We start from the raw sequence: 57,671 nt of genomic DNA, 5'->3' as shown, positions 1-57,671 counted from the left end.
ACCGCAAAAGGCCGATCTTTTTGCAGAATATCCGACTACCCTGCAAGGAGAACAAACCGTAGAAATCCGTTCCAAAGTAGATGGTTACATAGAACAAGTTTATGTAGCAGAAGGAACAATCGTGAGTAAAGGACAACCTTTATTTAAAATAGATGCCAATAGCTTCCAGCAGGAAATGAATAATAAAAATGCAGCCGTGCTTGCCGCTGCAGCTAACCTGGAAACTGCCAGCATTCAAACACAAAGGACAACAATACTGGTAGAAAAGAAAATTGTAAACTCCTTTGAGCTTACTTCTGCTAAAAATGCAGAGCAGGTAAAAAAAGCAGAGTTTAACCAGGCAAAAGCAGATCTGTCGGCAGCGAAGTCCAAACTTGCTTATACCAATATTGTAAGTCCTATTAACGGGGTTGTAGGAAGCCTGCCTTATAAAATAGGCAGCCTGGTGAGCAGTACCTCCGAAACTGCCCTAACCACTATTGCCAATACCAAACAGATCTACGCCTACTTTTCTCTGAGTCAGCAGCAGTTAGGCGCATTCTTAAAACAGTACGATGGTCAGAAAGTCAATGAAAAGTTCAAGCATATGCCGCAGGTATCCCTATTGATGCAGGACGGTGAAATGTACGGCACAAAAGGTAAAATTGAAACACTGAGTGGTGTACTGAACGCTTCAACAGGTGCTGCAAATTTCAAAGCAGTATTTCCTAATCCAGAAGGTAAATTATGGAGTGGCGCAAGTGCGGCTATCAGGATCCCAACCCAGTTAAACAATGCGATTATGATACCTAAGTCTGCAACATTCGAATTGCAGGGTAAATACTTTGTCTTTAAAGTTGACCAGAAAAACATCGTTCACCATACAGCAATTGACATTATGGAAGCTGTTACAGATAAAAACTATGTGGTCACCAAAGGACTGACCGCAGGCGACCAGATCGTTACCGAAGGCCTTGGTAATTTAAAAGACGGTATGAAAATCAAAACCAATCCTTCAACCCCGAAATAAGCATAAACATGTTAAAGAAATTTATTGAAAACCCGGTATTGTCTACGGTCATATCGATCATTATAGTCATCCTGGGAATATTAGGATTAATTTCCTTACCCATCTCCCAATATCCTGATATTGCCCCACCCACGGTTTCTGTAACGGCCGCATACCAGGGCGCCAATGCCAATGTAGTGATGAAAAGCGTCATTGTTCCCCTGGAGGAGCAGATTAACGGCGTAGAGCACATGACTTACATGACCTCTACGGCGAGTAATAACGGAAGTGCGACGATTACAATCTTTTTTAAACAGGGAACAGATCCTGATCAGGCAGCGATCAACGTACAAAACAGGGTAACTAAAGCAACCAGCTTACTACCTGAAGAGGTAATTAAAGCTGGGATCACAACGAGTAAAGAGCTGAGTAGTCAAGCCTATAGTTTTTTATTATTCAGCAGCAACCCGGCCTACGACCAGAAATTCCTTGACAATTATCTGAGGATAAACATTATGCCTCAAATGAAAAGGGTAAATGGTGTGGGAAGTACACAAATTTACGGCATGCAGGAATATGCTATGAGAATCTGGTTAAAACCGGATGCGATGGCTAATCAGGGCTTAGTCCCGGATGATATTGTAGCTGCGCTGAAGGAACAGAACATTGAAGCTGCACCTGGTAAATTGGGAGAAAACAGCAATCAGTCTGTCCAGTATACCTTGAAATATACCGGCCGTTTACAAGAAGTTAAACAGTTTGAAGACATCATTCTTCGGAGTGCTAAACAAGGTGGTTTATTACGTCTTAAAGATGTAGCAGACATAGAATTCGGTGCACAGGATTATACGACTTCTTTGATGACGCAAGGAAAAGTTTCTTCTGGTGGTGCAATTAGTCAGACTTCTGGTGCAAATGCAAGAGAATTGATTATTGCCTGTGAAAATATCTTAAAGGAGGCTTCGAAAGACTTCCCTCCAGGTATAACTTACCACACCTTTTTAAATGCCAACGATTTCCTTGACGCTTCGATTGAGAAAGTAATTTCCACCCTTGCAGAAGCATTTATCCTGGTTTTTATTGTTGTATTTATCTTCCTTCAGGATTTAAGATCGACTTTAATTCCTGCTATTGCAGTACCGGTAGCCATTATCGGAACGTTCTTTTTCCTGAAGCTTTTTGGTTTCACGATCAACTTACTTACTTTATTCGCTTTAGTACTGGCGATTGGAATTGTGGTCGATGATGCAATTGTAGTTGTCGAAGCAGTTCATGCTAAACTGGATCAGGGCGCAAAATCTGCTAAAAAAGCCACCATGCATGCGATGAGTGAAATCAGTGGGGCGATCATTTCGATCACCCTGATTATGTCGGCGGTATTCCTGCCTGTAACTTTTATTACAGGTTCCGCAGGAGTATTTTACAAGCAATTCGGACTAACACTTGCAGTGGCTATCCTGATTTCAGCAGTCAATGCTTTAACGCTAAGTCCTGCTTTATGCGCTATATTTTTGAAACCACACGGGCCAGAAGCGCATACGCGCCCAACTGGATTCTTACCTAAATTCTATGCTGGCTTTAATACTGCATTCGAAGCGGTGACCAATAAATATATTGGAGGAGTCCGGTTTTTGATCCGCAGAAAATGGATTTCTATAGCCGGGATCGCTGTATTTTCAGGTATATTTTATTTCCTGATCAAGACCACCCCTACTGGATTTGTTCCTAATGAAGACAGTGGAGCTATTTTCGGAGATATCATTCTTCCCCCTGCCTCGACATTAAAACGTACAGAAGAAATCACCAATCTGGTGGATAGTATAGCCAGGTCTATACCTGAAGTAGAACTTTCTTCGAGGTTAGCAGGAATGGATTTAATTAATGGATTTGGTGGTTCTTATGGCGCATTGTTTATCCGCCTGAAACCATGGAAAGAAAGAAAAGGTAAAAATCAGGATGTGACCAGTATCGTCAATCAGTTGTTTGCCAAAACAGGCCATATTAAAGGTGCTACGGTTATTTTCTTTGCTTCACCGACCTTGCAGGGCTTTGGAAATAACAATGGTTTTGAAGTTCAGCTTCAGGACAAAACAGGTGGCAGTTATGCAAATTTCTCGGAAAACATAGGGAAGTTCATGACTGCATTGAATCAGCGTCCGGAAATCATGTATGCAGCAACACCATTTAATATCGGCTTCCCTGAATTGGAAGTGAATGTAAATGTCGCTAAATGTAAAGATGCCGGCGTCAATGTAAAGACTGTATTGAATACACTTCAAGGATATTATGGTGGATTATACGCTTCAGATTTCAACAAATTTGGTAAACAATACCGGGTGATGATGCAGTCTCACCCCGATTCCAGAGGTAAGGAAGCAGATATTAATAAAGTGTTTGTAAGAACAGATAAAGGATTAATGGCGCCAATTACAGAGTTCGTAACTCTTAAAAAGACTTATGGCCCTGAGTTTATCAATCGTTTTAACTTGTTTACCTCCACTACAGTAACCGGAACGCCTAAAAAAGGTTACAGTTCCGGAGATGCGATCAGGGCAATCAATGAAGTTGCTGCGCAGACTTTAGGTCGTGGTTATTCTCATGAATTCTCCGGACTGACTAAAGAAGAACTTTCCAGTGGCAGCCAGACGACCTTAATATTTGCATTGTGTCTGATCTTTATCTATTTTCTGTTAAGTGCACAATATAAGAGCTATATCCTGCCAATGGCGGTATTATTGTCTTTACCGATAGGATTAGCAGGTGCATTTATCTTTGCTAAGCTATTCGGTATAGATAACAATATCTTCCTGCAGATCAGTTTAATTATGCTGATTGGACTACTGGCAAAAAATGCCATTTTGATCGTTGAATTTGCTTTAATGCACAGATTAAGCGGCAGAAGCATTACCCAATCCGCTATTTATGGTGCAAAGGCCAGGTTAAGACCGATCCTGATGACCTCTTTTGCCTTCATTTTCGGACTGATTCCATTAATGCTGGCTACGGGCGCTGGTGCATTAAGTAATCAATCAATCGGAACAGCCGCTGTTGGTGGAATGCTGATCGGTACCCTGTTTGGTGTATTTGTAATTCCTGTATTATTTATTCTTTTCCAGGGTTTACATGAAAAAATATCAGGCGTACACCTGCCTGAACATGCCCCTTCACCGCTTCCGGAAATTATTTAATCATGTCGGGTTCAGCTGACAAAGTAAAAACAGATAAACAGATGAAAAAAATATATCACTCTTTCCTGATTCCTTTAGTGATCGTTTCAGGCTTATGGAGTTCTTGTAAGGTAACCAGGCCTTATAGCAAACCCGCAATTTCTACTGCGCCGGCTTACCGCGATGCAGGTCTTTCAGATACGACAAGTATGGCAGCTTTAAAGTGGTCAGCCATATTCACTGATACCGTATTAAACCATTTAATTTTACAAGGTTTACAAGCGAATTTTGATTTGAAGATCGCGATTGAGCGGATCAATGAAGCAAAGGCAAATTTAAGAATGAGTAAAGCTGCTTTTTTGCCTGAGGTTAATACCAATGTTTCGGTAAAGCAATCCAAGCTTGCCTATCCGCAGAGCTTTGGAATTTTCGACAATTCTACGCAGTATGATTTCGGGATTACAACGGCCTGGGAAATTGATGTCTGGGGTAAATTAAGCAGTGAAAAACGGGCATCATTAGCGGAACTGCTAGCTTCTGATGCGGCGAAAAGAGCAATACAAACACAACTGATAGCCAACATTGCTAATTACTATTATGATTTGCTAACGCTGGACGAACAGCTGGCTGTGACACAAAAAACGGCCTTAAACAGAAAGGCTGATGCAGAAGCTATTCAACTTCTTTTTGAAAGCTCTGTATTAAACGGGGTCGCAGTTGTACAAAGTGAAGCTAATTATTATGAGGCAGATCTGGCTATTCCTGATATCGAGCAAAAAATCAAAGAAACAGAACATGCGTTAAGCGTATTACTTGCCAGAGCACCAGGGAAAGTTGAAAGAACATCATTACATCAGCAAAAACTGGATTATGATTTAAAGCCCGGTATTCCTGCTCAGTTGTTAGCCAACAGACCAGACGTGCAACAGGCAGAGTATGTTTTCAGAGCTGCATTTGAACGTACTAATGTCGCAAAGACCAATTTCTATCCTGCTTTAACCATTACCGCAGCAGGAGGTTTTTCCAGCCTTACCCTTAAGGAGTGGATTAATAGTGCAGGTTTATTTGCGAATATTGCTGGTGGCCTGACCCAACCACTTTTCAACAGAGGCATCAATAAGGCAAAGTTAAAGACTGCACAATCGCAGCAAAATCAAGCGCTGTATAATTTTGAATTATCTCTTTTAAAAGCAAGTCAGGAGGTATCCGATGCATTAGCTGTTTACCAGTCTGCCACACAAAAAGCTGGTAAGCGGCAAAAACAGTTAACCGCTTTAACGAAAGCATTATCCTTTAATAAGGAACTGCTGAATTACAGTAAAAACACAAATTATACAGATGTACTGACTGCTGAACAGCATCTGCTGACTGCAGAACTCAAAGGTATCAATGATCAGAGTCAGAAATTACATGCAGTGGTCAATTTATACCGCGCATTAGGTGGCGGGTGGAATTAGATTGTTCACACAGCTGCAAAGATTACTTTCGGGTAGTTTTTGCAGCCTGTTTTTTTAATTGTATTGCTTATCTTTAGGCTATGAACACGAATTCAATAAACAACCCATACTATTCCAGAACGAACGACACCAAATTAGAGGTTTCCAATATAGAATGGAAAAAGATACTGCCAGCTGATTTATACCATGTTGCAAGAGAACAGGGTACTGAACGTGCATTTGCAGGAAAGTATTGGGATAGCGAAGAAACAGGTACTTATTACTGTGCTGTTTGCGGAAATGTATTGTTCAAATCTGATGCTAAATTTGCCAGCAGTTGTGGATGGCCGAGTTTCTTTGAAACCATTAAACCAAGCAGTGTAATTTATAAAGAAGATATCAGCTATGGCATGCGCAGAGTTGAAGTAACCTGTGGCCGTTGCGATTCTCACCTGGGGCATATTTTCAATGACGGCCCTGCGCCAACGCATCAGAGATTTTGTATGAATTCTGTTTCACTTGAATTTGAGCCTGATCAGCAATAAGTAAACCTGATCGGCAGTATAAAAAACCTGATCAGCAATCAGCTCGGTGCAGGACACAATTTTGTTACCATCCGGAGGATAAAACCTTTTATGGCTATCTTTAATTTAGATTTATTATATCAACCCTAAATTAATGAAAGCTATCCAAAACCACTCTTATTTAAAGCATAGCACAAAAGCTTTGGTTATTTCCCTGCTGCTCACTGGAAATATCAGCTATGCGCAAACAAAAAACCAGGTTATTGACAATATTGTAAAAGAAGCTACTGAAAATTCTCAGTTAGAGAACCTTGCACATGAATTACTGGACGTAGTCGGACCCCGTTTAGTAGGTTCACCGCAAATGAAACAAGCCAATGACTGGGCAGTAACAAAATATGCGGGCTGGGGAATTACAGCGAAAAATGAGAAATGGGGTGAATGGCGCGGTTGGGAAAGAGGAATCTCCCATATTGACATGGTTTATCCCCGCGTAAAATCTTTAGAAGGAATGCAGTTGGCCTGGAGTCCGGATACCAAAGGAAAATCTGTAGTTGCAGAGACAGTTGTTCTTCCATCTTTTGCTGATTCAGTTGCTTTTAAGAACTGGCTGCCAGCAGTTAAAGGAAAATTCGTCTTGTTTTCGATGAACCAGCCAACAGGAAGACCTGATTATAACTGGGCAGAATTTGCCACTCCTGAATCTTTTGAGAAAATGAAAACCAGCAGAGCTGCACAGACTACAGCGTGGTTTGCCAACATAAAAAAAACAGGTTTAACTTTAAAAACACTGCCTGCTGCATTTGAAAAAGCAGGTGCACTGGGTGTAGTGACTTGTAACTGGTCGAATGGCTTCGGCTCCAATAAGATATTCGGGGCAAATACAAAAACAATTCCCACAGTAGATATCTCTTTAGAAGATTTTGGACTATTATATAGATTAACCGAGTCTGGAAACAAGCCTAAAATCAGTGTTCATGCAGCATCTAAAGAACAAGGCCTGGTCCCGGTTTTCAATACAATTGCCGAAATTAAAGGCACAGAGAAACCTGATGAATATGTGATTTTATCTGCGCATTTTGATTCATGGGATGGTGGAACTGGTGCAACTGATAATGGTACAGGAACAATTACCATGATGGAGGCTGCAAGGATTCTTAAAAAGATGTACCCAAATCCTAAAAGGACCATTTTAATTGGACATTGGGGAAGCGAAGAGCAAGGCTTAAATGGCTCCAGAGCTTTTGTAGAAGATCATCCTGAAATTGTGAAAAATATACAAGTAGTATTTAACCAGGACAACGGTACCGGAAGGGTGGTTAATCTTGCAGGACAAGGTTTCCTGAATTCTTATGATTACCTGGGCCGCTGGTTATCAAACGTACCCGAAAGTATCAAAAAACATATTACAACCAGCTTCCCTGGTGCTCCGGGTGGTGGCGGTTCTGATTTTGCATCCTTCGTTGCTGCAGGTGCACCTGCATTCTCTTTAAGTTCTAACAGTTGGTCTTACGGAACTTACACCTGGCATACCAACAGAGATACTTATGATAAAATTGTATTTGATGATGTACGCAACAATGCTACACTGACCGCAATCCTTGCTTATATGGCTAGTGAAGATCCCGAAAAGACATCCAGAGACAGAGTTGTATTACCTGTTAATCCTAAAACCGGTGAACCGGGCGCCTGGCCTCCGGTTGTGAAACCTACCCGTAAAGGTGGAGTGAACTAATTTATAAAACATTTTAAAAAGAAGCCGGCTCTTGAAAAATCAAGAGCCGGCTTCTTTTTAACCGTTTCTTTTTCAGGATAAATTGCTGATATTCATAAGATGAGATCTAAATTCCACCGCTATCTTTTATCCTGTTTAACCTTGGTGCTGGCCTTTGCCTGTAGTCCTAAAACATCAATTCATTCAGTGCTCCGGGTTGGATCTACGGGTGACTATCCTCCATTGACCAGTTTTGATACGGTTACACATCAATTTCATGGGGAGGATATTGAACTGGCTTTACGTTTAGGGAAACACTTAGGCAAGCAGGTAGTTTTTGTTAAAACCACCTGGAAAGACCTGAGCACAGACCTGCTGGACAGGAAATTTGATATCGCTGCAGGTGGGATTTCAGTAAATGCAACAAGGGCAAAACTATTCAACTTCTCTGTCCCGTTACTTATAGATCGTAAAGTGGCCGTTTTCCGCTTAGCAGACCGTTCAAAATTCATAGACTTTAATACAATAGATCAACCGGCCGTCAGGATCATTGAGAATATAGGAGGAACGAATGAAATATTTGCCAGAAAGAATATACAAAGCGCAACGATAAAAGTTATTCCTGACAACCAGCAGGCTTTTAAAACCCTGTTAAACCTGGAGGCAGATGTGATGTTTACGGATGAGACAGAAGCGAAATATCAGCAGAAGAAACATCCGGAACTCTACTGGATCAAATTAACAGAACAGCTCAGCCCTGCTTATGCTAAAGCCATGATGTACAACAAAGCAGATACGGTATTGCAGCGAAAAGTAGATGAATGGTTAAAAAAACAAAACAAATAACCCTATCGTTATGGAATTAACGCTTTGAGCGCATCCTGTTTGTATATTAAATAACAGCGCTTATGAAAAATCCCATGCTTATTTGTTTAGCTCTGGTATCAACAATTTTATACAGTTGCCGCCAGGATAATGGTAAAAACCCGGAGAAACCAATCGCTACAACCTGCTATATGGCTGTAGACGGCAGAGATACCGCCAAAATGGAACTTCAATCTTTCAGCAAGGGAAGAGTTAGCGGAAACCTGGTGGTTAATTATTATAAAAAAGATAACAATCACGGAGAATTTGAGGGGGCATTTAAAGGTGACACCTTATTCGTTATTTATTCCTTTAAAATTGGCAAAAACTCTACCGGTTATAAAAATCCGCTTGCCTTCCTGAAAAAAGAGGACAAATTAATAATGGGTATTGGAAAGATGGAAGGGGTACTGGGCAGGATCTATTTCAGGAAAGACATCCCGATAGACTTCACGCAGGGTAGATTTACCTATGCACCCGTCAACTGCAAAAAGGAGCCTAAATAGCTCCTTTTTTCTTTATTATATTTTTCAGATTATCAGTTATTTAAGGATTAAAAAACCAGATAAACATACTATTTTTCTCCAATAAAACTAACTCAATCTTTTCCCATGCATCAATCTGTCAACAGCTTCTTTGAACGAGCCTGCCCTGGTCACTTCTCCTGAGTTAATAAAGAAAATCTCATCTGCATTTTCAATCGTATTTAACCGGTGTGCAATGACGACTAAAGTTGTTTCTTTCGGCAAATTAGCCAGAATCTGCCCAAGCAGCTGCTCAGTTATCGTATCAATATTAGCAGTAGCTTCATCCAGGATCAACAACTCTGGTTTACGCAAAACTGCCCGCATAAAAGCAATCAGTTGCTTCTGTCCGATACTTAAACTATTCCCGCCTGATAAAATTGCCGTATCCAGGCCATCCTCAAAGGTAGCCAGTAATCCTTCTAATTTCGCCTCTTTCAATACATTCAGGAATTGTTCATTGCTGAATTTATGATAACGTGAATTACTATAGAGAATATTTTCACGTACCGTTCCTGTAAATAAGAAAGGCTCCTGCAAGATAAAACCTATTTTCGCTGCACGTTCTTCTGCACTGTAAGTCCGGATATCTCTGCCGCTTAATAAAATTGTCCCTTCCAGCGGATCATATAAACGGGCCATTAATGAGGCTGTCGTTGTTTTACCACCTCCTGTTGGACCTACCAGCGCATAAGTTTTACCCCGTTCCATCGCAAAGCTGATATTATGGAGAATCTCATAACCACCAGGATAACCAAAATGTACATTTCTGAATTCAAGAACCGCATCAGTCGGATTTGCAGTATCATCATACGAAATAGTCACCAGGTTGTTGTTCAGCGATAAAATCTGACCGATCCTGTCCCATCCCGCTAAAGCCAGCTGGAAACTTGTCCATAAAGCTGCTAACTGGCGCAGCGGATTATAAAAGTTGGTTGCATAAGAAAGGTAACTCACTAATAAACCAATGGTAAAATTCCCCTGTGTAATCAGGTAAATACCAAAAGACAAGACCGTCAGCTGGGCAATGGAAGAAAATAACCCAAACACAGGAAGGAAAATATTGTTAGCCAGACCTGCACCAATCGCAGTCTTATAATTCTTCTGGTTCGCCTGATCAAACCGCTTTCTGAAATAATCACGTCTGTTAAAAGCGATGATCACTTTAAAGTTATTCAGACTTTCCTGAATTTCTGCACTCATTGCACCAGTGCTCTTCAGGTTTAATGCATTTTTCTTCTTAATCCAGGGAGAGATTAATTTAGTAAAAATCAGGATAAAAGCGGCTGGTACTAAAGCAGCCATTCCCAATTTGATATTGATGATCAGCAAAAATATCCCTGCTCCGACCATGATCACAATATTACTAATAAACTGCATCAGTGCCTGTGAAAAGAACTGGCTAAGTTTATCCGTATCATTATTAACTCTGGAAATCAGGTCTCCCGCTTTATTTTCATTAAAAAAAGCAAGTGGAAGCTGTTGAATTTTATTAAAGATGGTATTTCTCAATTCGAAAATAATACGCTGTCCTAATCCTCCCATTAACTTGGTCTGAAAATAACTGCTCACAAATGCAGTAATATACATGGCCAACAGGATGCCCGAAAATACCAGTACACCATGATACTGTTTAGTCAGGATATATTTATCAATGGTATGCCCGATTAAAAAAGGGCCTAATAAGTTCAGGGAAGCATTCAGCAGTACTGTACAGAGTGCAATAATTAATGTTTTTCTTTCCTGCTCTACCAGCTTTAACAAGCTCTTTACACCCGACCAGGCAGAACTTTTTGCTGCCCCGTCAGGCAGACTGTTCAGGTTATAATTCATAATTGCTTGTACTTTGTTGAGAGTTAAGAATCTGAATATATTCCGGGCTTTTTTGCATCAGCTCTTCATGCGTTCCTTCAGCCAGCAATTCACCCTGCATCAGCAGAATAATCTTTTCATAATGCTGTACTGCTGCGATCTTCTGTGTCACAGAGATCAAGGTAAGCCCGGGATAATTTGCAGTAATATTAGCCAGTATTTTTTGTTCCGTTTGCGGGTCAACCCTTGCTGTAAAATCGTCAAGTAATAATATTTTAGGATTTAAAGCTAATGCGCGGGCCAGCATAATCCGTTGTTTTTGACCCCCAGAAAGACTCAGTCCACGTTCAGAAACTTTGGTATTCAATCCATCGGGCATGGCGTCTATAAAGTCTTTCAACTCAGCTGTAGCAATAGACTTCTCCAGTGACTCATCGGTAACCAGGTCACTAAAAGCAATGTTTTCACGGATACTCATGTTAAACATGATACTATCCTGAAATACAAACCCTACCTGGGCATGAAAAGCCTCAGATTGATATTCTTCAATAGGCTTGCCATCATATAGCACTTTCCCTGAATCCGCCTGTATGAGTCCGGTCAACAAGTAAAGCAATTGAGATTTTCCCGCAGCAGTAGGGCCAATGATTGCAATCTTTGAACCAGGTTCCACTTTAAAAGAAATGTCTTTCAGTGACGATTTCTCCCCATAACTAATACTTACAGCTTCTACCTCAATTGCACCGGCCAGGCTCGTGGTTAATGTACCCGTTTCTGCAGGATCTTCTGCATTCAGCACCTGGCTGATCCTGCCAAAAGATGCTGTAGCCTGTGCAATCACGTTACTCATAAAGCCAATGACCAGGATCGGGAAAATCAATAAGGCAAGATAACTGTTGAAAGCAGCAAAATCCCCGATGGTCATGCTCCCTTTAATCACATAATGCCCACCTAAAGCAAGAATCATTAATCCAGCCATATTCGCTGTAAAAACAATGATTGGAATCAGCCATGCAAATAACCGGAGAATAGAAATACCAATATTTTTTGCCTGTGTACTGGCATTAAAAAACTTCTCATATTCCAGTTGCTGAGAATTGATGACACGGATCAGCGCAGCACCAAGAATACTTTCATTGATAACTTTGTTTAACCAGTCAATAACTTCCCTGCTCTTTTTGAACAGCACTTTTACTTTACCCAATACCATATAATATGCGCCGCCAATAATGGGAATGATACAAATTGTAGTTAAACCCAGTCTCCAGTTAATACTCAGCAGCAAAATGGTAGCACCAATGATAATAAAGATAGAAGAGACTATAGAAACGATAGCCTGAGAAATAAACAACTTCACTGAATCTACATCCGAGGTCAGGTTGGTTAATAATTTTGAAGGATTGGTTTTCTCAATAAAGACAAAACTCTGTTCTGAGATTTTTTTAGTAATCCTGGTTCGCAGATCGCAAGCAACACGCTCTGACGCATAAGTCTGCACAATTCCCTGCAGGTAACTGAATATAAAAATAATCAGTGCGACTACCGTAAATTCTATAATAATGGCTTTATAGGAAAAGTTTCCACTATTATAAGCGTCAATTCCATGACCAATCATCCGGGGCAGCCATAAATTCAGTCCATTGCTAAAAAGTGCAAATAGAATGAGCATGATGACCATTGCCCTATAGGGTTTTAACAGGCTGAATATTCCCGGAGGGCTCTTTTGATCAGTACCGATTTGTTCTTTCATTTTTAAAAATTATTCCTTCAATCCCAATCCATAGCCATTGGTTTATTGAGCTGATGAAGTTATAAATTTTTACAGGAATAATTTATCGGCAATCCTGTTTTAATCATATTTTAACGGTAAATGGGCTGCTCAGACCGGCCAGTTTAGTTAAAGACCTCTTGTTCTTCTGTATAATAAGTCTTCCTCGCTCCTGTTTTTACCATCAGAATAGGTACACCAGACGGACTGTGAGTTTTCTTCGTACTATGGATTTTCAGGAAATCTCTGACTTCTCCACTGATAATGTCCGGGTGAGTTTTAGCAATCTGTTTCACTGCGTTTTCCAGCACATGCCTCACCGCTTTGGAAAGGTCTTTCAGTTTTTCATCGGGAATTTTATTTGCGGGAGAAAAGGGCGAAATTCCCGCTTCCCATAAAATCTCATCTGCATAAGCATTGCCGATTCCGCGGATGATGTGCTGATCCAGTAATACATTTTTAACAGCTGCTTTTTTAGCCGCAAAGATTTTTTTAAAGAAACCAGCATCGACTTCCGGAGCTAAAGCATCCGGAGTTTCATCAGCAGCAGGATTTAAAGTCGCTTTGGCCATTCCCTGGAAATCAGTCAGACAAAATTGAGTGCCATCTTTAAAAAGCAGTTCAATAATAGCATGTTTTGGAACTATTTCTTGTTTAGACAGGTGAAGTTCGCCTTTCAGCATCATATGTATACTGAGTACTGCCTTATTCTCAAACCCGAAATACAATTCTTTTCCAGCACGGGATACCTGGCTAAGCTTTTGATCTTCAATAGCAGACTTTAATTCTTTTACAGAAACATTCAGTTTCTTACCATTTTTAACAATAACTTCTTTCAGCAGTTTGCCGCTCAGTTGCTGTTCAAGATTGCGGCTGAAAATTTCTAAATCTGGTAATTCAGGCATAGCGTATCAGTTTTTCTTTAAATGAGGACAAAATATACGTGAAAAAATTTGATTCTGCTTCATTACAAATGATGATCTGATATTTTACGTAAATTAGGCCAAACTATTTATCATAGAATATGAATAAAATATTCATCATGCCATTTTTGGCCATCATTGCAGTGACAGCATCCTGCGGAAATAACAAGGAGAAATCCGGTAATGCACGAACAGGCTCCTCTGCTAATCCTTTTTCCGGGGCGAGTAAACTTGCTTATCAGGCACCAGCTTTTGATCAGATTAAGGATGACGATTTTCAACCTGCTTTAGAGCAGGGAATGAAAATTCAGTTAGAAGAAATGCAAAAAATTGCAGATAATCCAGCTGCTCCGACTTTTGAAAACACTTTGGTGGCTATGGAAAAAACCGGACAGATGCTAACCAGGACAAACAATGTATTTAGTGCCTTAACAAGCGGGAATACAAATCCTGAACTGCAAAAAGTACAAGAAGCAATTGCGCCAAAACAAGCAGCCCATCAGGATGCTATTTATCTGAATTCCAAATTATTCAAACGTGTACAGGCAATTTATGAGAAACGCGGACAATTGAAACTTGATCAGGAGTCTGAAAGGCTGATTGAGTATTACGAACAGCAATTTGAATTAGCAGGCGCTAAACTATCTGACGCCGATAAAACCAAACTTAAAAAGCTGAATGAAGAAGAAGCTTCCTTAAGTACAAAATTCTCCAACCTGTTATTGGCAGCAAACAAAGCAGGCGCAATTTTATTTTCAGACCAGGCAGAGCTGGCCGGACTTTCACAAGGAGAATTGGATGCGGCAGCACAAAATGCAAAAGCAAATAAACAACCAGGCAAATGGTTAATTTCCTTACAAAACACTACGCAGCAGCCTATTTTACAATCTCTAACCAACCGTGCAACACGCGAGAAGATATTCAAGGCTTCCTGGAACCGTACAGAAAAACAAGACGCCAATGATACGCGCAGCACGATTGTACGTATTGCGAAAATAAGAGCTGATAAAGCTAAACTGTTAGGCTTTGCCGATTATGCAAGCTGGAAACTGCAAGACCAGATGGCTAAAACACCAGCAGCTGTTGATGCTTTTTTCGCCCAGTTAGTTCCTGCTGCAACTGCTAAAGCCAAAGTTGAGGCCGCAGCTATTCAAGCTCAGGCAGATCTGGAAAAAGGAGGTTTTAAAATCCAGCCATGGGATTGGGATTATTACGCAGAGAAAGTCAGAAAGCAAAAATATGACCTGGATGAAAACCAGGTTAAACCATATTTTGAATTGAATAAGGTTTTAGAAAATGGTGTTTTCTATGCTGCAAACTTATTGTATGGAATTACTTTCACAGAACGTCATGACCTTCCGGTTTACCAGAAAGATGTCAGAGTTTTTGAAGTATTTGACAAAGATAAATCTACAATCGGCCTGTTCTACTGTGATTATTTTAAACGCGACAATAAATCAGGAGGTGCATGGATGTCTAATTTTGTTGGACAGTCTAAATTATTAGGTACTAAACCAGTAATTTACAATGTATGTAATTTTACCAAACCTGCTGAAGGGCAGCCCGCTTTGATCAGTTTCAGCGATGTAACAACGATGTTCCACGAATTTGGACATGGCTTGCATGGTTTATTTGCCAATCAGCAATATCCAGGCTTATCAGGCACAAATGTAGCACGTGACTTTGTAGAGTTCCCTTCGCAGTTTAACGAACATTGGGCATTAAATCCGCAGGTATTTAAAAACTACGCTGTTCACTATAAAACAGGAGAGTTAATGCCACAAGTTTTAGTTGATAAAATTAAGAAAGCGGCCACCTTTAACCAGGGATATAACCTGACTGAGATTCTTGCCGCAGCTTCTTTAGATCTGGCATGGCATAAAATCCCGGCCAGTGCACCGCTAAAAAACACGGATGAATTTGAAAAGGCTTCATTACAGCAGTTGAAACTGGATCTTGCTGAAGTTCCACCGCGTTACCGGACCAGCTATTTCTCTCATATCTGGGGCGGAGGTTATGGTGCAGGTTATTATGCCTACTTATGGACTGAAATGCTGGATGATGATGCTTATTCATGGTTTGAAGAAAACGGAGGCTTAAACAGAGTAAATGGTCAGCGCTTCCGCGATATGATCTTATCCAAAGGAAATACAGCAGATTATGGAAAGATGTTCCGCGAATTCAGAGGGCATGATCCAAAAATTGGCCCTATGGAGAAAAACCGTGGTCTGACTACGAAATAGAAAGAATTTTCAATTGAACGGGATTAAGCTTATACTTAATCCCGTTTTTTATGGGGTATTTTCAATATTGTTGTTATTTTAGCGACACACACAAATAAAATCAGATGATCCGTATTTACATTTTCTTGCTGACAGCCCTCTGCTTTTTGGGGACCACTGTCATGGCCCAGACCAATTCTCAGCATAGTGGCTGGTTATTCTTACTTAATAATACTAAAATCAATGAAAAATGGGGGACTCACCTCGATGTTCAGGTCAGGTCTTCAGATAATTGGAATAACGTAAAAAACTTCTTGTTCAGACCGGGTATAACTTATTTTATCAACCCTCAAAATGATGTGACGCTCGGTTATTTATTAAGTGAGACTCATCATCAGATCGATGATCTTGGCGAACATAAACTTGTGGAGCACCGGATCTGGCAACAATACATTCACAAGCATAAGATCAGTACAGTCAATGTGAGCCACAGATTCAGGTTAGAACAGCGGTTTGTAGAAAAAATACGTGATCAGGATGTATTTGCACAACGTTTTAGATATTTTGTCCGTTTCCTTATCCCTTTAAAGAAGGGAGCGCAGCAGTTTGAAGAAGGTCTGTTTACAGCCCTGCAAAATGAACTTTTCTTTAATGTTCAGCATAAAGATAAATTGAGTGGTCATTTTTTTGATCAGAACAGGGCTTATGCAGCACTAGGCTATCGTTTCAGTAAGAAATTCGATCTGGAAGCAGGATATTTAAACCAGGCCGTAAAAGGAGCAAGTACAAATTCGGTAAACAACGTCATTCAATTTGCAATATATACCCGGTTTTAAATCAAAGCCCTGTTTAGATTACTCTGGTTAATGGTTCATCTAAACAGGGCTTATCAATGCCTCTCGCAGTTAATTTATATAAACTGACTCATCAGCATCACTCCGATCAGGCCCAGTACAGAGACCAGACTCTCCATCACTGTCCAGGTTTTAAAAGTCTCTTTCAAACTCAGGTTAAAATACTCTTTGAACATCCAGAAACCTGTATCATTTACATGAGAAAGCATTAAACTTCCTGCCCCCACCGCAAGTACCATGAGTTCTGGTGAAGCTCCTGCGGTAATAAAAGGGATGACCATGCCCGATGCCGTTAATGCGGCTACTGTAGCAGAACCTAATGTAACCCGCAACAATGCAGCGATCAGCCAGCCTAGAATTAAGGGTGAAACATGCAGATCACCGGTTAATGTTTTCACCTGTTCTCCAATTCCACTGTCTACCAGAATTTGCTTGAAAGCACCGCCCGCAGCTATAATCAGGATAATCATCGCGATGCTCTTCACTCCTTCTACACAAGAATCCATTGCTTTTTGCATCGGCATACGCTGAATAGCAATCGTGATCAGAACAGCCATAGTTAACGCTACTGTTGGATTTGCAATAAAAGTCAACAGATGCTGCGCCGAAGGATTTTGAGTGATCAGCACACCAACTGTTCCCACCACAATAAAGAATATCGGGGAAAGTGCAATGATAAAACTTTTTAGTGCAGACGGTAAGTTTTCTTCCCCCTGTAAATCCAGTTGCTGATGCGCCCGGTCTGCTTTAGGTAATTTGATAATCGCTCTTGGAAAAAAGATACCAGCGATAATAGCTACAGGAATACTAATGATTAAACCATAAATCAAGGTACGGCCAATATCTGCATGAAAAATACTCGCTAAAGCAACCGGGCCGGGATGAGGCGGAAGGAAACCATGGGTTACAGACAGTGCCGCCGCCATGGGTATACCTACATATAATTTAGGAAGCTTAGCAGCCGAGGCAATTGTAAATACCAATGGAATCAATACCACAAAACCCGCATTATAAAATAAAGGAATGCCCACCAGAATACCTGTCAGCAGGACAGCCCATTGAATATTTTGAATTCCGAAAATCCTGACCAGTACGAATACAATTTTCTTTGCCGCGCCACTATCTTCAGCCAGCTTGCCAACCATTGCCCCCAGTGCCAGTACCATGACCATATCACCCATCGTACTGCCAATACCTTTGCTCACAGAAGCCATTACCTTTTCTACGGGTAAGCCCAGCATCAGCCCCGTAGCAACTGCTACGATCAGCAGCGCAAGCATAGGGCTTACTTTCTTAAGGATCAGGATCAGCAGGATAATTATCCCAAATAGTACGAGTAATAAGTCCATAGTCATTCGGTTATTCTTGTTCAGTAATAGTTAAAATGTAAGAAGCCGTTTAAAATGAATTTTAAACGGCTTCTTAAGATAGTATTTTATGATTAAACTGTGGGCTTCAATTGAATATAATCAGCCATTACTCTTAAAGTTTCATCTTCCAGGAAATCAAAATTCTCACTCTTCTTGATTTTGTCACCCTTTTTAACAGGTGCCAATCCTCTTGTCGCCCTCAATTTATTGATTTTTTCTAAAGCTTTAACCTCCAGCACATCCCTTTCAGACTTCAATTTATTTTCATTCAAAGTAACTGAGGTTTCCAGATTACGTTTTTTCATGTCTGTAATGTCCTGAACAAGAATCTTGTAATCCAGTGATTTCTCCATTCTTGTTGCATGCAATTTAGCCAGTTCTGTTTTCAGTGTGGCCAGGTTCGCTACCGGTGCAAAATTCGATTTTTGAATCTCATCCCATGGTAAAGCAGAAGCTTCTGTATCTTCACCTACTTTATCCATTGGATAAAAAGAAGGTAAAGTAATATCCGGCATCACCCCTTTATGCTGTGTACTGCTACCATTTACACGATAAAACTTAGCAATGGTTAAATTGATCTGTCCTAATTGAGGAACTTCAGCTTTTTGAACAGGCTTGCCTGCACTATCCAGCTTCACCAGGCTGGCCAAACGCTCTAAAATTGAAGGATTAACCAGTTTATTCAGATCAATTGGCTGCTGTACAGTTCCTTTACCGTAAGTCTGTGTACCGATAATCACCCCTCTTCCATAATCTTGTATGGCACCTGCAAAGATCTCAGAAGCAGAAGCTGTTGTACGGTCTACAAGTACACCAAACGGGCCGCTCCAGGCTACGCCTGCGTTCTGATCGCTATCCACTTCAACTTCTCCTTTTTGATCCTTTACCTGAACAACAGGTCCCTGGTCAATAAACAGACCTGTCAGGTCAATAGCTTCCAGCAAAGATCCTCCGCCATTACCGCGAAGATCCATCACGATCGCATCCACTTTATCTTTATTTTTCAGTGTATCAATTAATAGTCTGACATCACGTGTTGTACTTTTGTAATTAGCTTCTTTAGCCATTGCAGCTTTAGAATCTATATAAAACGCAGGCACACTAATGATTCCTACTTTATAAGGTTTACCATTCGCATGTATCGTTTTCACCTCCTTTTTAGCCGACTGATCTTCCATCACGATCTTCTCTCTGGTAATTTCTATAATCACAGGCTTTGAAGACATATCATGACCTGCAGGGATTATTTTCAACCGCACTACAGTTCCTTTAGGTCCTTTGATTTTTGCAACAGCATTATCCAGTCTCCAGCCAATAATATCTTCAAAATCACCATCTGCCTGTGCAACTCCAATAATCCGGTCTCCTGCATGCAATTGTTTACTTTTGTAGGCCGGCCCGCCTGGTGTCACTTCTGCAATTTTCAGCACATCATTTTCTGATTGCAGATAAGCACCGATTCCTTCTATCGAACGGGACATTTGCTCATTAAACTGGCTGGCATTGGATGGATTAAAATAGTTGGTATGCGGATCTATAGCACCTGTAAAAGCATCCATCAGTAATTGAAATACGTCCTGATTATTTAATTTAGAAGACTGTAATTTCAGGTTCTTGTATCTCTTGGTTAAGGTTTCCGCATTTTTAACATCAGAAGTTCCCGCCAGCTTTAAATTAACCAGTTCATATTTAACTTTCTTCTTCCAGATATCATTCAGTGTCGCAATTGAAGTTACCCAGGGCATTTTCTCCCGGTTAAAAACATAGGTATCCTGCTGATTAAAGTCATACTTATCTTTGATATGCGCCATCGCATAGTCCAGCGTTTCATTATATCTTTTGGAATAAACATTAAAGATGTAAAATGGGGCACTCAGATCGCCGTCTCTGAAAGAATCGTCCAGTGTGGTCCTGAACTGTTCAAAGTCTTTAATATCTGAAGCCAGGAAATAATTCCGGTAAGGATCCAGCGCCTTGATATATTTATCCAGTACAATCGAAGAGATAGAATCATTGACCACTATCTTTTTATAGTTGTAATTTTCTATCAATGCAACGACTTGCCTGGCCACCAGGCTTTGCTTCTCATCAGGCATAATATTTGGAATACCCTCAACCACCTGCTGTGGTTTTGGAGTAGCCTGGCAGGCCAGAACGGCTGCGGTAAAAGTTGCCACTAATATTCTTTTTAACATTTCTTTAAATAATTTAAAATCCATCCTTGTAACAATAGCTAAATATAATGCCAGTTTCTCACTATCTGACTATAAAATCCTTTTCTATCAAAAAAGGGACAAACGCCCTGGTTTATCCCTTCTTATTTATCATTGAATGTTATTCATTTTTATTCAACTACAGCTCTGAACATCAATGCGCCTACGGTTAAATTTGTACGTCCATCAATCAATATGGCTGAACCATTGGCTTTGTTTTCAGTATATAAATCGAAAGCCAGTTCATCAGCCGTTTTAATGACCACACGGCCTATATCATTTAATCTGAATTCGTGAGTTTCCTCTTTTTCTAAAGTATTAATATTTACCTTATGCAGGATCTCCCTGATCTTACACTTGGTCAGTTTACTGTTATGCTGTAAAAAATAAGTAATAGAATCATCCATCGGCTTATTATCCATCCAGCATAAATCGGCCTCTATCAATTGAGAACGCTGTGGCAAATAGCTTGAATTTACCAGTACATCTCCCCTGCTGATATCAATATTATCTTTCAGGTGCAGCGTCACAGACTGCCCGGCGGTCGCCTCTTCAGGGGTCTGCTCAAAGATTTCAATGCTGTCAATTACAGAACTATTGCCCGAAGGTAAAACAGTAACTTTATCATTTACCTTAAAAGCACCACTCAAAATCCGGCCGGCATAACCTCTGTAATCATGCAGCGCTTCAGTTTGAGGACGGATAACCCATTGCACAGGCATCCTTGCATAATGCAGATCCTGGTTCACAATAACTTCTACTGTTTCCAGAAAATCCAGCAAACTAGTCCCTTTATACCAAGGCATATGCTCAGAATTATGGACAATATTATCACCTTTTAAAGCACTCACCGGGATGAAAGTAATCTCCTGTAAATTCAGCTTTGCAGCCATTTTTTTATAGTTTTCAGTGATCGTATTAAAAACCTCTTCACTGTAACCTTCCATATCCATTTTATTGATACAGATCACCACATGGCTTACCCCAAGCAGAGAAACCAGGTAAGAATGCCTGATGGTTTGTTCTACCACACCATTTCTTGCATCTACCAGAATAATAGCCAGATTTGCTGTAGATGCGCCAGTAACCATATTGCGGGTATACTGAATATGACCGGGTGTATCTGCAATAATAAACTTTCTTTTTTCAGTCTGAAAGTACTTGTAAGCCACATCAATAGTGATCCCCTGTTCCCTTTCTGCCCGCAGCCCATCGGTTAAAATAGCCAGATCAATTGTACCATCATCGTTTTTACGGTTCGATTGCTGTAAAGCCTCCAGCTGATCTGCCAGAATAGAGCCTGTATCATATAATAATCTGCCGATCAGGGTACTTTTCCCATCATCAACACTTCCTGCTGTAAAAAACTTAAGTATATTCATTAAAAGTATCCTCCTTTTTTGCGGTCTTCCATCGCTGCTTCAGACACTTTATCGTCCAGGCGGGCACCACGTTCACTTATTTTTGATGCGCTGATTTCATCTATAATATCATCTATCTGATCAGCATCAGATTCTACTGCCGCAGTACAGCTCATATCTCCTACAGTACGGAACCTCACTTTACGGTGCGTCACCATATCTGCGTCATCCATATTCAGGAAAGGTGATGCAGCCATTAATTGTCCGTTTCTGGTAATGCAATCTCTGTGATGTGCAAAATAAATAGACGGCAAACTCATTTTTTCTCTGCGGATATAATTCCATACGTCAAGCTCCGTCCAGTTACTGATAGGGAATACCCTTACATTTTCACCTTTATGGATTCTGCCATTATAGATATTCCAAAGTTCAGGACGCTGACGTTTAGGATCCCACTGGCCAAATTCGTCCCTTACAGAGAAAATACGTTCTTTAGCTCTCGCTTTTTCTTCATCTCTTCTGGCACCGCCGATACAAGCATCAAAACCATGTTGCGCAATGGTATCCAGTAAAGTAACAGTCTGCAAAGCATTTCTGCTTGCATTTTTACCTTTCTGCTCGATTACTTTGCCGTTATCAATTGATTCCTGTACATAACCTACGATCAGTTTTTCACCTAAACGTTCTACCATCTCATCGCGGTAGTCAATCGTTTCCTGAAAGTTATGCCCCGTATCGATATGTACCAGCGGAAAAGGGAATTTACCCGGACGGAAAGCCTTTTCAGCAAGCCTGACCAGCGTAATAGAATCTTTTCCACCAGAGAAAAGCAATGCCGGTTTTTCAAACTGCCCCGCTACTTCACGCAGAATATGAATAGCTTCTGCTTCTAATTCGTCTAAATAATCTAAATTATATTTACTCATGTGCTTCTCTTTATTTTGTGGCGTGCAAACCACACTCTTTCTTTGACTGATCTTCCCACCACCATCTTCCTGCCCGGAAATCTTCTCCTTCCTGAACTGCCCTGGTACAGGGAGCACAACCAATGCTTGGAAATCCTTTGTCATGAAGGGTATTGTATACAATGTTGTTCTTTTTAATATAGGCTTTGACCTCATCCAGACTCCAATAAAAAATCGGATGAAACTTAATCAGCTGATTTTCTTCATCCCATTCCAGATTTGACATGTCTGTACGGTTTAAAGATTGTTCTGCTCTGATCCCGGTTACCCAGCATTGATTGCCTTTGAGTGCTCTTTTTAACGGCACGATCTTCCGGATGGAACAGCACTCTTTTCTATTTTCAACGGATTCATAAAAACTATTCGGTCCCTTTTTAGAAACCATAGCTTCCAGCGCCGTTTCGTCCGGATAATAAGCATGAATAGGCTTTTGATAGTTTTCCAGCGTTCTGTTCCATACATAATACGTTTCAGGAAACAGACGGCCGGTTTCCAGTGTAAATACCTTTATAGGCAGGTCATTGGCAAATATCAAATCTGTGATGACCTGATCTTCCCATCCAAAACTCGTAGAAAAGGTAATCTGTCCCGCAAATTTCTGCGAAAGGAAAGTCAGGGTTTCCACAGGGCCCATGTCTTTAATCTGCACAGCTATTTCTTCCAGGTACGCTTTCATTTTATATAACTTTTAAAATAAACATAATAATACTTCTTAAACTCACGGCAATGACGATAATCCCTACAGCAACCATAATGCTCTTAACCGAAATACGGTTAGAAACTTTTGCCGCTATCGGCGCAGCTAAGGCACTGCCGATCACCAACCCCGCTACTGCTTCCCAATGTGCAGACTTCAGCATGGTGATAAAAGTCAGTGAGCTCATCAGTGCGATAAAAAAACGGGTTAATTTTACTGTTCCCAGAGAGAACCTGGCATTTCTGCCACCAGCAATCAGGCTGGATAAAACAATAGAACCCCATCCGCCGCCACCTACTGCATCAATAAAACCACCGAAAAGACCTAATAAAGTAATCTTCTTAATCTTTCCGCCAACCCTCTTTCTGGATACGTTAAAGGCTTTGGAAAGGATCACCCCACCCAGTATTAAAGTATATAAAGAGATAAATGGTTTGATATAAGCCCCGTAATGCTCCAATGAAGACAATAAATAAGCACCCGCTACCGCACCCAGGATTCCCGGAATAATCAGTAATTTAAACAGCTTCCAGTTGATATTACCCATCCGGTAATGCATCCAGCCTGCTATTCCGTTACTCAATACTTCAGACAAGTGGACCCCCATACTGGCCGAAGCTGGCGGAATCCCCATAGACAATGAAAAAGCTGTAGAAGTAACGCCATAAGACATTCCTATAGCCCCATCTACCATGGCAAAAATGAATCCTCCCGCTAAAAACCAGTAAAACATCGGATTAATCTCCGCTACATAAGCCTGAAACTCAGGTTCTCTTTGCCAGAAAACAGCAATCAGCACAGCAATTGATAAGACAATTGTTAACCAGATCAGCCATTTGAACTTAGGATAAGGAGTTTTCTGGAGACCAGTTTCCACAGATTTGCCGGCAGCAGGTTCTACCAGTACCGCACTAACTTCATTCAGCTTCTTTACTTTCGAACTGAAATCTCCTTGTAAAGTATTACGAAATGAACTCATTTGCTGTAAAGTAATATCCAGTTCTGCTGGCAGGTTATCATTAAACAATTCTTTTAATCTTTTAGCAATGGTTGGTGATTTGCCATTGGTAGAGATTGCAATTTTCAGATCTCCTTTTTTTACGATAGAACCCAGGTAGAAATCACATAAATCGGGCTTATCAGCCACATTCACCAGTAATTTCAACGCATGGGCATCACGTATGATTTCTTCATTTAATCCGTTATTATTAGTGGCAGCAATCACAATATCTGCCTGATGGAGATCGGTCGCTGCATAACTTTTTTTCAAAAGTTTAACCTGTGGTAACCGTTTAGCGAGTTCATAAACTTCCCCTGTTATCTCTTCAGCAATTACGGTAATTTCTGCCTTTTCACTCTGACCAAGCACTGCATTCATCTTTTCAAGACCTACAGGCCCTGCTCCGATAATGACCGTATGCAACTGGTTGAGCTTTAAAAAAACAGGAAATAGCTGATTGCCTTTTAATTCTTCCACAGTTTATGATTCTTCTTTAATGGCTGCAAAAAAATCCTTGATGGGCTGAAATTGAGGATGTAAAGAAACTACTTCACCAAATACTAAAATGGCTGGTGCCCCGATTCCTTTTTCCAGTACAACTTCTTCAATCGTATCCACAATACCGATGGCCAGTTTTTCTTCTTCAGTAGAACCGCTTTGGATCACAGCAACAGGTAAATTTGCTTTTCCCTCTTGCTTGTAAAGTTTGACGATTTCCTTTAGTTTGTTCAGCCCCATCAACACAACGACTGTTGCTTTAGTGCGAACAGCCTCATAAAGATCATTGGAGATTGCTCCGGAAGCCGTAGATCCTGTAACTACCCAAAAGCTTTCACTTAACCCGCGGTGTGTAACCGGGATCTGCTGTAAACCGGGTACAGCAATCGAACTCGACAATCCGGGAATCATTTGCGCCGGGATATTATAGCCTGCTGCAAAATTCAACTCTTCATATCCACGGCCAAATACAAATGGATCGCCACCTTTCAAACGTACTACATGCCCGTAATTGATTGCATAGTCCACCATCAGTTTATTGATCGCTTCTTGTGAATAAGAATGTTCACCAGAACGTTTTCCAACATATACTTTGATAGCATCAGCAGCAGCGTATGCTAATACTTTTTCATTTACCAACGCATCATATAAAACCACATCTGCATCTTTCAATGCATTTGCACCTTTCATGGTGATCAGCTCCGGATCTCCCGGCCCTGCACCCACCAGCGTAATTCTTGGTTCTCTGATTTCTCTTTTTGTTCCTGAATTAATTAACATTTACCTGCGCCTCCCTCTTCGCTCTCATTGCTGAATAAAATTGTCTAGCCTGTTCCAGATAAGCTGTTGCAAACTCTTCTGCAGGCTCATTTTTATTAATTTGCAATACCAGTTCGTTAAAAGTTGAAGGTAAAACTACCTCACCTGTTTCTACAAAATTGGTATCAAACTCTCTGATTACACCTGTTTGTGTACTACTACTGATACTTTTATCCAGTAACAATGCTTTTGCAGTATTCACAAATACACTGTAAGAATGATAAATCGCATCAGACCAGGCTTTGCCTTCAAAAGCCGCATCTGCCCATAGTAATTTTTCTTCTCCTTCGAGTAAAAGTGTAGCTACCAAATCAATCACTACACCGGCACATTCACCTACGCCAATCGCAGTCACAAAAGTTTCTTCATGACCCCAGTCAACATATTCTTCATCTTTTAAAGCAGTAAGGTCTGCCAGTGGTTTCAATAACTGGTAAAAATGATCTTTACCCTTAGCATCGTAATACTGATGGAAACTTTCATTCTCACCGGAATTCGTGCTATAGTCATCCAAGACTGTGCGCAGAATAGCTGGTGCACGTTTAGTTGGCGCTTTGATTACACGTTCAGCGACCCGGCCTTCACCATCGCCTACTGTTCCGCCACCAATCATCACCTGTACCGCAGGCACAACTTTTCCGTTAGCTTTGACAGAGCTTCCATGAAATCCAATGTGTGCCAGACCGTGCTGACCACATGAATTCATACAGCCACTAATTTTAATCTTAATATCTTTATCGTAAATCAGATCAGGATATTCTTCGTGAATTACCCCTTCCAGCACCGCCGCAAGAGACATACTGTTTGCAATTCCCAGATTACAAGTATCTGTACCCGGGCAGGTTGTAATATCACCCACACTATCAAATCCAGGAACAGCAAAGTCCAGCTCATTTAATACGGTGTACAAGGGGATCAATGCTTCTGCGCTGACAAATTTTAATAACAAACCCTGGTTCTGGGTAATTCTGATTTCATCCGCTACATAAGGACGTATAGCCGCCACAAATAACCGGGCTTTATCAGTTTTGATATCACCTACCGGGACTTTGATATATACGCCATAAAAACCACTTTGTTTTTGCGGGAATACATTGGTATCCAACCATCGTTTATAATGCGTTTCATCTGCCGGACGCTGATCAGTTGCAGCAATAGCTTCTGGCAAAGCCGGAAGCGGTACTGTACCCAGATCAACCTCAAAAGATTTTGATTTATTGGCAATAACTTCTTCAGCAATTAAGCGGGTTACTTCTTCCAATCCCAGTTTTTGAACCAGATATTTCAGCCTTGCTTTATTTCTGTTGGTTCTTTCTCCATGCCGGTCAAAGACTCTTAACACAGATTCCGAATAAGGGATTAATTGATCTTCAGGCAAAAAATCATGTACTACACTGGCCAGAAAAGGTTGTGCACCTAAACCACCAGCAAACATGACTTTAAATCCGCGCTCTCCTTTTTCATTCAGTTTTGGAATGAAACCTAAATCATGAATATAACTGAAAGCGGTATCTTTCTCTGTTGCTGAAAAAGATATCTTGATCTTTCTGCCCATTTCCTGACAAATAGGATTTCTTAAAAAATATTTAAATACAGCCTGTGCATAAGGAGAAACATCGAAAAGTTCTTCAGGGTTGATTCCTGCATCAGGCGAAGAAGTTACATTTCTAACCGTATTACCACAAGCTTCACGTAAAGTAATATCATCACGTTCCAGTTCTGCCCACAGTTCAGGTGTACGATCCAGACTTACATAGTGAATCTGAATGTCCTGCCTGGTAGTTAAATGCAAATTTCCGCTACCGTATTCATCAGAAACATCGGCAATGCGCAATAATTGTTTAAAGGTGACTTTTCCGAATGGTAATTTAATACGCACCATTTGTACACCCGGCTGCCGCTGACCATAAACACCACGTGCAAGCCGCAGACTGCGAAACTTTTCGTCGTGTATTTTTCCTTCACGGAAGGCACGGATCTTTTGTTCAAGATCTATGATATCTTTTTCTACTACCGGGTTCTCCAGCTCCGTTCTAAAACTTTGCATGTCAATAAATCTTGGTTAAGGATTGTTTTGTTTAAAAGACGTTTTCAGGGTCTCTTATTTCAAAGATATATATTATAGATAGAAATAGTAGTATTAAATATAAAAAAAGACTAACTATGCTCATTCAAAGTACATTAAATGGTTATTTTGATTTTAAGAGGCTAAAATCTGTTTAATTATTTGTACGACTTTACCATTCAGGGAAAAAGATGTACTAGCTGACAACAGCTAATGCTCACACCGTTTAAATATATTTTACCAGAAAAAAAGGCACAAAAAAACCCGGACATCCACCCGGGTATTTCTTTTATCAACTAAACCTAACTATAAAATACTAACCAAATATTTTACTGAGGCAAAAGTAGTTTTCCAATGTTAAGAGTAAATGAATGATATATTATTAAAACTGCCATATTACACCAAATAAGTGCATTTTAGAATTTATATTATCTATTAACAGAAAGTCAAAAAAAACAAAGTAGACATAGTTTATTTTACGCCCTTTTCCTAAGTCTAATTAAGGAATAACTGGTGCAGGCATTACAACATCTTGCTGTACTTCAACTAGTTTTTTAGTAATACCGTCCCGCAAGAAATATTTTCGATCAGCGTGTATAGTTCCTTTATCATTAAATGTGAGCGTATAGCTGTCTGGAAAAGATCTCCCTTCACTTATATAATGTTTCACAAACATAAAATCCAAAATTTGATATTTGTAGAATTTTGCACTTCCAGGACTCTCAATATCCAATTGAACATTATTAGTTTTCCTGTTCATAGCTTTTTTTAATTTAGCTGTATCAGGCAAACTCGAATTATATTTTAAAAATCTATAATTATGAAAACTATATGTTGTGTCGAAACTTAACGTATCCAGCATCCTAACAAGCTGTTTAAGATCAGTATCATTATAATTATAAGCGTAATAAATGTCAAATTTAGAACCTGTTTTTTTTAATGAATCAGCATCATTATCAAAACCAGAATCCTTATAAACATTGATAAATTTAACGGGCTCATTATTTTTACATCCAAAAATATATCCCGCTAATAAAACAAATGAGAAGATTATTTTTCGCATTAGAATACAATTTTAAGATCGTGAGTATAATGATAAACATTTATAAATGGTTTGTAACCTCTTTGGTGTTGCAGCACCCATAAAGCAGCAATTGCCTTTCGTCCAAGAAGTGCTGCTGGTCTGAGATTCATGAAATCATCTTCATCTACACCATACCAGTCTTTAATTAAAATATCTAGCTTAACTGTAGCACTATGTGGCTTATTATGTCCTTTTCCAAAACGATCAATAGTGCTTTGTTCTATACTTTCCCTAATCGAATTATTCCTGATTTCTACCTCTTGCACACCACCTATAGCTATCATTTCTGATAAATTTATTGGTGATACCCTGAAATTAGGTTTATTAAGCTCAATTGCGTGAGATATGTTTATCATTCCTCCTTTCGTATCATGAAACATATTGTGGTTATTTTTTATATTTCTAGCAATTGCCTCAAACATATCATTTTTGTTGGTAAATTCAGATACCCATCTCTGCATTACCATATCGTTTGTCCTTCCCTTTCTGTTGACAAAATATGATCTTATTTGGTTGCCATAATCTGAATGACTTAAAGGTTGAAAAGCGATATCTAATAAGCTGTTATCTGTCATTTGTGCAAAACTCCAAGATAACAAAAACGCTTTCGCTAGTCTTCCTTTTGGTTGCATTCCCTTATGGCTTTGTGTTTCCTCTTCTCTTCCACGCCTACCTTCTACATCACCAGTTTTACCATAAATAGTTACTATACCCATTTTATTTTTCTTGGAAAAATTATTTATTTTGTATAAAAAAAATATCAATAACTATGCCTTTAATTTACTCATAAAAATTCGACTTCCAATAAATTTCAATACTTCGCAGAAAGTTAGACTATCATATTTTGATTTATAAAATGAAGAACAACTAGAATACAATAACAAGGTACATTAAAACATGATTATAGAATATCTCTAAAAACGTTAAAATTGGATAACCTGTTCGTAATGCTCTTATTTTTATTTAAATTTCGCATCTTTTCATACTATCCTACACTCCATGCTGATTTTAGCTTATATTATCCTTGCCCTGGTAGCACTTTACCTTCTTGTTTATCTTTATAAAAAGAACTTTGCTGTTCAAACACAACGAGAGGAACTTAAACGCGATTGGGGAAGCGCCAAAAACAGCAGATATATAGACATCGATTTAATAGAAAACTACTTTTTAAATACGATTACTGAATCTTCAGAGAAACTACAGCTGATCTCTGATAAAATAGCTGATGATTTATATATCAATGACGTTTTTAAACTGATTGACAGAACAATATCCAGAGTAGGGCAGCAGTTTTTATATGCCAGGCTCAGAACAATTGATAAAGAACAAAAAGACCTGATTTTTCTGGATAAGTTTGCAGAGCTGATTACCGCGGATGAAAAACTAAGACTCGATACACAAGCCACCTTACAAATACTGGAGAAAAATGATTCTTATTACTTCCAGGATCTGATTTATGCGAAGAAAATAGAGGCACCCTCGTTTATGCCTATCGTGTATATCCTTTCCATTCTAAATGTACTTTCCCTTATTGCTGCAATATTCCATCCGGGCTTCCTGCTTGTCTTTTTTGGCATATTTATCATCAATTCCGGAATTCATTACTGGAACAAAAACAAGGTCAGTGTACATACTTCTTCTCTTGGTGAATTTCTAAAAGCATTTGATACCGCTAAAAAATTAGACGCAGATGTAAAGATCAATGCACAGTTTCCAGAAGTTACCAACCTCATCAAAGAACTGACTCCACTGAAAAGAAAAATGCTTGGGGTAAAGCTGGATAATCTGGCCGAAGCAGATACAGTCATGATTGGTTATATGCTGTTCGAGTTGTTAAAAATCGCCTTTAATGTAGAAATCATCCTTTTCTATTCTATCATTGATTCCCTGAGATCACAAAAAGATCTGCTAAAAAGGCTTTTCAAATTCATAGGAACAGTTGATACTGCGATCTCAATTGCTTCACTAAGACATTCGTGGGATGGGGAATATTGTAAACCAGTATTTAACGAGGAAAATTGTATCCATATTTCAGGTGTCAAACATCCGCTGGTTGTAAACTGTGTTCCGAATGATCTTGAATTACAGCATAAAAATCTGTTGCTGACAGGTTCCAATATGTCTGGTAAAACAACTTTTATCAGGTCTGTTGGCGTAAACCTGATTCTTGGTCAAACCTTATTTACTTGTATGGCTAAAGAATTCAGCATGCCTTATTCAAAAATCTTCTCTTCTATTACCATTTCGGATAGCTTACTGGAAGAAAAGAGTTATTATTTTGAAGAAATGAGAATCATCAAGAACTTCATTGAAGAATCAGTGAGCGAAGAACCGTGTTTCTTCATCCTGGATGAGATTTTCAAAGGAACAAACACGATTGAGCGGGTTTCGGCCGGAAAAGCGATCCTCTCCTATCTTGCCAAAAACAATAACCAGGTTTTCGTTTCCACTCATGATACCGAACTTAATGAGTTGCTGAAAACACAATATGAACATTATCATTTCTCTGAAACTATTGCAGAAGAAGAACTGATCTTTGACCATACTATTAAAAAAGGCCCTTTAAAAACAAGGAATGCAATCAGAATACTGGAAATTAATAATTATCCGGCAGCGGTGATTGCTGATGCCAATGCTACGGTTGATTTACTGATGAAGGATTAGTTAAATCCTGGATAATTGATTTGAAAGTCTTAACATGAAGACTGTCTCTTGCATTTTCCGGATTGTCTATATAATCTTTGAGGGCTTGTACATATGCTTTACGGAAAGACTCATTCTTCGTATTGGAATTGTACTCGCCTTGTGCTTTATATAATGGCTGTAAATTTTCGGCAATTTTCCTTTGAATGCCATAAGGTGACTCATCTCTCATAATCACAATATTCCTTTCAAAACCAGGTATATACTTAACGATAAAACGTTCCCCCCGTGGTGGAATAATAATCTCATTTCGAATCGGATAAATCGAGGCGGTAGTGGTAGAAAAATCCGTAACCACATCTTTTCCATCGGCAGTTTGAACAACGGCATCATAATCCCAGATCGGGGAATCATTTAAGGTGGAACTGGTTTCCTGCTCCAGTGTCACAACCGCAGATCCTCTCACGCCAAAATGTGCCAGAAAAGTTGCATTGACGAATTGACCAGTAAAAACATTAGCCAGCGCTAAAACAAAGCTCAGAACCACGTAAAAAACACGACTACGCCAAAAGGAAATAACAACACCCGTGATCAGGATTAAAAAGAATGACCAGGCTCCATGATGCGCTAAGAAGTAAAAAAACATTGATAATATCTTCATTATTAATCTTTTATTCTATTATAAAAATAGATTAATATTTTAATATTATCAATGCAGAATCGTTTATTACAAAACAGGTGCTAAAGGCAGTCTACAGGAACTTCAGTTAAAGCATGCAGGTAATTGGTAATTACTTTATCCCCAATGACCATCACCATCTCAACCAGGTTTCCTTCAGTATAACTGGCTGTATAGAATTCCTGTAAACCAGCCTCATTAATTGTTAAATGGAATCCGCCTTTAGTAACCGGCTCTGATTGATGAAACTTCATGTACAATTGATTGATAAATTATGTAAATTTAACCTATTCTACTGTCTTTATAAAATATCGCTTAGTCAAGCGGATTCCCCAAAATCCGTGTATTCACCAGGTCAGCTGACTAATGGTGAAGGCACAATATTTTCAATAATTTTATAAAGAAATCAATGAAACAAGCTATAAAAGTTGCGCTGTTAGGCGCAACAGGAAAAGCGGGTCAATACCTGCTTCAGGAATTACTAAATAATGGATATCAGGTAAAATCTCTGATCAGAAAACCAAAAAACTACACCCTGTCACATCCTGCCATGGAACTCGTAGCAGGCGACATCAAAGACCTCACAACCGCAAATCAATTGATAGACGGCTGTGACGTTGTCATCAGTGCAATCGGTCAGAATAAAGACGAGGTATTGATTTCAAGCCTGGCTACTGAAAATATCATCAAAGCTATGGAGAAGTTTAAACTCAGGAGGTACATCCTGTTAACCGGTTCTAATCTCGAAGTTCCAGGAGATCAGAAAAGCGACAAAAATTTAACAGGCACAACCTGGATGAAAACAACTTTCCCCTTGATTGTGGCAGATAAACAAAAAGCTTATGAAATCCTTACCGCCAGTTCAATAGACTGGACAATTGTCAGATTACCATGGATTGAGAAAACTACAGAAAGACGGGGCCTGGTAGTTGATTTGAAAGATTGTCTGGAAGAGCTCATCAGTACAACAGACCTTGCTGATTTCCTGATCGATCAGATTACGGATAAAACTTATATTAAAAAAGCCCCTTTTGTGGCGAGTAAACCCAAATTATAAACAATTAAGGGAGCCTCTGGAAAAAGCTCCCTTAATTTATATCTGTTTATACAGCCTCTACTTTAAAATCTTCAAATGTCACCGGGAAACTCTCTTTCCCAGGCGCCGCAGCAACCATACCGATCTGCACTTTTACACCAGGAGGAAAATAAGCCAGACGCAGCATATCATAATTCTTTTGATCAAATGAATATTTAATCTCTACATAATCACCTTTGCGCAGTAATTTTAACCAAACGGATTCAGGACTATCATGACGTGGTACTACCGACCAGTCCGAAACCTCCCTGGTCACTACTGCACTGATATTCTGAACACCATCTACATATTCTATCCCGGTTTTAATCCAGTTCTTTTCATCTATCCTGATCATTAATCCGGCCTGATGGAAAAGTTCCTGATACTGACCGCTAATTTTTACGCTTGCCTGGAAATCGCCAGTAACTTCCTGATAATAAAACGGGCCATTATCACGTTTAAAGCCATAATGTGTTACTTGCCAGTAATCCGTATCCGGATCTACCGTAAAATTTAAAAGGGCAGCATCTCCATTCCATGTGCCGGGCTGATTGAACCATTTCATAACTGTAATATAGGAAGAAGCCATTTAATTTAAGCGATAAATTTAAATATTAAGAGTAGCATTTGACTTTTCCCTGCCGGCTTTCGATCAGGCTTCTCAGTCCGATCATCGCCAAAGACAACAGACCAAAGCTCATCCCAACCCATGGAGACATCGCTATTCCACTGGTCGCAATAACCCATCCGCTCACAATGGTTCCCACAGACACGCCAAGATTCCCAAAAGAAGTAGCCAGGCTATTGGCAAACTCCAGCGCTTGTGGTGCAGCAGAAATCATATAAGCAGAAGCGTTAAGAAAACAAGGAGCATACAGAAACCCCCAAACCGCAACAACCAAAATAGTCATTCCCGTATTTCCACCTGAATATTGCAAAGCGAAAGGGATCAATAGCGTACCGGATAAAAATACTGCTGTGGTTAATGGAATACTTTTACTCAGCATCTTTCCGGAAATCCAATTGGAAATAATTCCAGTAATCCCAAATAAGAATAGCATATAACTGATCATTTTTTCATCCATCTGTTTGACCTTACCCAGATAATCAGCGAAATAGCTATAAGTAGAAAACCAGGCTGCAATCATAAAGAAATTCATTGCTATACTAATCAGAAAAGCAGGACGTCTCAGAATTTGTAATTGGCTGCCAAATGATTTTCGGGTTAAAACTGGCATAGGGGGCAGCATTTTCAATATACCAATGAGTGCAAGCCCGCTTACCGCAGTTTGCACCATAAATGACGCTTTCCAGGTAAATATTCCGGCCAGATAAGTTGCCAGAGGAACAGTAGTCACCATTGCAATAGCAATTCCGCCTAATACAATACCCATTAACCGATGCTCATCCTTTTGCTGACCAGAAGCTACAGCGGCTGCAATAGCTGTTGAGATATAAACTGGCTGTAAGAATGCCGGTAATATACGTACCGTAAGCAGCAACCAGAAAGGAGGTGCAAAAGAGGAGACCATACCGGTCACTAAAAATATAGCAATCGCAGCTACCATCACTTTTTTACGGTCGAAACCAGAGGCCATTAAAGTCATAAAAGGGCCGGTTAATGCAATAACCAGCGCAAATGCACTGAGCAGAATACCCGCTTTATCAATAGTAATCTGATAATGCTCAGCAATTTGAGGCAATACACCAATTACGCCAAACTCCGTACTGATGATGCCAATCATTCCCAGGCACCCGATATAAGCTGTTTTTTTGTTTACAATCATGACTTATTTACTTTCTATCAGAGAATAAAACACATTTTTGAATAAATAACCCAAATCCCAATAAGAATCAGGCATATATTCCTGTGTAAAAACAAGCCCGATCAACTGTTCTTTCGGATCTACCCAGTAATGCGTATTATAAGCACCACCCCAAAAGAAAGAACCCTTGCTTAACGGATGCAGGTAACCATTTCGCTTATTCACTAATCCCCAGCCTAAACCAAATTGAAAGTTTTCCTCTTGTCCGTTTATTTTCATACTTTCAGTAAGCTGATTCTTCAGCATCAGCTCAATAGTCTTCTCCCCGATCAGCCTTTTCCCTTTATAAATCCCTTTATTCAATACCATTTGAAGAAACTTTAAGTAATCAGACGTTGTTGAACTTAAACCAGCACCACCAGATACATAAATTCCACCGGCAGCCGGATAGTTTACCTCATTCCCTTCATAAATCAACTCTTTTCGTTTCTTTAGCTTACCATCCACCTTTTGATCCAGTGCAACCAGCCTGTCAATTTTCCCTTTTGGCAAATGAAAATAAGTGTCTTCCATTTCCAGCGGATCAAAAATCCTGATCTTTAGGAAGTCTTGTAAACTTAATCCGCTCCAGACCTCTACTAGCCTCCCCAGTACATCTGTATTCAATCCATAAGTAAAAGCTTCTCCTGGCTGATGTAATAGAGGCTGTTCAGCCAGAAGTTCTATCCTTTCCTTTAATACCCCCTTGCTACCCAGACCAGTAGAAACACCTGCTTTAGCATAAATTGCGTTAAGTCTTTCATCGATAGAAAACACAGGATAACTCAGCCCGGAAGTATGGCGTAACAAATCACGGATCGTAATTTCCCGGACGACCGGCTGAGTCGTATAACTGCTATCTGCCGGGTTGAAATTTTTAAGTACGGCTGTTTTCTTAAATTCAGGGATATATTTAGAAACAGGTTCATCCAGTAAGAACTTCCCCTGTTCCCAAAGCATCATTGCTGCAATACTAGTAATCGCCTTCGTTTGTGAAGCAATTCTAAAAATACTGTTGGTTTGCATTGCCTTTTTAGTTTCAGGATCTGCATAACCAAATGCTTTATTGTAAATGGTCTGCCCATCTTTAAAGAGCAGTATGCTCGCACCAGCAATTTGACCAGTTTGAATTAATTGTTGTGCTAAATTATCAATATGATATAATTTTTCATTGGTAATTGAAGGTTTTTGTGCCTGTAAATTTGTTCCGGATAGTATCATAGTTAACATTAATGGATATTTAATCATCTCGACTTATTTAAATTGAGCTGGCTAAATTAAATGGTAACCCTTACTTTTACAGCCAATGCGCCTATTGTATGGTACATACAAAAAAGTAAGTAATGGGAAATATCAAGGAGAATTCAACGAATAACTTAAATAGAAAATACATCACAAATGACTGTGACTTAACCTATTCAATTTGCATGGTAGGTGGAAGGTGGAAACTGTTAATACTTTGTAAACTGGAACCGGGGAAACTCAGGTTCAGTGAGCTCAAAAGAGAAATCTGCAACATTACCGAGCGCATGCTGACTTTACATTTAAGAGAACTGGAGAATGACGGAATTATTAAACGCACTGTTTACGCAGAAGTACCACCAAGAGTGGAGTACGAACTAACAACTATAGGAATAGAGCTGATCCCGATTTGGAAACAGCTCAGTCAATGGGGAGCAAAACACAGAGAATTAATGAAAGGAGCAACAGCGGTTTAGGAGCTAACCCTTTACATCCCCCTGTCCTGGATCATCTCGCCCAGCAGCTGCACTAATTCCTCAGATAAATCATCGTCAGTAATCCACCGGGTACCCGGCTCAATACCCTCTTTAGGGTAGATAACACCAAGCACTAACGGAACAACGACACCATTTACCGTTTCATCATAAGAAACAATATACTGCCCGTTATCTGCAGAAGTAACAGTAACTGTATGGTGCAAAAACCTGATACTAAATTCGTCCATCTGAGTTTAATGAACGGGCCGGTTTCCAACATAGGAACCAGCCCGTTTTTTTATATTATCCTTTTAAAATCTTACTCTTTTCTGCATCAAATTCCTCTTGCGTAAGTATACCCGCGTCGAGTAATTCTTTCAGATCCATTAAAGCCTGCTTTTTAGAAGCCAGGTCATTTACCGGAGCAGAGGCAGGTACATCAGCCTTAATTACAGGAGTCACAACAGTTCCAGGAGCACTGAATTTCATAATCAGCTCTGTAATCTCATTATATCCCTTGATATTAGAATAGTCGATAGCCTTTTGTTCTTTGACATTGACAACGTTAACATCAGCGCCATTCTCCAACAGGAATTTAGCAATATCTTTTTTACCATTCGAAGCCGCATAATGTAAAGCAGTATTGCCCGATTCATCCTGGTAATTTACAGCGGCGTCTTTCTCTACCAGCAATTTCACCATGCTCAACGTACCGCACTTCACCGCCAATTGCAGCAAACTCTCCCCACTGCAAACCTCATTATTCAGCGTAAAGTTACTATCAAGAGTGGTCTCCACTGCGCTTTCCACCCAATCCAGGTAAGAATCCATAGCCCCGTCTGCTTTATTAAATGGTCTGGCATAATTAGAATCCAGTCCATTTTCAATAAATAATTTAACAGTTTCTTTCTGATTGTGCGCAACTGCATACCAGATTGGTGACATTCCGGTTTTTGAAGCAATAAAAATATCTGCACCTCTTTTGACCAGCAATTTAACTATCAACTGATTATTATCGTAACAAGCCACCAATAATGCGCTCTCCCCTGCATCATTGATATGATTAACCTCTGCACCACTATCAATTAATAGTTCTGCCATCTGGCTATTTTTAGCCTTTGCAGCAATCACTAAGGCATTATCTCCCAGGTTATTTGTTTGATGAATATCCGCACCATGCTCCAAAAGTGTTTTGACAATCTCTCTGTTACTGCAACCCGCAGCAATCAGTAAAGGAGTTTCCGCATCATTATTCTCTGAATCGGCTTCCAGTCCAAGATCTATCAGTTTTTTGAGCACTTCAATCTGTGCTGTTCTGGCTGTAATATGAGCGAAACTATTGCCTTGATTATCATTGATATCAATCTTAGCACCTTTTTCAATCAGAAAAAGCGCAGTTTGCTTCTGCTTCTGAATCAGCGCAAAATAAAGCGGTGTTTCTCCATTATGGTCTTCATAATCTATATTGGAGCCTTTGTCGGCCAGTATTTTCACGATATCCAGATAACCCCTGTAGGCTGCATAATGTAAAGCAGTCCGGCCTCTTTCATCTGTATATTTAACATCCGTTTCATCGGAAGAAAGCAATAACTCTGCTATTTTTCTATTGCCATTTTCACAGGCAATCAGGAATGACATTGACATTTGATACGTTAATTATTTTGCTGAATTGGACATTAATAATTGTACTGTTTTAATTTTGATATTGTTGTTGGATGCCAGCATCAAAGGCGTTTCTTCATTACTGTTGACCACATTTACATCTGCCCCCGATTCAATCAGCAACTTTACTTTTTTATAAATATCCTTTGCTTTTTGTTCATCCAGCACGATATTATACTTGCATACCTTATGCAAGATCGTTTCGCCCAGATCATCCTGCTCATTAATTTCTATTTTACCTGTTGCCAACGCTATTTCTAAAGTTTCGAAAGATTTTTCCGCTAACCAGTCCAAACCGGATTTTTGCTGGTCATAGTGTGGTGCTTTCTGATTGATGTCTGCGCCTGCTTCTAACAGTTTTGGCAAAATGCTGATATAGGAATTGTTATTCAGACGGCTTAAATAAAAAGATAAAAGTGTATTTCCGGTATCATCTGCCTGATCAAAATCCGGCGTGGTATAAGTAGCCAGTTTATCATATAGTTTTTCACTGAACTGATCTACAACTGCGCGTGTAAAAGCTGTTTTACCCTTTTGATCCTGCACATTTGCATCTGCTCCATTTTCTAAAAGCAAATCCAGATAATCAATCTTGTTATTATTAATAGCTGCCATGAGTGGTGTTTCTCCGACTACATTGCCCTTATTAACATCTAAACCGGCCTCAATTAAGACCTCCATATAAGCGATTGCTTTTTCAGGGGCCATCATTCTTTTATTAACAACTTCATAAAGCAGACTTTGCTCTGCGTTATTCGTATAATTTACATCACAGCCTGCATCAATCAGCGCCTGAATAACCTTAACGTCAGCGCCATTTTCAAACGCATAACTCAATAAGGTTACATCCACTATTTCGTCATTGATATTATCCAGTTTCCCCAAAAAGCCGGACAACCATTCAATTGATTCTTCATCTGCCGGAAATTCGTTGATTATAGTTTCGAAAATTGTCTTCCGGAAAGAATCGTATTCGTAAATATCCGTTTCAATAGTTTTATCAGCCACCCAAAGGTCAATAATTTCAAATTCTTTAGCTTTGATGACCTGACTGAAAGGAAGGGTGAAATTGGGTTGACTGGTTACTTCTTTAGGGATTTTTTCACCGCTATGGAGTAAGGATTTCGCTTTTTCAAAGTCTCTGGATTGGATTGCACTTACAATTTCACTTTCGATTCTCATTTATACTTGTAGTTTTTCGTTTATAAGTATAACTCCAAATATGACTAAATGTTTTACAGCCGCGATAATATATTTTCTTTAATCACTAATTAGCTTAAATCTGGCCTTTTTGTAAGTTTCCTTTTGCACGTGTGCTTTCAGGTTTCTAAAGGTTTCCAGCGGTCCTTTGGTAGCAAAAAGATTGATTAACCAGGCCGGTATATTTCCCATAGGATCAACTTCCAATACATATTCCGCTCTGACCAGATTTTTACTCACTGGAGTAATCGTCCATTTTCCAACCGAATGGCTGATTCTGACTATATCCTTCTTTTCCGCGACATATCCTGGAATACAGGGGGAATTTACCGTGATTACTTTAGTCTGAGGATCTTGTTCTGCTTGAATATGGACTACATAATCACGGTCTTCTGCTGGCCATGGGACATCAACAAGAGAGTAATAGATCAGATCCAGTGGAGAAACTTGTTTAATCAGCACATTTTCTTTGCTATGGTAAACCCATTCACCACAAGTTTGTATATCCATAATCGCAGCCAGCAGTTGTGAAGAAGCAGCGGGAATATTGGTGACTACTTTTATAGCTTTGATTTTAGAATTTTCAATCGGTCGGGTATAAACCTGGATACCTTCCTTATTTACAGATAAAGTCCATTTTTCCTGGGCTGAGGCCAGATTCTGACCTGTAAAAAATAAGATAAAAGAAAAAATCAAGAGAGGAGAACAGGTGAACTTTGACATAAAAAGCTGCCGCATAAAAAGATATTTTAACAAGGCAGTAAAAATACATAAATCGTATTTACAGGACTATTTTTATATATTTATATCAGTCATCATGAAGTAATTATACTACAATTTTGCTCTAACCGTTTAGATTTCAGTACATTTGTTTAATTAAACTCTAAAAAACCTCTCCAAAACCAGAAGCATCTGAAGAAAAAGACTACCTAATTAATCGTATCAAACATAGCACTTAAACCCCATTCTATGAGAAAATACCTTTTAGGCGGAGCAGGAATAACATTTAGCATACTTGCCCTGACCATTCTAATTAGCTGGATACCTTGTTCAAACCGGAATTTACCGGACAAAGTTGTTACACAAGACTCTCTTTACAATCTGCATGTGACCAAAATCTACAATGCAGCACATCTGGAACAAACAGGCCTTAGTCATCAGGTTTTTGAAAAAGCACTGACAGGATTTTACAACCTTAAGAATGTTGGTAAGGTTTCCAGTGAAAAATCTATTTTAACCATTGCAGATTTTGATCAGAACAGCACAAAAAAGCGGCTCTGGATTATAGATCTTTCTATAGACTCCCTTCTTTTAAATACCTGGGTAGCACATGGTCAGCGCAGCGGTGATGATTTAGCCACCCGTTTTTCTGATGCCTCTGATTCTTATGAAAGCAGTCTTGGATTTTATGTGACCGCCGAAGTTTATAACGGTAAACATGGACGTTCACTGCGTTTGGATGGTATGGATGAAGGTTATAATTCCAATGCCAGAAAACGTTCTATTGTGGTTCATGGTGCACCTTATGTAAGCCAGGGAACAATTAATGAATTAGGCAGACTAGGCCGCAGCCAGGGTTGCCCGGCAGTGCCAGCAGAGCTGTCCGATAAAGTAATCAACACGATTGAAGGCAAGACGGTTATTTTTATCAATGGAACACATCAATCCTATTTTTCAAAGTATCTTGATGTACATCTTGCAGCAAATATCGTTGTACCCATGCAAGATAGCAGTTTAATTGCCCGTATATAATTTCAATAACAGGATCTGACCAGAGGCATGGTGCTCAATTATTTTTATTGATCATCATGCCTTAATATTGTCATTACATTGTCATAGTACTTTTGAGCATTCAGGAATTACCACCATATGCTCAAATCAATCAGACGCTGCCCCGTGTTTTTCATCTTTCTGGTTTTACTGTTTATTACAGCGATCAGTTTTTGCATAGCAACTTCTAAATTAGAAAGTTTTACCAGCCTTAATTTATATCATCCGGCCTGGCTTGATCATTTCTTTTCTTATTATACATTGATGGGCGACGGTCTTATCTGTATGCTCACCGTTTTACTCTTATTTTTCTTTAAAAAGAAGAAAGCAGCATTAACCCTTTTTATAGCTTATTTAACTTCCGGCGTGATTGTTCAGCTCTTAAAAAGAAGCATCAACCAGCCCAGACCTTCTCTTTACTTTGATCAGATTTCCTTTCATTATCACCATTTCGTAACTGGAACAGAGCCGCTGCGTTCAGGATCTTTTCCTTCCGGACATACCGCTTCGGCATTCGCCATGGCAACAGTACTGGTACTGTGCCTGAAAAAGAAGAAAATCAGTCTGCTTTGTTTACTGACTGCAGCACTGGTGGGCTATTCCAGGATATACCTCGGTCAGCATTTTTTGCAGGATGTAATTGCCGGCGGAATTACCGGTTGTATATTTGCCCTGCTCAGCTATTTCCTGATTCAACAGGCCAAACCTTTTAAATTTGCAAAGTCTTTCAAGAAACCTCTATTAGTTCACCATAGCTAAACAAGGCTATTTTGCTTGATCCTCCCGGTTGTCTGCTCAATTGTATCTGTGTACCTATCCGCTCCTTCAAAGTTTCCACATGTGAGATAATACCAATACTCTTACCGTTCGCCTGCAAATTCTCCAATGCTGTAATCGCAACATCCAGCGTTTCTGCGTCAAGTGTACCAAACCCTTCATCAATAAACAACGAATTGATTTGTACTTTACGACTTGCCAGATCTGATAAACCTAAAGCCAGCGAAAGGCTGACCAGGAAACTCTCTCCACCAGAAAGCGTAGACATGGGCCTAATCACATCTGCCTGATAGCCATCAATGATCTGTAAATCCAGATCCTTTTCAGGACTTTTCAGAATACTGTACCGATCACTTAACCGCAGCAAATGGCGGTTTGCCAATTCTGTTAACCGTGCTAAAGTAAGCCCCTGTGCAAAGCGGCTAAACTTTTTACCATCAGCAGATCCAATCAAAGCAGCCAGTTTCTGGAAACGATCTGACTGTTTCTGCTGCTCAGCAATTTGCTCAGCAACCTCACTATGCTTCAATTTCAGCAGATCATCTTCGGCAAGCTGATGTCTCAATCTGACCATCTGCTCTACTAAAGTTCTCAATTGCTGACTATATTCTTCCAGCTGAGGACTGATGAGCTCAACAGTTTCTTCCGTTAAAGCTTTTTGTTTTTCAATTTCCAGATCCTTTTCAGCAGCCAGCAAAAGGCTTTTGCCCGATGCAATTTTCTGTAAAGCTTCTTTCTGCAATTCATCAGCAGCCTTTGCTTCCTCCTCAGGTAAATATAACTCCTTTAACGCTGTTAAGCTCTGTAATCCCTCGCTGGTAAGCTTACCCATCAGCTTTTCTAAATGGGTATTAAACAATTCTTTAGTTGACAAATAAGAAACATGAAGTGTTGCCTTCCGGTCTTCAATAATGCGCACCTTTGCCTGCTTCTCTTGTAATGCACGCTGAAAATTCTCGGCTTCTTCCCTGGATTTCTTTAAAGCATTGACCAATTGCATTTTTTCCTGCGCAGGATCTTTTGAGCCAAAAAGTTCAATACGGTCTTCCTGCATTTGCTGATAAAGCTTTTCTTCTTCCTTCAATTGTCCGGTCAGCAGCTCTATCTGATCCTTTTTCTCATTCCATACCAAAAGGCTATTTTTAAGTTCCGTTTCCTGCTGCCGAAGATCAGGCTGCAACTGATTGAGTTCTTTTTCAAAAGTTTGATAACGCTCAAACCTTTGCTTCATTTCTGCGCTGATTTCCTCAGCACGTTCTGCCTCAAAAAGAATCCCGAATGGCTTTGTCAATTGAGCAGCATTAGCCACAACCACTTTAATTTCCTGCTCAGTTGCTGCCAGCTCCTGACCGGTTAAATCCAGTTGTTTTTCAGCAAAACTAATCGTTAAGCCTGCTTGCTCAACCTTATTTCGCTCCAGATTTAAAGCCTCTTTTTGTGCAGTAACCTGTAGCTCCAATGTACTGATTTGCAGCTGTGCATGCTTTACTGCTTTTAGCTGAATCTCCAAAGCCTGCTGTTGTAATCTCTTTCTGTTGATCACTGCCACAATAATCCCTGGTTTACTCAGGTCTAAAGGCTTGGGTAACTTCTCATTATTTGCATTAAACTCCAAAAGGCTTTGTGCGATAGCTTCCTGTAAAACCAACAGAGATTTCTCACTGGTCTGTACCTGATGATCTAATGTATTCAGCCCGATCAGCTGTTGATTTAAATTCTTTTTCAGCAAATCAACTTTCTCCAGCTGCTGATTACGCCTGGCTGCAGATTCGGTTAATTTACTGGTATATTTCCCTTCCACAAATGGATGATGCACAGAGCCGCAAAGCGGACAGGGTTTTTCTGACTCCAACTGCAAACGATCTGCATCATATTTCTGAACTTTCACTTCCAGCTCATAAATTTGCTGCAAATAGTCCAGTTGAGTTACCGCTTCTGCATTCTCCAATTCCAATGCAGCTACCGTCTGTGCTGCTGAAATCTTTTGCTTCTGGTAGGTAGCTAAAACAGCGGTCAAGGCGGTTTGTTCTGCCAAAACCTTATGGTATTGACCAGCCAGGCGCAATTGCTGTTCGGAAGTCTGAATCAGTAAAGGTAGTACACTAAAATCCGCCTCCAGTTCTTCTGCAGATTTCCCTGCCAAAGCGGTCTGTAAATCCTGAGTGAAGCGCGCAATTGCTGTCTGAAGCTCAACCAGTTTCAGTTCCAGTAAGGAGCTGTTCTTTTGAGCGCCAGCAACAATGAGCTTCTCTTTTTCAGCCTGTGTTTTATAATCCAGCAAATATTTCTGCTTACCGGTGACACTCATTTCTAAACTCTTCAGTTGCTGTACCAACTGGCTGAATACGATCACTTCTTTATCCAGTTCACGCTCTTTGACATTACTTTGCAGCCACTGTGAGTGTATATCAATCCGCTGCTGCAGTGCTTTTAACTGCTGATCCATCTGCAACCGGGCGGTGGTAATGGTCTGGAGGTTCGTCTGCGCAGCCTCAAAAGATTTCTTTGTTTTATCCAGCTCACTTTTAGCCTGTTCAATCAACAGATCTTTCTTAGCCACTGCTTCAAAAACCGGTTCCGATTCTGTAATAGTTTGCTCTGTTAACTCAATTTTCTGCTTCGCCTGTTGCAAAGCAATCTTCATCACAGATTCCTCTTTAACCAAATCCGGATGCGCTGCTTCTGCCTGCTGTAAATCATGTTTAATTTTAAGCTGCTGACTCTCTATAGTAGCTAATTCCGCTAATGCAGGGCGATGTACCAATGCCGATAAGTGCTTTTGAAGCCGAAAGAACCTGTCCTCATGTGCAGTATAGAAAAGCTCATCCGCAGCTAAACTTTCGAGCAATTCAGCTTTACGGGCTTCTAGTTTCCCCAGCGTGTTCAGCCAGTCAATTTTGGCTCTTAGTAAACCTTCTTGTGCTTTCAGTTCACTTTCCTGAGTAGAAAGTGCCAATAAATTATCCTGATAAATCGTCCTTTCTTCAGCAGCGAGTAAAACCACATGATCCAGCTGCCCTCTTAACTGATCCAGCCTCGCGCGTTCCTCTTTTGCTTTTTCGTAAGCATCCATAGAAATCTGCGAATAAATACCTGTATCGGTTATCCTTTCCAGCAGCTCACTTCTTTCATTCTCATCTGCTTTTAAAAAGCGTGTAAAATCGCCCTGTGATAAAATCACTGACCGTAAAAACTGGTTATAATCCAGGCCACATAGCTCTACAATCTTATCTCTGACATCCTGCAAAGGATGCTCAATAATGATGGTACCGCTAACCGCCTCGGCCAGTTCCATCTTTTGTGTTTGCAATTGGCCTTCCGCTTTACCGCGGCTGCGCCTGATTGACCATTTGGCCCTGTATAATCTATCTTTAACCTCAAACTCAACCTCTGCAAAGGATTCCCCCGTATGCCGGGTCATAATCTCAAATACATCCCTGGTATGGCGGTGAACCCTTCCATATAAAGCAACTGTAATTGCATCAAGTATGGTTGTTTTCCCGGCACCAGTAGGCCCGGTAATTGCAAAGATCCCGCTTTCTGTAAAAGGAGGCTGATCAAAACGAATCTCATGCTGCCCTTTAAGGGAATTAAGATTTAAAAATCTGATACTTATAATTTTCATCCTTTATTCTCCTTTTGCGCCATATATTCCAAAACTTCTTTAAAAGTAAGCAGCAGTTCTGCATGATTCTCTTCCGGATATTCTGCCTCACAGCGCTTTAAAAACACCGTCTTCGGATCAAGATCTGTCAATGCCATTGCCTCATGTGTTTGTTCATCCAGATTCCGGACCGCTCTTGTTCTGAGCTGACGGGGAAATAACCGTTCTATAAAAGGCTTATTAACGATCAGCGTATTTAACTGCTCTTCCAGATCGAAAATGAAAGTTTCTGTTTCTACCTGAACCTCTACCCATGCCGGATATAATGTTCCAGGATCTTCCAGCAAAACTAATTTAGTCTTCACTTTCTCAAAGTCCCCTTTAATCCTGATCAGTTTCCGGTAACCAGGTACTTCAACTTCTACCAGGCTCATCAGCTCTCCTGCTTCAAATTCAAGAACAATAACCTGTTTTCTATCATCAGTTTCAGAAAAACTCAATGGAATTGGCGAACCTGAATACCGGATATGATTCATTTGATTGATGACCTGCGGGCGATGGATATGTCCCAATGCCACATAATCAAACTCTGCCGGGAACTGATCTCCTCCAACCTGCCCGAGGTTACCTACATGGATCTCTTTTTCACTATCCGAAGTACTCGACCCCGCAGCAAAAAGATGTCCTGTAGCAATGACCGGAATGTGATTAGCCTTATATTCTCCTATATATTCTTTGAAACGATGATAGTGATCACAAATTCCCTGTTTGATCCTGGCTTCTCTTTCTTCAGCAGTTTCGCCCGAAACAGAAAGTCTGATATCGCGGTCACGCAGAAAAGGAACGGCACAAACTACCAGTTCCAGTTCACCAGAAGGGCTGTGTATTTCAATAATCTGATCTGTAAATTCTTCAGGGACACCGCCAATAATATGTACATTAAAGTACTTCAGCAGTGTAGATGGGGCATTTAGTGTACTGATAGAATCATGATTGCCCCCAATAATGATGACTTCCCGGCAATTCGTATCCTTAACCCGTCTCAAAAAACCATAATACTGTTCAAAGGCTGTATTAGAGGGACTTCCGGTGTCAAAAACATCACCAGCAACGATTAAAACATCTATATTTTCGGTTTGTAAAGTCAGTATCAGCCAGTCCAGAAAAGCCTGATGCTCATCCGTACGTTCACTTTGTTCCAGTCTTTTTCCCAGGTGCCAGTCGGCCGTATGAAGAATTCTCATTGCCTGCTAAATTAAACAATTGCCCAGACAATTGTTTAATTTAGGCAAAGCCTCTGTTCCATTAGTTTTGTGTATTCACTCCATTACCCGGTACAGCAGAAATCAAACTATCTACCACAAACACACTTACCCCTCTCCACGGCAATGGACTGATATATTCTTTATAATGCACTTCAATATTTGAACCTGCATTTTTATTCAGCTGTTCAGCAACCTTTGGGTCTGTTACCGAAAACATAAACTCATTAGAAGCTATATTACCCGGAGCCTGAGAACGTATTCCGGTCTGAATGAGACGTCCTTCATTTGTCTTGAACATATAGCCTTTTTTCACGAAGTAATTCAGCTGACCAGCCTTTACACCTTCACCAAAAACAAAGAAATATCTATAATAGCCAAAACCGGCCAGAAATAAAACAACAATCAGTATTAATATAGTCCAGAATTTACTTCTTGACTTTTTTTGCGGAGGAGTATTTGTATTTTCCATAGAAGATGTTTTCTATGTCGGTAATCAACAACTGTTCCATAATCATTTTTTGATGTTCCAACCCTCTCCTAATCAATTGAACGCGGATAATGCCTTCAAAACATGTCCTGAAAACCAATACAACATTCAATTAATCAGGATAATTTCTCTAACCATAAACCGCTATAAAATAAAAAAGGGATACACTACCAAAGTAATGTATCCCTTTTGAAATTTTTCAGAGTTTACTTCCAACCCCCGCCTAAAGCTCTGTACAATTCAACTACCGCATTCAACTGTGCAGTTTTTACAGTCGCTAAATCCAGCTCACTCTGTAACGCATTACTCTGTGCATTAATCACTTCTAAATAATTCGCCATGCCGCTTTTAAACAACATATTCGCATTACTCAAACTATTCTGCACAGTTCTGACTCTTTTATCAGCAATCACATACTGTTCTTTCAATTTCTCAATTTTAACCAGTTCATCAGAAACCTCACCAACCGCAGTCAAAACCGAAGATCTGAACTGGATCACTGATTTCTCACGGTCAACTAAAGCAACCTCATACTGAGTCCTTAACTGTTTACGTTGAAAAATCGGCTGCGTAATCCCACCAGCAACCACACCAAACAATGAGCCTGGAATATTAAACCAGTTACTCGCTTTAAACGAATTCAAACCACCATTTGCAGTAATCACTAATGAAGGATATAAACTTGCTTTCGCAATCCCAACCTTCGCATTCGCTTTCACTAACTCCAGCTCTGCACTTTTCACATCAGGTCTTAAACTTAACATGCGGGAAGGAATACCACTACTTACCTGATCTTGAACATTGATCGAATTTAAAGTTCCTATTCTTGCAATAGTTTTAGGGAAAGCACCCGTTAAAATACTTAAAGCATTCTCTTCCAAAGCGATTCTTTGCTCCAGTTGAGGAACCAGGCCAGCAGCAACCAACTGTTGCGCCTCAGCTTGCTGAATGGCCAATGAAGTCACCTGACCCGCATCAAACTGTAACCTGATAATATTTAACGTACTGTCATTTAAAGACAAGTTTTTCTTAGCGATTTCCAGCTGAGTATCCAGCATGATCAATCTGTAAAAACTCTGTGCAATATTTGATACTAATCTGGTTTGAACAGCTTTTTTAACCTCAGCAGACTGCATAAAAGCCGCACCTGCTGCGTTTCTCTGATTCGCAATTTTGCGCCAGATGTCTGCCTCCCAGCTTAATCCACCAGTTACACTATAATCCTCAATATGTTTAGACTGAGAAAACTGGCCAATCTGCAGACCATTCAAACTATTGTCTGAAGGACGGCTTGAACTTGCCGCTACTTTCAGATTCAATTCTGGTAAATTACCCAATTTCGACTGACTAAATAACAAAGCAGCAGCTTCCATATTTTTCAGTGCAATCTGCATATCGTAATTATTCACGATTGCAGTATCAATCAGATTCCTGATCGTTTGTTCCTTAAAAAAATCTTTATAAGGCAGTGCTGCAATACTCGCCGTATCAGCTGAAACACTACCCCTGAATTTTTCAGGAGCAGCATTTACTGGTAAGGGAATATCTTTAGATACTTTACAAGCACCCAGCACGAGTACAAGTAAAAGAGCAGTATATATACTTTTATACGATTTCATATTCATTAATATTAATAGGTTCTTCATGTTCTACTACAGCAGTATCCTGAGGTTTACCGGTAACTTTTTCCTGTAAAAACTGGAAGATCACGAACAGGACAGGAATGATGAACAATCCAAGGATAACCCCTGTGATCATCCCGCCAGCAGCACCAATACTAATCGAGTGGTTACCTAAAGCAGAAGGACCACTTGCACGCATCATCGGGATCAATCCAACCACAAAAGCAAGTGAAGTCATGATAATCGGACGAAGCCTTAACTTAGCAGCTTCTAAAGCTGAAGAAACTAAAGTGTTACCCGCTCTTCTTCGCTGAACTGCAAACTCCACAATCAGAATCGCATTCTTCGCAAGCAATCCAATCAGCATGACCAGTGCCACCTGCACATAGATGTTATTTTCAATTCCGGTTAAACCGATGGCAACAAACACGCCGAATATACCAGTAGGAATAGATAAAATAACAGCTAATGGCAGGATGTAACTTTCATATTGCGCAGATAAAAGGAAATACACAAACACTAAACACAATCCAAAGATGATTACAGACTGCCCGCCAGAAGTAATCTCTTCCTTAGTTAAACCAGTAAACTCATAAGAGAATCCCGAAGGTAACTGCTTTGCAGCCACTTCTTCTACCGCCCTGATCGCATCACCAGAACTATAACCTGGTTTAGCCATTGCATTCACACCAATAGAGTTAAACAAGTTGTAACGGGACACTGTTTCCGGGCCATAAACTCTTTGCAATTTCACCAAAGTATTGATCGGCACATTTTCACCAGCCTTGTTTTTCACAAATACATTATCCATCGAAGAAGGATCTGCACGGTCAGCAACATCTGCCTGAACCATTACCCTGTAGTACTTTCCAAACCTGTTAAAATCTGAAGCCTGCGCACTACCAAAATAGGCCTGCATTGTCGTTAAAACATCTCTCACAGAAACGCCTAACTGTTCAGCTTTAGCTTCGTCCAGTTGAAGTTCTAACTGCGGATAATCCGCTCTGAAACTAGTAAAAGCTACTGCAATCTCAGGGCGTTTCATCAGTTCACCGATAAAGTTGTAGGCTACACCACTGAATTTACCAATGTTACCTCCTGTTTTATCTTGTAAAACCATATCCAAACCGTCAACGTTACTGAAACCAGGAACTGTAGGGAAAGTAAACACGAAGAAATTTGCACCTTTAACACCTGCAAGTTTACCTCTGATGATGTTCATAATCGCATTGATATCTTTGACCTCTCCACGTTCTGCTGTCGGTTTCAATAACACGAACATTGCACCAGCAGATGGACTGTTTGACTGCGTAAGCAAGTTAAAACCACCCAGCACGTTAAACAGTTTGGTGAAAGCCAATGGTCTTAATAAGACCTCTGTTTCTTTCAATACCTGTGTACTTCTTTCCAGTGAGGCACCAGCTGGCAATGACATCGAAACCGCGATGAAGCCCTGATCTTCCGAAGGAATAAATCCTGTTGGTGTTCTTTTCACCATCCATACGGTCGCAAGGATAACGATTAATAAACCAGCTAAACCTACCCATTTAGTACGGATCAGGAATTTCAGGCTACCTACATATCTGTTAGTTAAAGATTCAAAACTAGTATTGAAACCTTTAAAGAAACGTTGTTTAAAACTAGTTGGAGCAGCAGCAGCACCATGATCCGCTGTATGTGTTTCTTTTAAGAACAAAGCACATAATGCAGGACTCAATGTTAATGCGTTCACAGCCGAAATTACAATCGCAATGGCCAGTGTAAAAGCAAACTGCCTGTAGAACACTCCGGTAGAGCCTTCCATAAAACCAACTGGTAAGAACACCGCACTCATGACAAGAGTAATTGAAATAATTGCTCCTGTAATCTCATGCATTGCAGCTGCTGTTGCCGGTTTTGGACCCATTTTTTTATGCTCCATTTTCGCATGGACAGCCTCGACCACCACAATCGCATCATCGACCACAATACCAATGGCCAGTACCAGTGCAAATAAGGTTAACAAATTAATCGAGAAACCAAAAAGCTTCATGAAAAAGAAAGTACCTAAAATCGCTACCGGAACAGCAATCGCTGGAATTAAGGTAGAACGGAAATCCTGTAAGAAGATAAATACAACAATAAATACAAGGATAAATGCTTCAATCAAAGTATGGATTACCTGGTCAATAGATTGATCCAGAGAAGTTTTAGTACTGTAAACCACATCATAAGAAACGCCTTTAGGAAATTCCTTTTCAGCTTTTTTCATGAATTTTGTGATCGCTATCTGAATCTCATTTGCATTTGATCCACTCAACTGCTGAACTGCAATATTCAGACCTGCTTTACCATTTACACGGGTTAAATTCGAATAGGTATAAGAGCCTAACTCTACTCTTGCTACATCTTTAAGACGTAAAAATGAACCATCAGCATTAGAACGGATAATCATGTTCTGATACTCTTCTGGTTTGGTTAATTTACCTTTATATTTCAGTACATATTCAAAAGCATTCTTACTGCTCTCCCCGAATTTACCCGGAGCAGCTTCTAAATTTTTATCTTTAATAACCGCCATCACTTCATTTGGCGTTAGATTATAAGTTGCCATTTGTGCAGGATTTAACCATACACGCATCGAATAATCCCTGCTTCCGCCAAATATATTTGCCTGACCTACCCCCTGAATCCTTTTTAACTCAGGAATTAAGTTGATCTGCGCATAGTTGGCTAAAAACGTCTGATCATAGCTTTTCTCATTATCGGTGTGTAAATCTACCACCATGATTAAGCTGTTTTGTTGTTTTGCAGTGGTTACCCCTGCCTGTACAACCTCAGCTGGCAGCTGACTCGTAGCTTGTGCTACACGATTTTGTACGTTTACCGCTGCCTGATCCGGATCAGTACCCAGTTTAAAGTAAACTGAGATGACCAGTGAACCATCATTACTCGCTGTTGAGCTCATGTAGCTCATGTTTTCAACCCCATTGATTGATTCTTCCAGAGAAGGCGCTACAGAACGTAATACAGTTTCGGCATTTGCTCCTGGATAAAGTGCAGTTACCTGTACGGCAGGAGGTGCAATATCCGGAAATTGCTGTAAAGGCAATTTAGTGAGTCCCAATACCCCCAGAATCACCAATAATATGGAAATAACAGTGGCTAAGACAGGTCTGTCTATGAATTTCTTAAACATGATATGTTAAATTATCTTAATGCAGTTTTAATAGGTTCTTCTTTTAGTTTTTCAGGTTTGATAACTTCACCTTCTTTTAATTTATCAATACCATCAAAAACAATTTTGTCTCCTGCTTTTACACCTTCTTTAACCAGGTAATTGATCCCTGTAGTTCCAAGAATTGTAATCGGAGTTTTGCTCACTTTATTTCCAGCATCAACCGTATACACGAACATTTTGTCCTGAACTTCTATGGTAGATGATTGTGGAACAAGAATCGCATCCGGGTGATTAATGCTCAGTCTTAATTTACCAGTATTACCAGATCTTAACAGTCCCTGTGTATTTGGAAAAGTAGCTCTTAAAGCAATGGAACCTGTTTGTTTATCAAACTGGCCATCAACCATGTCTATTTTACCTTCTTGTGCATAAACTGTACGGTCTGCTAAAACTAAAGCAACACCTGGTAGTTTTTTAAGTCTGTCGGCAATTGTTTTACCAGGATAAGTTGCATTGAAATTGATAAAGTCATCCTCTCCTAAAGAGAAGTAAACATGAACTTCGTGTGCATCTGAAAGCTGAGTAAGCGGAACTGCATCTGTAGTACCGACTAAACTTCCTTGCTTTCTAGGTAACCGGCCTACATAACCTGTTACAGGTGCTTTAATCAAAGTATAACCCAGGTTGATATTTGCTGTAGCTACACCTGCTCTTGCCTGCTCTACGCTGGCCTGTGCAGATTGAAGGGTAGCTTTAGCGCTTTTAAGCTGGAAATCAGATACCACTTTGTTTGCGACCAAAGGGGTAAGTTTATCTACTTCAAGCTGTGCATTGGTTACTGCTGCCTGCGCTGCATGTAATAAAGCTTTAGCGTTGTTTACTGCTTCTTTGAATGGAAGTTCATTAATTTTAAAAAGTGGTTGTCCTTTTTGAACAAGAGCGCCTTCGTTCACATAGATCTTATCTAATGAACCCGATACCTGTGGGCGTATTTCCAAATCAACGGCTCCCTGAATGGAAGCTGGATATTCGGTAAAAGTGGTTTCTGAACTATTGTGTAACGCAATAACCGGAAGGGATTGTATTACAGGAGCAGCTACCTGAACTTTATCGCTGGAACAGCCAATGAATAAAACGGCGAGAAGTAAAATTGAAATTTTCATAACGTTAATCTGTTGTTTAACTTGTTGTGTGTTAGAGGTAAAATGTATTATTTATTAATATTAGGATAATGCTTTTTTAACGTAAATAGGTTATTTAACACTGTTAAGTTATGAGGCAAAAAAAACGAAATAGTCCGGACAGATTTCCTCCTTAGCGGTGAGCTAATTACGTATAGATAATCTAACAGTGTTAAGTACTCCATAAAAAAAATTTTAATCGTTAATTGTTTGTATAATTCCGTGAATTGCATCTTTTAGAATATGCTGATTCATTTCATCGTTAGTGCCTCTTCTAACCAGGTTAATAGAAATCAATCCGTGGATAACAGACCAGAAAGTATAATACTTTCTGCAAACCCTATCCTCACAGAAAGTTTCAGCATTCATGATTTCTACAATGGTATCTGTAATGAGTTTACGGGAAGCTTCTGCCTCTGGTAATGCTTTTTGCTGCTCACAACACATCATGTCTACGCCAAACATAACCTGATATAAATGGGTATGCTCAAATGCGAAATCCCAATAAGCCAGCCACATTGCTGCCAGTTGTTCTTTCGGATTGTCGTATTTTGCTTTCGCGTTTTTCAGGTCAATTAACAGAAATAAATTTCCTTTTCTCGTTAATTCCAGCAGAATACCTTCTTTATTGGCAAAATATTCATAAATAATCGGCGCAGTGTATTCAATTTTATCTGCGATTTTGCGCATACTTAAGGCTTGCCAACCGTCTTCTTTGACGATTTCTAAGGCAGCATCAAGTATATTAGCTCTTGTTTCTTCCTTAACCCTTTGAATTCTTTCTTTACTACCCATGGTAATCTTGCTACTGTGTAAATAATCTAACAGTGTTAAACAAATGTATAACTAGTTTTAAAAATCTATATCAGAATATTGTCACAACTCTGAAAAGGCGAGTAATTGGCCATTAAACAAGGATTTAAAATAATGACAACTGATGTTTGAGTAAGTATTGTGACATATTTCACGAACTATACTGCTTGTGTTCTCTTGCAGTTTGATACGGGTATCGCGCGCTGAAAGCTTTCAATTTGCCTGGGAATGACTCAGGGGGAAACAAGGCCGGGCTGTTCGTAAATAATTCAAAATAGCTAAATCATAAAGCTATATCAGCCGGGTACTGCCTGAGTACTGCCTGAGTACTCGTTAGGGTAAGAGCAGTGCTAAAGTAACGCGAGAGCATGGCAACTCTAAGTCAAAACAACTAGTTGAAATGACTTAGACCTGGCATGCTTACAGCCCGTTTACAACCTGGTGTCACCCCGACCACCACTCAGGCACAACTCAATCATAACCGGATGAAGATTAATGAAATTATAATTTTCCCTTTGACTAACCCACGGACAAAGCGGACAATTGCAGACAGCTGCGGACAATTACGGACATTTTTTACGTATCAGGATAATCTTTAACGCTAATGGCTTACATTGGTGAAAAGATATTTATTATGGGAAGTTTAACGGGTAAATTTTCAAAGGGAGTCCAGGACGATTTCATTTTTAAAGCAGCAGTTTGGCGTACAGGTTGTTTCAAAAGTTCTGTACCGGGCAAAAGGGAACAAACAATGGAAACCGAAAGACATCAGAGAGGTTTCGTTAAAGCAGCAAGCACTGTATCTCGAAAACGGAAAGGCTTTACCTTAAATAATTTTCATTACGATGAAACAAATCGAAGGATGACTCTGGTGCAGTATTTAATATAGGCTGAGCAGTAAGGGAAGCCGACGCAAATGATTATCAATTAAAAAAAATGTTAAGTAATTCAGCCAAATAAATAGTAAAATATTTCCAGGGATACACAATCAGAATTATATTAAAACTTACCACATCAATAACACAGGCTGAAGCTTACCAGGTTCAGTTCATTCACCGCGGATACTGCGTAATTAGCAATTTCAACTTTTGAAACCGCACCGGTAAAGCACATTGATAGTATGAAGATGTTATAACAAAGAGGCAACCTTTTTATCCGGAAAAGTCAGTTTAAAACTGTGCCTGTTGCCTTTAAAGGTTAAATGAAAGATATTCGTCTGATCATCAAAAAGATCATATAACACGGTACTGGTGGTTTCCAGCTTAACTATATTCTTAACTTTTGCCGATTCCAGATAAACCACAATGGCTTCATTGTCTTTCTCAAAACCAATATAATTCAGGGGCAATACTTTTCCATTCGCTGCCAATTGTAAATGAGCTGTGATGTATTTACTCACCAGCTGATCCATTTCTTTATGCTTCGCCTCCAGAGACAGATCTGCTTTAACTTTATATTTTTTGCTGAGGATATCTTCAAAATCATCCGTAAATATCCGGCAGCTCACTTCCATCGTACTCTCTTTCAGGTTATAATTTAATTCTGTAGAGCTCAGGTGTAAAGGATGTTTAAGACTATTCCCGGCATTGGCAGTTGCCAGTGGTTTAAACATACCGGTAGTAATTACGTAACAAATTAATAGAGAATGGTGAAGGAAAGATAACATGAGGCTAATATAATTTTTGCTTTACAAAAAAACGGTTTAAATTTAGACTTCCTACTACTAAACACCAAATGACTAAATTATTAACTGCCACCCTGCTGCTGTGCTCCGGCCTGCAAATTTCTTATGCCCAGAATATTCAATATAATCCGGGGAGTAATCATGGAAATAAATTTGAACAACTCGGTACTATTCTTTCTACGCCAAATGAACAGCGGACTGCAAGTGGTGCGCCCGGTGTAAAATACTGGCAGCAGCGGGCAGATTACGACATCAGGTGTACGCTGGATGAAAAGAAACTCGAACTTACAGGTGCAGAAAAAGTAACTTATTTCAACAACTCACCAGATGTACTGACTTATATCTGGCTACAGCTGGATGAGAATGAGCACAGTAACATCAGAAATGCAGGTTATCAGACCAGTACAAAGATTCCCGCTACTGCAACAACCAACGAAATAGATAAAGCTGCATTAGATTTGCCCGACAATGGAAATGGGGTTACTATTCAGAAAATCACTGATGCTGCAGGAAAAGAATTAAAATATACGATCAACAAAACCATGATGCGTGTAGAAATACCTGCCCCTTTAAAATCAGGCCAGCAGTTTATCTTTAACGTGACCTGGAAATATAAAATTACTGACAGGATTGCTGTTGGTGGCCGTGGTGGTTATGAATTCTTCCCTGAAGATGGCAATTACCTGTTCACCATGGCACAATGGTATCCAAGATTATGTGTATACAGTGATTTTCAGGGCTGGCAGAACCACCAGTTTACCGGCAGAGGAGAATTTGCTTTAACGTTCGGAAATTTCAAAGTACAAATGACTGTCCCTGCTGATCATGTGATTGGCGGTACAGGAGAATGTATCAATTATAGCGCTGTACTTTCTCCGGCAGAACTGGCCAGGTATAACAAAGCGAAAACAGCTGCTGAACCTGTAGAAATTGTTACGCTGGATGAAGCTAAAAAAGCAGAGGTTACCAAAAGTAATGCAACAAAAACATGGGTTTTCCAGGCAAACAATGTCCGCGACTTCGCCTGGACCTCTTCCAGGAAATTTATCTGGGATGCCATGGCAGAAAAAGTTGAGGATAAGTCAGTGATGTGTATGAGCTTTTATGGTAAAGAGGCCTATAATTTATACAGACCTTATTCGACCAAAGCGATTGCCCACACGGTTAAAACCTATTCGCACTTTACCATCCCCTATCCTTATCCTGTTGCACAAAGCGTAGAAGCCGCCAATGGAATGGAATATCCAATGATCTGTTTCAATTTCGGACGGACTGAAAAAGATGGTACTTATAGTGAGGGTTCTAAAAATGGAATGATCGGTGTAATTATTCATGAAGTGGGACATAATTTTTTCCCGATGATTGTGAATAGTGATGAACGGCAATGGACATGGATGGATGAAGGATTGAATTCATTCCTGGAATACCTGACCGAAGAGCTTTGGGACAATAAATTCCCGGTAAAAAAAGGCCCGGCTTATACGATAGTTGATTACATGAAATTACCGAAAGATCAGCTGGAACCGATTATGACCAATTCTGAAAACATTGAACGTTTTGGCCCTAATGCTTATTCTAAACCTGCGACGGCTTTAAATATCCTGAGAGAAACCATTATGGGCAGAGAATTATTTGATTATGCTTTTAAAGAATATGCC

Annotated in this window: 45 protein-coding genes (2 of these 45 running past the window's edge); 15 read left to right on the top strand and 30 right to left on the bottom strand. The window is 39.8% G+C overall.

Annotated elements, in window-relative coordinates; translation table 11 throughout:
* The 7 genes from AB3G38_RS25010 to AB3G38_RS24980 all read left to right on the top strand — a co-directional run.
* On the top strand, positions 1-1,009 hold the 3' portion of the coding sequence (locus AB3G38_RS25010; protein ID WP_367866411.1) for an efflux RND transporter periplasmic adaptor subunit. It extends 119 nt beyond the left edge of the window; the window shows 1,009 of its 1,128 coding nt (coding positions 120-1,128); its start codon lies beyond the left edge, outside the window; its stop codon occupies positions 1,007-1,009.
* An 8-nt stretch (positions 1,010-1,017) separates the two neighbouring features.
* Positions 1,018-4,176 (top strand): efflux RND transporter permease subunit, encoded by a 3,159-nt coding sequence (locus AB3G38_RS25005; protein WP_367866410.1) that lies wholly within the window; start codon positions 1,018-1,020, stop codon positions 4,174-4,176.
* 41 nt (positions 4,177-4,217) lie between these two features.
* A complete protein-coding gene (locus AB3G38_RS25000; protein WP_367866409.1) occupies positions 4,218-5,612 on the top strand; it encodes an efflux transporter outer membrane subunit in 1,395 nt (464 codons plus the stop codon).
* An 80-nt stretch (positions 5,613-5,692) separates the two neighbouring features.
* On the top strand, positions 5,693-6,136 hold the full coding sequence (msrB, locus tag AB3G38_RS24995; RefSeq protein ID WP_367866408.1) for a peptide-methionine (R)-S-oxide reductase MsrB: 444 nt from the start codon (positions 5,693-5,695) through the stop codon (positions 6,134-6,136).
* A gap of 133 nt (positions 6,137-6,269) precedes the next feature.
* Positions 6,270-7,850: a M20/M25/M40 family metallo-hydrolase gene (locus AB3G38_RS24990; protein ID WP_367866407.1), complete on the top strand. Its 1,581-nt coding sequence runs from the start codon at positions 6,270-6,272 to the stop codon at positions 7,848-7,850.
* Positions 7,851-7,949: 99 nt separating this feature from the next.
* Positions 7,950-8,675: a transporter substrate-binding domain-containing protein gene (locus AB3G38_RS24985; protein WP_367866406.1), complete on the top strand. Its 726-nt coding sequence runs from the start codon at positions 7,950-7,952 to the stop codon at positions 8,673-8,675.
* Positions 8,676-8,737: 62 nt separating this feature from the next.
* A complete protein-coding gene (locus AB3G38_RS24980) occupies positions 8,738-9,199 on the top strand; it encodes a hypothetical protein (RefSeq protein WP_367866405.1) in 462 nt (153 codons plus the stop codon).
* Between the two features lie 87 nt (positions 9,200-9,286).
* Here AB3G38_RS24980 and AB3G38_RS24975 read toward each other — a convergent pair whose 3' ends face one another.
* From AB3G38_RS24975 to AB3G38_RS24965, 3 genes are all read right to left on the bottom strand, one after another.
* Positions 9,287-11,050, bottom strand: a complete 1,764-nt coding sequence (locus AB3G38_RS24975; protein WP_367866404.1) for an ABC transporter ATP-binding protein — start codon at positions 11,048-11,050, stop codon at positions 9,287-9,289.
* Entirely contained in the window at positions 11,040-12,779 is a 1,740-nt protein-coding gene (locus AB3G38_RS24970) for an ABC transporter ATP-binding protein (RefSeq protein WP_367866403.1), read from the bottom strand. Before AB3G38_RS24970 ends, AB3G38_RS24975 begins: the two co-directional genes overlap by 11 nt.
* A 143-nt stretch (positions 12,780-12,922) precedes the next feature.
* On the bottom strand, positions 12,923-13,702 hold the full coding sequence (locus AB3G38_RS24965; RefSeq protein ID WP_367866402.1) for a DNA-formamidopyrimidine glycosylase family protein: 780 nt from the start codon (positions 13,700-13,702) through the stop codon (positions 12,923-12,925).
* A 119-nt stretch (positions 13,703-13,821) separates the two neighbouring features.
* On the opposite strand from AB3G38_RS24965, the gene dcp reads away from it, so the two are divergent.
* Together dcp and AB3G38_RS24955 are read left to right on the top strand one after the other, a co-directional pair.
* The gene (gene dcp / locus AB3G38_RS24960) at positions 13,822-15,963 is read left to right on the top strand and encodes a peptidyl-dipeptidase Dcp (protein ID WP_367866401.1); all 2,142 of its coding nucleotides are present in this window, start codon (positions 13,822-13,824) and stop codon (positions 15,961-15,963) included.
* 104 nt (positions 15,964-16,067) lie between these two features.
* Positions 16,068-16,778, top strand: coding sequence for a DUF2490 domain-containing protein (locus tag AB3G38_RS24955; RefSeq protein ID WP_367866400.1), 711 nt, complete (start codon positions 16,068-16,070; stop codon positions 16,776-16,778).
* A gap of 74 nt (positions 16,779-16,852) precedes the next feature.
* On the opposite strand, the gene AB3G38_RS24950 is transcribed toward AB3G38_RS24955, so the two are convergent.
* The 10 genes from AB3G38_RS24950 to AB3G38_RS24905 all read right to left on the bottom strand — a co-directional run bounded on the left by AB3G38_RS24950 (position 16,853) and on the right by AB3G38_RS24905 (position 29,584).
* On the bottom strand, positions 16,853-18,145 hold the full coding sequence (locus AB3G38_RS24950; protein ID WP_367866399.1) for a gluconate:H+ symporter: 1,293 nt from the start codon (positions 18,143-18,145) through the stop codon (positions 16,853-16,855).
* Positions 18,146-18,237: 92 nt separating this feature from the next.
* Positions 18,238-20,361, bottom strand: a complete 2,124-nt coding sequence (locus AB3G38_RS24945; RefSeq protein ID WP_367866398.1) for a carboxy terminal-processing peptidase — start codon at positions 20,359-20,361, stop codon at positions 18,238-18,240.
* A gap of 149 nt (positions 20,362-20,510) precedes the next feature.
* Positions 20,511-21,761 (bottom strand): sulfate adenylyltransferase subunit 1, encoded by a 1,251-nt coding sequence (locus AB3G38_RS24940; protein WP_367866397.1) that lies wholly within the window; start codon positions 21,759-21,761, stop codon positions 20,511-20,513.
* Positions 21,761-22,666 carry a sulfate adenylyltransferase subunit CysD gene (gene cysD, locus AB3G38_RS24935; RefSeq protein ID WP_367868788.1) on the bottom strand — a complete coding sequence of 302 codons (906 nt, stop codon included), beginning with the start codon at positions 22,664-22,666 and terminating at the stop codon, positions 21,761-21,763. Before cysD ends, AB3G38_RS24940 begins: the two co-directional genes overlap by 1 nt.
* 10 nt (positions 22,667-22,676) lie before the next feature.
* Positions 22,677-23,381, bottom strand: coding sequence for a phosphoadenylyl-sulfate reductase (locus tag AB3G38_RS24930; protein WP_367866396.1), 705 nt, complete (start codon positions 23,379-23,381; stop codon positions 22,677-22,679).
* A gap of 1 nt (position 23,382) precedes the next feature.
* A complete protein-coding gene (locus AB3G38_RS24925; protein ID WP_367866395.1) occupies positions 23,383-24,879 on the bottom strand; it encodes a TSUP family transporter in 1,497 nt (498 codons plus the stop codon).
* A gap of 3 nt (positions 24,880-24,882) precedes the next feature.
* Positions 24,883-25,680 carry a uroporphyrinogen-III C-methyltransferase gene (gene cobA, locus AB3G38_RS24920; RefSeq protein WP_367866394.1) on the bottom strand — a complete coding sequence of 266 codons (798 nt, stop codon included), beginning with the start codon at positions 25,678-25,680 and terminating at the stop codon, positions 24,883-24,885.
* Positions 25,670-27,766, bottom strand: a complete 2,097-nt coding sequence (locus AB3G38_RS24915; protein ID WP_367866393.1) for a nitrite reductase — start codon at positions 27,764-27,766, stop codon at positions 25,670-25,672. Before AB3G38_RS24915 ends, cobA begins: the two co-directional genes overlap by 11 nt.
* 517 nt (positions 27,767-28,283) lie before the next feature.
* A complete protein-coding gene (locus tag AB3G38_RS24910) occupies positions 28,284-28,847 on the bottom strand; it encodes a hypothetical protein (RefSeq protein ID WP_367866392.1) in 564 nt (187 codons plus the stop codon).
* On the bottom strand, positions 28,847-29,584 hold the full coding sequence (locus AB3G38_RS24905; protein ID WP_367866391.1) for a hypothetical protein: 738 nt from the start codon (positions 29,582-29,584) through the stop codon (positions 28,847-28,849). The genes AB3G38_RS24910 and AB3G38_RS24905 overlap by 1 nt, the downstream gene beginning before the upstream one ends.
* 283 nt (positions 29,585-29,867) lie before the next feature.
* Between AB3G38_RS24905 and AB3G38_RS24900 the strand changes: the two genes are divergently transcribed.
* The gene (locus AB3G38_RS24900) at positions 29,868-31,532 is read left to right on the top strand and encodes a hypothetical protein (RefSeq protein WP_367866390.1); all 1,665 of its coding nucleotides are present in this window, start codon (positions 29,868-29,870) and stop codon (positions 31,530-31,532) included.
* On the opposite strand, the gene AB3G38_RS24895 is transcribed toward AB3G38_RS24900, so the two are convergent.
* Both AB3G38_RS24895 and AB3G38_RS24890 read right to left on the bottom strand, forming a co-directional pair.
* Positions 31,504-32,172, bottom strand: a complete 669-nt coding sequence (locus tag AB3G38_RS24895) for a hypothetical protein (protein ID WP_367866389.1) — start codon at positions 32,170-32,172, stop codon at positions 31,504-31,506. The genes AB3G38_RS24900 and AB3G38_RS24895 overlap by 29 nt on opposite strands.
* Before the next feature lie 80 nt (positions 32,173-32,252).
* The gene (locus AB3G38_RS24890; protein WP_367866388.1) at positions 32,253-32,444 is read right to left on the bottom strand and encodes a hypothetical protein; all 192 of its coding nucleotides are present in this window, start codon (positions 32,442-32,444) and stop codon (positions 32,253-32,255) included.
* Positions 32,445-32,599: 155 nt separating this feature from the next.
* On the opposite strand from AB3G38_RS24890, the gene AB3G38_RS24885 reads away from it, so the two are divergent.
* Positions 32,600-33,247: an NAD(P)-dependent oxidoreductase gene (locus AB3G38_RS24885; RefSeq protein WP_367866387.1), complete on the top strand. Its 648-nt coding sequence runs from the start codon at positions 32,600-32,602 to the stop codon at positions 33,245-33,247.
* A 46-nt stretch (positions 33,248-33,293) separates the two neighbouring features.
* Here AB3G38_RS24885 and AB3G38_RS24880 read toward each other — a convergent pair whose 3' ends face one another.
* Genes AB3G38_RS24880 through AB3G38_RS24870 form a run of 3 tightly spaced genes read right to left on the bottom strand, consistent with a single transcriptional unit; the run spans position 33,294 to position 36,300 of the window.
* On the bottom strand, positions 33,294-33,830 hold the full coding sequence (locus AB3G38_RS24880; RefSeq protein WP_367866386.1) for a DUF1349 domain-containing protein: 537 nt from the start codon (positions 33,828-33,830) through the stop codon (positions 33,294-33,296).
* A 49-nt stretch (positions 33,831-33,879) separates the two neighbouring features.
* Positions 33,880-35,052 (bottom strand): MFS transporter, encoded by a 1,173-nt coding sequence (locus tag AB3G38_RS24875; RefSeq protein ID WP_367866385.1) that lies wholly within the window; start codon positions 35,050-35,052, stop codon positions 33,880-33,882.
* A 3-nt stretch (positions 35,053-35,055) separates the two neighbouring features.
* The gene (locus tag AB3G38_RS24870) at positions 35,056-36,300 is read right to left on the bottom strand and encodes a serine hydrolase domain-containing protein (RefSeq protein ID WP_367866384.1); all 1,245 of its coding nucleotides are present in this window, start codon (positions 36,298-36,300) and stop codon (positions 35,056-35,058) included.
* Between the two features lie 113 nt (positions 36,301-36,413).
* On the opposite strand from AB3G38_RS24870, the gene AB3G38_RS24865 reads away from it, so the two are divergent.
* Complete coding sequence (locus AB3G38_RS24865) at positions 36,414-36,788, top strand: winged helix-turn-helix transcriptional regulator (RefSeq protein ID WP_367866383.1); 375 nt, start codon at positions 36,414-36,416, stop codon at positions 36,786-36,788.
* An 11-nt stretch (positions 36,789-36,799) separates the two neighbouring features.
* Here the strand turns inward: AB3G38_RS24865 and AB3G38_RS24860 are convergent, their stop codons facing one another.
* From AB3G38_RS24860 to AB3G38_RS24845, 4 genes are all read right to left on the bottom strand, one after another.
* On the bottom strand, positions 36,800-37,036 hold the full coding sequence (locus AB3G38_RS24860; protein WP_367866382.1) for a hypothetical protein: 237 nt from the start codon (positions 37,034-37,036) through the stop codon (positions 36,800-36,802).
* 55 nt (positions 37,037-37,091) lie between these two features.
* Positions 37,092-38,432, bottom strand: coding sequence for an ankyrin repeat domain-containing protein (locus AB3G38_RS24855; RefSeq protein WP_367866381.1), 1,341 nt, complete (start codon positions 38,430-38,432; stop codon positions 37,092-37,094).
* 12 nt (positions 38,433-38,444) lie between these two features.
* Positions 38,445-39,632, bottom strand: a complete 1,188-nt coding sequence (locus tag AB3G38_RS24850) for an ankyrin repeat domain-containing protein (RefSeq protein WP_367866380.1) — start codon at positions 39,630-39,632, stop codon at positions 38,445-38,447.
* Between the two features lie 78 nt (positions 39,633-39,710).
* Positions 39,711-40,373 (bottom strand): START domain-containing protein, encoded by a 663-nt coding sequence (locus AB3G38_RS24845; RefSeq protein WP_367866379.1) that lies wholly within the window; start codon positions 40,371-40,373, stop codon positions 39,711-39,713.
* Between the two features lie 246 nt (positions 40,374-40,619).
* Between AB3G38_RS24845 and AB3G38_RS24840 the strand changes: the two genes are divergently transcribed.
* Both AB3G38_RS24840 and AB3G38_RS24835 read left to right on the top strand, forming a co-directional pair.
* Complete coding sequence (locus tag AB3G38_RS24840) at positions 40,620-41,402, top strand: murein L,D-transpeptidase catalytic domain family protein (RefSeq protein ID WP_367866378.1); 783 nt, start codon at positions 40,620-40,622, stop codon at positions 41,400-41,402.
* 117 nt (positions 41,403-41,519) lie between these two features.
* The gene (locus AB3G38_RS24835) at positions 41,520-42,179 is read left to right on the top strand and encodes a phosphatase PAP2 family protein (protein ID WP_367866377.1); all 660 of its coding nucleotides are present in this window, start codon (positions 41,520-41,522) and stop codon (positions 42,177-42,179) included.
* On the opposite strand, the gene AB3G38_RS24830 is transcribed toward AB3G38_RS24835, so the two are convergent.
* The 8 genes from AB3G38_RS24830 to AB3G38_RS24795 form a co-directional block, all read right to left on the bottom strand.
* On the bottom strand, positions 42,148-45,822 hold the full coding sequence (locus AB3G38_RS24830) for an AAA family ATPase (RefSeq protein WP_367866376.1): 3,675 nt from the start codon (positions 45,820-45,822) through the stop codon (positions 42,148-42,150). The genes AB3G38_RS24835 and AB3G38_RS24830 overlap by 32 nt on opposite strands.
* Positions 45,819-47,045 carry an exonuclease SbcCD subunit D C-terminal domain-containing protein gene (locus AB3G38_RS24825; RefSeq protein ID WP_367866375.1) on the bottom strand — a complete coding sequence of 409 codons (1,227 nt, stop codon included), beginning with the start codon at positions 47,043-47,045 and terminating at the stop codon, positions 45,819-45,821. Before AB3G38_RS24825 ends, AB3G38_RS24830 begins: the two co-directional genes overlap by 4 nt.
* A 61-nt stretch (positions 47,046-47,106) precedes the next feature.
* On the bottom strand, positions 47,107-47,535 hold the full coding sequence (locus AB3G38_RS24820; protein ID WP_367866374.1) for a hypothetical protein: 429 nt from the start codon (positions 47,533-47,535) through the stop codon (positions 47,107-47,109).
* A gap of 224 nt (positions 47,536-47,759) precedes the next feature.
* Positions 47,760-49,172: a TolC family protein gene (locus AB3G38_RS24815; RefSeq protein WP_367866373.1), complete on the bottom strand. Its 1,413-nt coding sequence runs from the start codon at positions 49,170-49,172 to the stop codon at positions 47,760-47,762.
* On the bottom strand, positions 49,159-52,353 hold the full coding sequence (locus AB3G38_RS24810; protein WP_367866372.1) for an efflux RND transporter permease subunit: 3,195 nt from the start codon (positions 52,351-52,353) through the stop codon (positions 49,159-49,161). Before AB3G38_RS24810 ends, AB3G38_RS24815 begins: the two co-directional genes overlap by 14 nt.
* A gap of 11 nt (positions 52,354-52,364) precedes the next feature.
* A complete protein-coding gene (locus AB3G38_RS24805) occupies positions 52,365-53,498 on the bottom strand; it encodes an efflux RND transporter periplasmic adaptor subunit (protein WP_367866371.1) in 1,134 nt (377 codons plus the stop codon).
* A 213-nt stretch (positions 53,499-53,711) separates the two neighbouring features.
* On the bottom strand, positions 53,712-54,311 hold the full coding sequence (locus AB3G38_RS24800) for a TetR/AcrR family transcriptional regulator (protein ID WP_367866370.1): 600 nt from the start codon (positions 54,309-54,311) through the stop codon (positions 53,712-53,714).
* 1,147 nt (positions 54,312-55,458) lie between these two features.
* A complete protein-coding gene (locus tag AB3G38_RS24795) occupies positions 55,459-55,941 on the bottom strand; it encodes a DUF6702 family protein (protein WP_367866369.1) in 483 nt (160 codons plus the stop codon).
* Between the two features lie 122 nt (positions 55,942-56,063).
* Here AB3G38_RS24795 and AB3G38_RS24790 point away from each other — a divergent pair, with 122 nt between their 5' ends.
* Positions 56,064-57,671 carry the 5' portion of a M1 family metallopeptidase gene (locus AB3G38_RS24790; protein WP_367866368.1) on the top strand. 756 nt of this gene lie beyond the right edge of the window, so the window shows 1,608 of its 2,364 coding nt (coding positions 1-1,608); it begins with the start codon at positions 56,064-56,066; its stop codon lies off the right edge, out of view.

The sequence above is a fragment of the Pedobacter sp. WC2423 genome (genome assembly GCF_040822065.1).
Taxonomy (GTDB): Bacteria; Bacteroidota; Bacteroidia; order Sphingobacteriales; family Sphingobacteriaceae; genus Pedobacter.
The sequence above is the reverse complement of the archived record's forward strand: the minus strand, read 5'-3'. Positions and strand labels throughout refer to the sequence as shown.

Excerpts from the sequence above, each read along its gene's own strand:
- AB3G38_RS24855 (WP_367866381.1), bottom strand. The coding sequence starts at position 38,432 with ATGTCAATGTCATTCCTGATTGCCTGTGAAAATGGCAATAGAAAAATA.
- AB3G38_RS24950 (WP_367866399.1), bottom strand. The coding sequence starts at position 18,145 with ATGGACTTATTACTCGTACTATTTGGGATAATTATCCTGCTGATCCTG.
- cobA (WP_367866394.1), bottom strand. The coding sequence starts at position 25,680 with ATGTTAATTAATTCAGGAACAAAAAGAGAAATCAGAGAACCAAGAATT.
- AB3G38_RS24865 (WP_367866383.1), top strand. The coding sequence starts at position 36,414 with ATGGGAAATATCAAGGAGAATTCAACGAATAACTTAAATAGAAAATAC.
- AB3G38_RS24890 (WP_367866388.1), bottom strand. The coding sequence starts at position 32,444 with ATGAAGTTTCATCAATCAGAGCCGGTTACTAAAGGCGGATTCCATTTA.
- AB3G38_RS24815 (WP_367866373.1), bottom strand. The coding sequence starts at position 49,172 with ATGAAATCGTATAAAAGTATATATACTGCTCTTTTACTTGTACTCGTG.
- AB3G38_RS24915 (WP_367866393.1), bottom strand. The coding sequence starts at position 27,766 with ATGCAAAGTTTTAGAACGGAGCTGGAGAACCCGGTAGTAGAAAAAGAT.
- AB3G38_RS24810 (WP_367866372.1), bottom strand. The coding sequence starts at position 52,353 with ATGTTTAAGAAATTCATAGACAGACCTGTCTTAGCCACTGTTATTTCC.
- AB3G38_RS24850 (WP_367866380.1), bottom strand. The coding sequence starts at position 39,632 with ATGAGAATCGAAAGTGAAATTGTAAGTGCAATCCAATCCAGAGACTTT.
- AB3G38_RS24830 (WP_367866376.1), bottom strand. The coding sequence starts at position 45,822 with ATGAAAATTATAAGTATCAGATTTTTAAATCTTAATTCCCTTAAAGGG.
- AB3G38_RS24940 (WP_367866397.1), bottom strand. The coding sequence starts at position 21,761 with ATGAATATACTTAAGTTTTTTACAGCAGGAAGTGTTGATGATGGGAAA.
- AB3G38_RS24795 (WP_367866369.1), bottom strand. The coding sequence starts at position 55,941 with ATGTTTAAACCACTGGCAACTGCCAATGCCGGGAATAGTCTTAAACAT.
- AB3G38_RS24860 (WP_367866382.1), bottom strand. The coding sequence starts at position 37,036 with ATGGACGAATTTAGTATCAGGTTTTTGCACCATACAGTTACTGTTACT.
- AB3G38_RS24840 (WP_367866378.1), top strand. The coding sequence starts at position 40,620 with ATGAGAAAATACCTTTTAGGCGGAGCAGGAATAACATTTAGCATACTT.
- AB3G38_RS25000 (WP_367866409.1), top strand. The coding sequence starts at position 4,218 with ATGAAAAAAATATATCACTCTTTCCTGATTCCTTTAGTGATCGTTTCA.
- AB3G38_RS24985 (WP_367866406.1), top strand. The coding sequence starts at position 7,950 with ATGAGATCTAAATTCCACCGCTATCTTTTATCCTGTTTAACCTTGGTG.
- AB3G38_RS24825 (WP_367866375.1), bottom strand. The coding sequence starts at position 47,045 with ATGAGAATTCTTCATACGGCCGACTGGCACCTGGGAAAAAGACTGGAA.
- AB3G38_RS24955 (WP_367866400.1), top strand. The coding sequence starts at position 16,068 with ATGATCCGTATTTACATTTTCTTGCTGACAGCCCTCTGCTTTTTGGGG.
- AB3G38_RS24870 (WP_367866384.1), bottom strand. The coding sequence starts at position 36,300 with ATGTTAACTATGATACTATCCGGAACAAATTTACAGGCACAAAAACCT.
- AB3G38_RS24900 (WP_367866390.1), top strand. The coding sequence starts at position 29,868 with ATGCTGATTTTAGCTTATATTATCCTTGCCCTGGTAGCACTTTACCTT.
- AB3G38_RS24975 (WP_367866404.1), bottom strand. The coding sequence starts at position 11,050 with ATGAATTATAACCTGAACAGTCTGCCTGACGGGGCAGCAAAAAGTTCT.
- cysD (WP_367868788.1), bottom strand. The coding sequence starts at position 22,666 with ATGAGTAAATATAATTTAGATTATTTAGACGAATTAGAAGCAGAAGCT.
- AB3G38_RS24970 (WP_367866403.1), bottom strand. The coding sequence starts at position 12,779 with ATGAAAGAACAAATCGGTACTGATCAAAAGAGCCCTCCGGGAATATTC.
- AB3G38_RS24885 (WP_367866387.1), top strand. The coding sequence starts at position 32,600 with ATGAAACAAGCTATAAAAGTTGCGCTGTTAGGCGCAACAGGAAAAGCG.
- AB3G38_RS24800 (WP_367866370.1), bottom strand. The coding sequence starts at position 54,311 with ATGGGTAGTAAAGAAAGAATTCAAAGGGTTAAGGAAGAAACAAGAGCT.
- AB3G38_RS24820 (WP_367866374.1), bottom strand. The coding sequence starts at position 47,535 with ATGGAAAATACAAATACTCCTCCGCAAAAAAAGTCAAGAAGTAAATTC.
- msrB (WP_367866408.1), top strand. The coding sequence starts at position 5,693 with ATGAACACGAATTCAATAAACAACCCATACTATTCCAGAACGAACGAC.
- AB3G38_RS24990 (WP_367866407.1), top strand. The coding sequence starts at position 6,270 with ATGAAAGCTATCCAAAACCACTCTTATTTAAAGCATAGCACAAAAGCT.
- AB3G38_RS24845 (WP_367866379.1), bottom strand. The coding sequence starts at position 40,373 with ATGTCAAAGTTCACCTGTTCTCCTCTCTTGATTTTTTCTTTTATCTTA.
- AB3G38_RS24910 (WP_367866392.1), bottom strand. The coding sequence starts at position 28,847 with ATGCGAAAAATAATCTTCTCATTTGTTTTATTAGCGGGATATATTTTT.
- AB3G38_RS24965 (WP_367866402.1), bottom strand. The coding sequence starts at position 13,702 with ATGCCTGAATTACCAGATTTAGAAATTTTCAGCCGCAATCTTGAACAG.
- AB3G38_RS24805 (WP_367866371.1), bottom strand. The coding sequence starts at position 53,498 with ATGAAAATTTCAATTTTACTTCTCGCCGTTTTATTCATTGGCTGTTCC.
- AB3G38_RS24930 (WP_367866396.1), bottom strand. The coding sequence starts at position 23,381 with ATGAAAGCGTACCTGGAAGAAATAGCTGTGCAGATTAAAGACATGGGC.
- AB3G38_RS24980 (WP_367866405.1), top strand. The coding sequence starts at position 8,738 with ATGAAAAATCCCATGCTTATTTGTTTAGCTCTGGTATCAACAATTTTA.
- AB3G38_RS24880 (WP_367866386.1), bottom strand. The coding sequence starts at position 33,830 with ATGAAATGGTTCAATCAGCCCGGCACATGGAATGGAGATGCTGCCCTT.
- AB3G38_RS25005 (WP_367866410.1), top strand. The coding sequence starts at position 1,018 with ATGTTAAAGAAATTTATTGAAAACCCGGTATTGTCTACGGTCATATCG.
- AB3G38_RS24905 (WP_367866391.1), bottom strand. The coding sequence starts at position 29,584 with ATGGGTATAGTAACTATTTATGGTAAAACTGGTGATGTAGAAGGTAGG.
- AB3G38_RS24835 (WP_367866377.1), top strand. The coding sequence starts at position 41,520 with ATGCTCAAATCAATCAGACGCTGCCCCGTGTTTTTCATCTTTCTGGTT.
- AB3G38_RS24875 (WP_367866385.1), bottom strand. The coding sequence starts at position 35,052 with ATGATTGTAAACAAAAAAACAGCTTATATCGGGTGCCTGGGAATGATT.
- AB3G38_RS24895 (WP_367866389.1), bottom strand. The coding sequence starts at position 32,172 with ATGAAGATATTATCAATGTTTTTTTACTTCTTAGCGCATCATGGAGCC.
- dcp (WP_367866401.1), top strand. The coding sequence starts at position 13,822 with ATGAATAAAATATTCATCATGCCATTTTTGGCCATCATTGCAGTGACA.
- AB3G38_RS24945 (WP_367866398.1), bottom strand. The coding sequence starts at position 20,361 with ATGTTAAAAAGAATATTAGTGGCAACTTTTACCGCAGCCGTTCTGGCC.